48 protein-coding genes, 1 tRNA gene and 2 pseudogenes are annotated in these 57,157 nt (G+C 67.1%); 30 read left to right on the forward strand and 21 right to left on the reverse strand.

What is annotated here, in order from left to right; genetic code table 11:
- Positions 1-216: 216 nt before the first annotated feature.
- The 4 genes from C492_RS17355 to C492_RS17370 all read right to left on the reverse strand — a co-directional run bounded on the left by C492_RS17355 (position 217) and on the right by C492_RS17370 (position 4,911).
- The gene (locus C492_RS17355; protein ID WP_008426028.1) at positions 217-1,191 is read right to left on the reverse strand and encodes an aldo/keto reductase; all 975 of its coding nucleotides are present in this window, start codon (positions 1,189-1,191) and stop codon (positions 217-219) included.
- A gap of 230 nt (positions 1,192-1,421) precedes the next feature.
- Positions 1,422-1,862: a DUF7522 family protein gene (locus tag C492_RS17360; RefSeq protein ID WP_008426029.1), complete on the reverse strand. Its 441-nt coding sequence runs from the start codon at positions 1,860-1,862 to the stop codon at positions 1,422-1,424.
- 263 nt (positions 1,863-2,125) lie between these two features.
- Complete coding sequence (locus C492_RS17365) at positions 2,126-2,500, reverse strand: hypothetical protein (RefSeq protein ID WP_008426031.1); 375 nt, start codon at positions 2,498-2,500, stop codon at positions 2,126-2,128.
- On the reverse strand, positions 2,497-4,911 hold the full coding sequence (locus C492_RS17370; protein ID WP_049893171.1) for a penicillin acylase family protein: 2,415 nt from the start codon (positions 4,909-4,911) through the stop codon (positions 2,497-2,499). Before C492_RS17370 ends, C492_RS17365 begins: the two co-directional genes overlap by 4 nt.
- 132 nt (positions 4,912-5,043) lie before the next feature.
- On the opposite strand from C492_RS17370, the gene C492_RS17375 reads away from it, so the two are divergent.
- The gene (locus C492_RS17375; protein WP_008426034.1) at positions 5,044-5,457 is read left to right on the forward strand and encodes an SRPBCC family protein; all 414 of its coding nucleotides are present in this window, start codon (positions 5,044-5,046) and stop codon (positions 5,455-5,457) included.
- 76 nt (positions 5,458-5,533) lie between these two features.
- The gene (locus C492_RS17380; protein ID WP_008426035.1) at positions 5,534-5,887 is read left to right on the forward strand and encodes a winged helix-turn-helix transcriptional regulator; all 354 of its coding nucleotides are present in this window, start codon (positions 5,534-5,536) and stop codon (positions 5,885-5,887) included.
- A gap of 1 nt (position 5,888) precedes the next feature.
- Here the strand turns inward: C492_RS17380 and C492_RS17385 are convergent, their stop codons facing one another.
- Positions 5,889-6,335, reverse strand: a complete 447-nt coding sequence (locus C492_RS17385) for a UPF0179 family protein (protein WP_008426036.1) — start codon at positions 6,333-6,335, stop codon at positions 5,889-5,891.
- Between the two features lie 25 nt (positions 6,336-6,360).
- Positions 6,361-6,792 (reverse strand): DUF5820 family protein, encoded by a 432-nt coding sequence (locus C492_RS17390; RefSeq protein WP_008426037.1) that lies wholly within the window; start codon positions 6,790-6,792, stop codon positions 6,361-6,363.
- 219 nt (positions 6,793-7,011) lie between these two features.
- On the opposite strand from C492_RS17390, the gene C492_RS25625 reads away from it, so the two are divergent.
- The 8 genes and pseudogenes from C492_RS25625 (at position 7,012) to C492_RS17425 (ending at position 17,622) form a co-directional block, all read left to right on the forward strand.
- Complete coding sequence (locus C492_RS25625) at positions 7,012-7,134, forward strand: hypothetical protein (RefSeq protein WP_275040354.1); 123 nt, start codon at positions 7,012-7,014, stop codon at positions 7,132-7,134.
- Positions 7,135-7,340: 206 nt separating this feature from the next.
- A complete protein-coding gene (locus C492_RS17395; protein ID WP_008426038.1) occupies positions 7,341-9,413 on the forward strand; it encodes a PrkA family serine protein kinase in 2,073 nt (690 codons plus the stop codon).
- A 1-nt stretch (position 9,414) separates the two neighbouring features.
- Positions 9,415-11,700 (forward strand): PrkA family serine protein kinase, encoded by a 2,286-nt coding sequence (locus C492_RS17400; RefSeq protein ID WP_008426039.1) that lies wholly within the window; start codon positions 9,415-9,417, stop codon positions 11,698-11,700.
- A pseudogene (locus tag C492_RS17405) lies at positions 11,691-13,024 on the forward strand (DUF444 family protein). The gene C492_RS17400 and the pseudogene C492_RS17405 overlap by 10 nt, the downstream one beginning before the upstream one ends.
- 23 nt (positions 13,025-13,047) lie before the next feature.
- On the forward strand, positions 13,048-15,075 hold the full coding sequence (locus C492_RS17410) for a SpoVR family protein (RefSeq protein WP_008426040.1): 2,028 nt from the start codon (positions 13,048-13,050) through the stop codon (positions 15,073-15,075).
- A 66-nt stretch (positions 15,076-15,141) separates the two neighbouring features.
- A complete protein-coding gene (locus C492_RS17415) occupies positions 15,142-16,155 on the forward strand; it encodes a HEAT repeat domain-containing protein (RefSeq protein ID WP_008426042.1) in 1,014 nt (337 codons plus the stop codon).
- Positions 16,156-16,340: 185 nt separating this feature from the next.
- Positions 16,341-16,841 (forward strand): response regulator, encoded by a 501-nt coding sequence (locus C492_RS17420; protein WP_008426044.1) that lies wholly within the window; start codon positions 16,341-16,343, stop codon positions 16,839-16,841.
- 58 nt (positions 16,842-16,899) lie between these two features.
- Positions 16,900-17,622, forward strand: a complete 723-nt coding sequence (locus C492_RS17425) for an SDR family oxidoreductase (protein WP_008426046.1) — start codon at positions 16,900-16,902, stop codon at positions 17,620-17,622.
- Positions 17,623-17,700: 78 nt separating this feature from the next.
- Here the strand turns inward: C492_RS17425 and C492_RS17430 are convergent, their stop codons facing one another.
- Positions 17,701-19,098, reverse strand: a complete 1,398-nt coding sequence (locus C492_RS17430; protein WP_049893159.1) for a sodium-dependent transporter — start codon at positions 19,096-19,098, stop codon at positions 17,701-17,703.
- Positions 19,099-19,252: 154 nt separating this feature from the next.
- Here C492_RS17430 and C492_RS17435 point away from each other — a divergent pair, with 154 nt between their 5' ends.
- From C492_RS17435 to C492_RS17445, 3 genes are all read left to right on the forward strand, one after another.
- The gene (locus C492_RS17435; protein ID WP_008426050.1) at positions 19,253-20,797 is read left to right on the forward strand and encodes an acyl-CoA carboxylase subunit beta; all 1,545 of its coding nucleotides are present in this window, start codon (positions 19,253-19,255) and stop codon (positions 20,795-20,797) included.
- A 1-nt stretch (position 20,798) separates the two neighbouring features.
- Positions 20,799-21,110: a hypothetical protein gene (locus C492_RS17440; RefSeq protein WP_008426053.1), complete on the forward strand. Its 312-nt coding sequence runs from the start codon at positions 20,799-20,801 to the stop codon at positions 21,108-21,110.
- Between the two features lie 245 nt (positions 21,111-21,355).
- Positions 21,356-23,191, forward strand: coding sequence for an acetyl-CoA carboxylase biotin carboxylase subunit (locus C492_RS17445; RefSeq protein WP_008426054.1), 1,836 nt, complete (start codon positions 21,356-21,358; stop codon positions 23,189-23,191).
- 33 nt (positions 23,192-23,224) lie between these two features.
- On the opposite strand, the gene C492_RS17450 is transcribed toward C492_RS17445, so the two are convergent.
- Positions 23,225-24,445: an FAD-dependent oxidoreductase gene (locus C492_RS17450; RefSeq protein WP_008426055.1), complete on the reverse strand. Its 1,221-nt coding sequence runs from the start codon at positions 24,443-24,445 to the stop codon at positions 23,225-23,227.
- Between the two features lie 38 nt (positions 24,446-24,483).
- Positions 24,484-25,566 (reverse strand): radical SAM protein, encoded by a 1,083-nt coding sequence (locus tag C492_RS17455; RefSeq protein WP_008426057.1) that lies wholly within the window; start codon positions 25,564-25,566, stop codon positions 24,484-24,486.
- Positions 25,567-25,717: 151 nt separating this feature from the next.
- Here C492_RS17455 and C492_RS17460 point away from each other — a divergent pair, with 151 nt between their 5' ends.
- Entirely contained in the window at positions 25,718-26,059 is a 342-nt protein-coding gene (locus C492_RS17460) for an Htur_1727 family rSAM-partnered candidate RiPP (protein WP_049893161.1), read from the forward strand.
- A gap of 52 nt (positions 26,060-26,111) precedes the next feature.
- Here C492_RS17460 and C492_RS17465 read toward each other — a convergent pair whose 3' ends face one another.
- Positions 26,112-26,513, reverse strand: coding sequence for a MoaD/ThiS family protein (locus tag C492_RS17465; protein ID WP_008426059.1), 402 nt, complete (start codon positions 26,511-26,513; stop codon positions 26,112-26,114).
- A gap of 245 nt (positions 26,514-26,758) precedes the next feature.
- Here C492_RS17465 and C492_RS17470 point away from each other — a divergent pair, with 245 nt between their 5' ends.
- Positions 26,759-27,379, forward strand: coding sequence for a DUF7344 domain-containing protein (locus C492_RS17470; RefSeq protein ID WP_008426060.1), 621 nt, complete (start codon positions 26,759-26,761; stop codon positions 27,377-27,379).
- Between the two features lie 113 nt (positions 27,380-27,492).
- Here C492_RS17470 and C492_RS17475 read toward each other — a convergent pair whose 3' ends face one another.
- Entirely contained in the window at positions 27,493-28,101 is a 609-nt protein-coding gene (locus C492_RS17475) for a universal stress protein (RefSeq protein WP_008426061.1), read from the reverse strand.
- A gap of 156 nt (positions 28,102-28,257) precedes the next feature.
- Between C492_RS17475 and C492_RS17480 the strand changes: the two genes are divergently transcribed.
- Both C492_RS17480 and C492_RS17485 read left to right on the forward strand, forming a co-directional pair.
- Entirely contained in the window at positions 28,258-29,835 is a 1,578-nt protein-coding gene (locus C492_RS17480) for a long-chain-fatty-acid--CoA ligase (RefSeq protein WP_008426062.1), read from the forward strand.
- Between the two features lie 154 nt (positions 29,836-29,989).
- A complete protein-coding gene (locus C492_RS17485) occupies positions 29,990-31,051 on the forward strand; it encodes a DMT family transporter (protein WP_049893162.1) in 1,062 nt (353 codons plus the stop codon).
- A 48-nt stretch (positions 31,052-31,099) separates the two neighbouring features.
- Here C492_RS17485 and C492_RS17490 read toward each other — a convergent pair whose 3' ends face one another.
- On the reverse strand, positions 31,100-31,567 hold the full coding sequence (locus C492_RS17490) for a dCTP deaminase (protein WP_083898873.1): 468 nt from the start codon (positions 31,565-31,567) through the stop codon (positions 31,100-31,102).
- Between the two features lie 91 nt (positions 31,568-31,658).
- Between C492_RS17490 and C492_RS17495 the strand changes: the two genes are divergently transcribed.
- Positions 31,659-32,351, forward strand: a complete 693-nt coding sequence (locus C492_RS17495) for an O-methyltransferase (RefSeq protein ID WP_008426065.1) — start codon at positions 31,659-31,661, stop codon at positions 32,349-32,351.
- Here the strand turns inward: C492_RS17495 and C492_RS17500 are convergent.
- Both C492_RS17500 and C492_RS17505 read right to left on the reverse strand, forming a co-directional pair.
- Positions 32,336-32,788 (reverse strand): hypothetical protein, encoded by a 453-nt coding sequence (locus C492_RS17500; RefSeq protein WP_008426067.1) that lies wholly within the window; start codon positions 32,786-32,788, stop codon positions 32,336-32,338. The two genes, C492_RS17495 and C492_RS17500, sit on opposite strands and share 16 nt — an antisense overlap.
- A gap of 258 nt (positions 32,789-33,046) precedes the next feature.
- Positions 33,047-33,913 carry a bifunctional 5,10-methylenetetrahydrofolate dehydrogenase/5,10-methenyltetrahydrofolate cyclohydrolase gene (locus C492_RS17505; protein WP_008426068.1) on the reverse strand — a complete coding sequence of 289 codons (867 nt, stop codon included), beginning with the start codon at positions 33,911-33,913 and terminating at the stop codon, positions 33,047-33,049.
- A gap of 100 nt (positions 33,914-34,013) precedes the next feature.
- Here C492_RS17505 and epsC point away from each other — a divergent pair, with 100 nt between their 5' ends.
- On the forward strand, positions 34,014-34,868 hold the full coding sequence (gene epsC / locus C492_RS17510) for a serine O-acetyltransferase EpsC (RefSeq protein ID WP_008426070.1): 855 nt from the start codon (positions 34,014-34,016) through the stop codon (positions 34,866-34,868).
- A 4-nt stretch (positions 34,869-34,872) separates the two neighbouring features.
- On the opposite strand, the gene C492_RS17515 is transcribed toward epsC, so the two are convergent.
- Positions 34,873-35,739: a methylenetetrahydrofolate reductase gene (locus tag C492_RS17515; RefSeq protein WP_008426072.1), complete on the reverse strand. Its 867-nt coding sequence runs from the start codon at positions 35,737-35,739 to the stop codon at positions 34,873-34,875.
- A 268-nt stretch (positions 35,740-36,007) separates the two neighbouring features.
- Between C492_RS17515 and C492_RS17520 the strand changes: the two genes are divergently transcribed.
- Together C492_RS17520 and C492_RS17525 are read left to right on the forward strand one after the other, a co-directional pair.
- Positions 36,008-36,307 (forward strand): hypothetical protein, encoded by a 300-nt coding sequence (locus tag C492_RS17520; protein ID WP_008426075.1) that lies wholly within the window; start codon positions 36,008-36,010, stop codon positions 36,305-36,307.
- 311 nt (positions 36,308-36,618) lie between these two features.
- Complete coding sequence (locus C492_RS17525; RefSeq protein ID WP_008426077.1) at positions 36,619-38,415, forward strand: BCCT family transporter; 1,797 nt, start codon at positions 36,619-36,621, stop codon at positions 38,413-38,415.
- A 4-nt stretch (positions 38,416-38,419) separates the two neighbouring features.
- Here C492_RS17525 and C492_RS17530 read toward each other — a convergent pair whose 3' ends face one another.
- The 3 genes from C492_RS17530 to C492_RS17535 all read right to left on the reverse strand — a co-directional run bounded on the left by C492_RS17530 (position 38,420) and on the right by C492_RS17535 (position 39,589).
- The gene (locus C492_RS17530) at positions 38,420-38,842 is read right to left on the reverse strand and encodes a universal stress protein (RefSeq protein WP_008426078.1); all 423 of its coding nucleotides are present in this window, start codon (positions 38,840-38,842) and stop codon (positions 38,420-38,422) included.
- A gap of 85 nt (positions 38,843-38,927) precedes the next feature.
- On the reverse strand, positions 38,928-39,083 hold the full coding sequence (locus C492_RS24750; RefSeq protein ID WP_169333457.1) for a hypothetical protein: 156 nt from the start codon (positions 39,081-39,083) through the stop codon (positions 38,928-38,930).
- Between the two features lie 68 nt (positions 39,084-39,151).
- Positions 39,152-39,589, reverse strand: coding sequence for a universal stress protein (locus tag C492_RS17535; RefSeq protein ID WP_008426079.1), 438 nt, complete (start codon positions 39,587-39,589; stop codon positions 39,152-39,154).
- A gap of 94 nt (positions 39,590-39,683) precedes the next feature.
- Between C492_RS17535 and C492_RS24755 the strand changes: the two genes are divergently transcribed.
- Positions 39,684-39,872 (forward strand): hypothetical protein, encoded by a 189-nt coding sequence (locus C492_RS24755; protein ID WP_169333456.1) that lies wholly within the window; start codon positions 39,684-39,686, stop codon positions 39,870-39,872.
- A gap of 30 nt (positions 39,873-39,902) precedes the next feature.
- On the opposite strand, the gene fdhF is transcribed toward C492_RS24755, so the two are convergent.
- Complete coding sequence (gene fdhF, locus C492_RS17545; protein WP_008426084.1) at positions 39,903-42,038, reverse strand: formate dehydrogenase subunit alpha; 2,136 nt, start codon at positions 42,036-42,038, stop codon at positions 39,903-39,905.
- Positions 42,039-42,169: 131 nt separating this feature from the next.
- Between fdhF and C492_RS17550 the strand changes: the two genes are divergently transcribed.
- Positions 42,170-42,742 carry a hypothetical protein gene (locus tag C492_RS17550; RefSeq protein ID WP_008426086.1) on the forward strand — a complete coding sequence of 191 codons (573 nt, stop codon included), beginning with the start codon at positions 42,170-42,172 and terminating at the stop codon, positions 42,740-42,742.
- Between the two features lie 6 nt (positions 42,743-42,748).
- Here the strand turns inward: C492_RS17550 and C492_RS17555 are convergent.
- A pseudogene (locus C492_RS17555) lies at positions 42,749-44,393 on the reverse strand (formate--tetrahydrofolate ligase).
- 284 nt (positions 44,394-44,677) lie between these two features.
- Here C492_RS17555 and C492_RS17560 point away from each other — a divergent pair.
- From C492_RS17560 to ppc, 4 genes are all read left to right on the forward strand, one after another.
- Positions 44,678-47,209: a GcvT family protein gene (locus C492_RS17560; RefSeq protein WP_008426088.1), complete on the forward strand. Its 2,532-nt coding sequence runs from the start codon at positions 44,678-44,680 to the stop codon at positions 47,207-47,209.
- 2 nt (positions 47,210-47,211) lie between these two features.
- A complete protein-coding gene (locus C492_RS17565; RefSeq protein ID WP_008426090.1) occupies positions 47,212-47,979 on the forward strand; it encodes an electron transfer flavoprotein subunit beta/FixA family protein in 768 nt (255 codons plus the stop codon).
- Positions 47,976-48,956: an electron transfer flavoprotein subunit alpha/FixB family protein gene (locus C492_RS17570; protein ID WP_008426091.1), complete on the forward strand. Its 981-nt coding sequence runs from the start codon at positions 47,976-47,978 to the stop codon at positions 48,954-48,956. Before C492_RS17565 ends, C492_RS17570 begins: the two co-directional genes overlap by 4 nt.
- 252 nt (positions 48,957-49,208) lie before the next feature.
- Complete coding sequence (gene ppc / locus C492_RS17575; protein WP_008426093.1) at positions 49,209-51,899, forward strand: phosphoenolpyruvate carboxylase; 2,691 nt, start codon at positions 49,209-49,211, stop codon at positions 51,897-51,899.
- A gap of 297 nt (positions 51,900-52,196) precedes the next feature.
- On the opposite strand, the gene C492_RS17580 is transcribed toward ppc, so the two are convergent.
- The gene (locus tag C492_RS17580) at positions 52,197-53,246 is read right to left on the reverse strand and encodes an RNA-guided endonuclease TnpB family protein (protein ID WP_049893163.1); all 1,050 of its coding nucleotides are present in this window, start codon (positions 53,244-53,246) and stop codon (positions 52,197-52,199) included.
- A 426-nt stretch (positions 53,247-53,672) separates the two neighbouring features.
- On the opposite strand from C492_RS17580, the gene C492_RS17585 reads away from it, so the two are divergent.
- From C492_RS17585 to C492_RS17595, 3 genes are all read left to right on the forward strand, one after another.
- A tRNA-Ser gene (locus C492_RS17585) sits at positions 53,673-53,757 on the forward strand.
- A gap of 457 nt (positions 53,758-54,214) precedes the next feature.
- Positions 54,215-54,721, forward strand: a complete 507-nt coding sequence (locus C492_RS17590) for a LutC/YkgG family protein (RefSeq protein ID WP_008426096.1) — start codon at positions 54,215-54,217, stop codon at positions 54,719-54,721.
- On the forward strand, positions 54,722-56,908 hold the full coding sequence (locus C492_RS17595) for an LUD domain-containing protein (protein WP_008426098.1): 2,187 nt from the start codon (positions 54,722-54,724) through the stop codon (positions 56,906-56,908). It abuts the gene before it with no gap.
- Positions 56,909-57,157: the final 249 nt, after the last annotated feature.

A 57,157-nucleotide genomic window follows, 5' to 3' on the forward strand; every position in this document is an offset into this window, starting at 1 on the left:
TTCGCCTCTCTCACCCGTAACACTTTGTGCTATCGAGACGCAACGCTCGGTGAAGCGGGAGATTTGCGTCATGGACAACGGAAGCCTCCCGCTTCAACTCCTTTGATTTACCGGCCTATCCCGACGCCGTCTAGTGATTCAACACAGCCCTCTACACGTAACGCGACTTTTGCGTTCAAATCCAACTACAGAACTCGTGCTACTCCCGAACCCCGCTCAGCTATGCCCCGACACCGGAACCGGCTCGTAGGGCTCCTCGAGGTAGGCGATATCCGAGGCCGACAACGAGATCTCGAGGGCCTCGACGGCCTGCTCTAAGTGTTCGACGCTCGTGGTGCCGATGATCGGCGCGTCGACCCACTCCTTGTGGAGGAGCCACGCGAGCGCGATCTGGGCCATCGTGGCGCCCTCCTGGGCCGCGATTTCGGCGACGCGCTCGTTTACCTCCCGTCCGCCACCCTCGCGGTAGGGGTGGTCGTACATGTGCTCCTCCGCCTCGCCGCGTTTCGTCGCGTCGATCTCCTCGTGGGGGCGGGTAAGGTAGCCCCGCGCGAGCGGCGACCACGGCATCACGCCGACGTCCTCCCGCTCGCAGAAGGGCAGCATCTCGCGTTCCTCCTCGCGGTAGACGAGGTTGTAGTGGTTCTGCATCGTCGCGAAGCGCTCGAGGCCCAGTCGATCGCTCGTGTGTAAGGCGTCGGCGAACTGGTGGGTCCACATCGAGGAGGCGCCGACGTAGCGGGCGTGACCCCGGCGGACGGCATCGTCGAGGGCTCGCATCGTCGTCTCGATCGGCGTGTCGTAATCCCAGCGGTGGATCTGGTAGAGGTCGATCGTCTCCATCCCCAGCCGTTCGCGGCTGGCCGAAAGCTCCTGCTCGATCGCCTTTCGGGAGAGACCGCCGGAGTTCGGGTCGTCCTCGCGCATCTGGAAGTAGCCCTTCGTCGCGACGACGGACTCCTCCCGGCGTCCCTCGAGCGCGTTCCCGAGAATGCGCTCGGATTCGCCCTTCGAGTACATGTTGGCCGTGTCGAAGAAGTTGATCCCGAGATCGATCGCGCGGTCGATGATCTCGTGGCTCTCTTCCTCTTCGAGAACCCACTCGCGCCAGTCGCTCGAGCCGAAGCTCATACAGCCCAGACAGAGCCGGCTGACCTCCATCCCGGTCGAACCGAGGGTGGTGTACTCCATGGCGGGCCGTACTCAGCGGGACGGCAAAACAGTACGTGGACCGGCAAACGCGAACGCACCGCCTTGCAGTGCTTTTTTGCTTCGACAGTTGACGGGAAATCGCTGCTGAATACGGGGAACAATACAGCAAACCGACTTCGCCTGTTTCGAGTGACTGTCGACGAGTCAACCGATCGATGGATCCGTGTTGAGGGAGTACTGACCAGTGAGTAGCTTGCGAAAAACCGTTTTCACTCGCCGCCGAACGATGCGTCCGCGAGCAGTCGTCGGACGGCGGTGGCGGCGTCTTCGAACGCGTTCAGATCCATACTATCGGTCGTCATGATCGTTCCCACGTCGCCTTCGAGCACCCTGACGACGAATCCGTCCTCGTGAAACCGGACGGTAAACTCGTACGGCCCGATTCCCGTTCCGTCTTCCCGGCGAGTGATTGCCGTCCTGACCGGCACCTCCGCGAACCCGACCCGCTCGAGCTCGACGAGTTTCCCCTTGGCCGCCCGAGCGGTTTCCATCGAGCCGTAAAGCTCCTGACGAAGATAGAGTACGTCGAACGCGGACGGCGTAAAATACACGACGCTTCGGAGCGTGTCACCGAGGCTGGTACGCGCGGCGCTCACGAGGCCGGTCGCCACGTCGTCACTGATCGTCGTTCTGTGTTTTTCTGTGGTCATCGAACGCGTAGAGGTGGTATACCGTATCAAAGATTTCGCCTACAGCTACACGAACCCTCCGTTCGGACCCCGTATGTTATAGTAGCCACTGAAAGCCGGTGCGCACCCGATCGCACGGCGGCTATGCGCTCAGTGTGCAAACCGTTTCAGTTGTTACTATACTCCCGATGCTGGACGGTACGTACAAACGGTTACGAGCACCCGGATCGGGCCTCGTCGAGGTGGAATACACCGGATTTCTGTTCGTTCTACAGCCATCGAACTCAGACGACGCCTCGGAACAACGCGCCCAGCGCGGGCAGTCCGAGCGCGCTCGCGACCGTAAGGTAGATCGCCGGCGTCATCTCGAGGACGCGCCAGACCGACTCCCCGAGCCCGACCGCGAACGCCACCAAAACGAGAACGCCGAAGCCGAGGGCGCCGGCGAGCCCGCGCCGCACCGTCGGCGAGACGAATCCGACGAGCGCGCCGGCGACGACGAGCCCGAACCAGTGGAATCGGGCGAGGACCAGCCCGATCGGAACGACGACGAGGACGGCGATCCAGTGGGCCCGCGGTTCGGTGCGAACGCGCTCGAGCGCGGCGTCGATTCCGGGGTCGCCGCTCGCGTCCTCGTCGCTCCGATCGATCGCGGTCACGGCGTCCCCTCCTCGAAGACGACGTCGGGCTCGCCCTCGAGCGTCCGATCCATCGGCGTCTGGTCGTTCGCGAGCCAGCCCTCGAGCTGGTCGGCGTAGTGATCGGAGAAGTAGTCGCCCGAGTTCCCGCCGGGAAGCACCGCCGTCGCTTCGCCGCCGGGCTCGACGACCATCCGCCAGCTCGAGCCGACCGCCGACTCGACGCGGTAGTTCTTCACCGTCGCCCGCGACCCGTCGGCCGGCAGCTCGGGGTAGTTCAGGAACGGCGCCTCGGCGCCGAAGGGGTGGTCGATCGCGCGCGTCGAGTTCCAGTCGCCGTAGGTCTTCCACCCCGCCTCGTCGATCTCGGCGAGGGCGTCCTCGAGGGCCGCGACCATCGTCTCGGTCCGGGAGCGCTCCGCGAAGCGGGGGCTGTCGGCGGGAAGCGTCGCGATCACCCAGTCGTCGGGGTAGTACGACTCGTCGAGACCCGCCTCCTCGAACGCGGGTTCGACGACCAGCTCGCGGAAGCGGTCCATCCAGCGGGCGAAGAGGAGCGCACCCCGGGAGTCGGCGTCCATCCCGTACTCCCAGTCGGCGAGGGTCTCGCGGGCGTCCTCGAGGAGCGGGTCGCTCCCGCCGTCGGATTCGGCCTCGTCCTCGACTCGCCCCTCGAGGGCCTCGAGCAGCTCCGGCACCAGCCGTTCGGCCCGCCCGTCGCGGGTGTCGTTCTGTAGCTCCCGGTGGAACTCGAGGTCGGTCGGTTCGCCCGACGCGATCCGTTCGTCGAGGCGGTCGTAGATCCGGGCACCCCGGTAGGGGGTCGCGTACGCGACGCCGATATAGTGGTCGGGGTCGTCGACGACCCGCTGGTTCGCCGTCGCGAGGACGTCGGGGTCGATCGCGTGGGGTTTCGCTTCGAAGGGGACGAACCCCTCCCAAGACGACTCGCCGAACGGCTCGAACCCCTCCCACTCGCCCTCGCCCGCGGAGCCGTCGAAGATCCGGTTACCCGAGACGACCTCGCCGTCTACCTCGCGGATCGGGAGCTTCCCCGTCGCGTAGTACAGCGTCCGCCCGTCGGCGTCGGCGTAGACGAGGTTCTGGGTCGGCAGGTCGAACTTCCGGGTGGCCTCGAGCAAGTCCTCGAGCCCGTCGCTGCGCTCGTACTCGTAGATCGCCTCCGTCGTTCGGGTCGCGGTGTGGCCCGTCCAGGCGACGCCGACCGTTCGGCCCTCCCGTTCCAGCACCGGTCCGTGGACGGTCTTTCTGACCTCGAGGGGCCGATCGTCGCCGCCAGCGACGGCGATCTCTCGCTCCTCGCGATCGAACTCGCGCCACTCCCCGTCGTAGCGGTAGCGCTCGCCGCCGTCGTCGATCTCGTAGGTGTAACAGTCCAGCACGTCCGCGCCGACGTTCGTAAACGACCACGCTCCCCGGTCGTTCGCGCCGGCGATGACGAACGGCACCCCCGGAAAGGTCGCGCCCCGAACGGAAGTCTCGGGGGTCTCGACGTGCTGTTCGTACCACAGCGGCGGCGCCATCAGCGTCAGGTGGGGGTCGTAGGCGACGATCGGCAGTCCGCTCTCGGTGTGCTCGCCCGAGACGACCCAGCTGTTCGAGCCGACGCCGGGCGGGGACTCGAACCGCGAGAGCCAGTCGGTCAGGGCGGTCCCGACGGCGTCCGCGCCGGCGACGGAGCCGACGTCCGCGTCATCCTCGAGGGTCCCCGCCTCGAGGGACTCCCGGAGGATCGGGACGTCGTGGTCCAGTCGCTCGGGGAACAGCTCCGCGAGGACGTCCTCGCCGAGTCGGTCGGCGACCAGCGCGCGGCGGAGCTCGCCGAAGTTCCCCGTCAGGTTCCAGGAGATCTGTTTTTCCATCAGCATCGAGTCGACGGGCGTCCAGGGCTCGGGCTCGTACCCCAGCAGCTCGAACTCGAGGGGCAGCCCCTCGCGCTCGATCGCCGCGTTGACGCCGTCGGCGTAGGCCTCGACGAGCGGTCCCGCGGGCGTCTCCGCGACGTGCTCCCAGGTCGCCTCGGCCGCGCCCGCAAAGTCCATCGCGACGTGGAACTCGTCGTCCTCGAGGGTTCCCTCGCCGGCCAGTTCCGACACCCGCCCGCGCATGACCCGTCGCTGCAGGTCGAGCTGGGCGAGCCGATCGAACGCCTGGACGTAGCCGACGGCGAAGTACGCCGCGGGCTCGGCGTCGGCGTCGATACTGGGGACGCCGTCCTCGTCGTAGCGCACCGTCGCCTCCCCGTGGGAACTCGCGACGCGGTCCGAGATCGACCTGTCGGCCGCGTCCCAGGCGGTTCCCGACAGCGGCGCAAACTGGCCGAGCAGCTCTCGAGCCCCGCTCAGCGTGAGCCCGCCGACGCCGGCGGCGAGCGCGCCCGCGAGGACGGCGCGTCGGGTGTGATCGCCCATCACGGATCGACGGTTCGTGTCGACACACATAACTGTCCGGTTCGAAACCCGAACGAACCGCGGTCGTCGGCGGATCGACGCCGAGGACTCGGACGGCAGAACGTCCTTACCGCTGGCTCGCGACGTTGGTGTATGACACGGCTGCAGTTCGCATCGGACGGACGGCGACTCGAGGCCTCCCACGTCCTCGCCGTCCCGCCCGAGGACGCCTGGGACCTGCTCGTCGACGTCCGGCGATGGCCGGAGTGGTCGCCGATCGTCGACGGCGTCGACGCGACCGACGCCCGCGTTCGGACGGGGACGACCGGACGGATCCGCGCGCTTGGTGCCCGGCTCCCCTTCGAGGTGATCGACCGCACCGATCGCCGCTGGACGTGGCGCGTCGCGGGGCTGTCGGGAACGGGCCACAGGGTGGACGCCCTCGCCGAGAACCGCTGTCGAGTGGTCTTCGAACTTCCGCCGACCGCCGTCGGTTACGCGCCCGTCTGTCTGCGGGCCCTCGAGCGCATCGAGTCGGTGCTCGAGGACGGGGACGAGCGGCCGTGACGTCGCGTCGCGGTATCCTCGAGTTAGCTGGTACGGATCCGAACCCCTATACTGCGGGGCCGCGTACGAAACGACGATGGCAACCCCGCAATCGCAGAACTCGATCGAACGACAGGAGGAGGCCTGTCCGGTCGTCGCGTCGATCGAACAGATCGGCTCCCAGTGGCGACTCGCGGTCCTCCACACGCTGCTGGAGGGCGAACACCGCTTCAACGAACTCAAACGCGAGACCGGGGCCAACGCCCGCACCCTCTCGCGGGTCCTCGACGACCTGGGCGAGACGGGCTTCGTCGAACGTCGCCTCGAGGAGGACGCGCCGATCGCGACCTACTACAGCCTGACCGAGAAAGGCGAGTCGCTCGAACCGGTCTTCGAGGAGATCTCCTGCTGGGCCGACAGCTGGCTCGAGGGCGAGGCCGTCGACGCGTAGCTCACTCGTCGGTCTCGAGTTCGACCAGCTGGAGCGATCGGTCGAGGTGACAGACGTCGTGGGGCGGATCGCCGACGATCGTCCGGACCCGGTACTCCTCGTCGAACTCGACGCCGTCGGGCTCGCAGTACTCGTGGCTCGGACACTCGACGTACGGGCACGGGCCCTGGAGGCTCGCCTTGCTGCCGGCGAACGCGCCCTTCGAGGGAACGTTCGCGCGCACGGGAACGGGTTCGACCTCGACGGCGCGGACCCCCTCGTCGTGCATCGCGCACTCGAGGGTCTGTGCGTTCTCGCGGACCGACGTGACGCGGTATCTGGTGTCGAGCGAGAGGTTGAGACACTGGCTGCGGTACGGACAGCCCGCACAGCCGTCGGCCTCGCCCTCGTAGACGAACTCGGTTCCCGGCTCGGCCAGACGGGAGCCGATGAGGGTGACGGTGGACATACCGATCGGTAGTCGCGGACGGCGGTTAAGCCTCACGTCCGCGTCCGGACGACCGATCGTCGGCGTCGCCGACGAGCTCGTCGAGCCGTTCGAAGTACGCCTCGCGGGGAACCTGGTACGGGTCCCGGTAGTCGATCTCGCCGTCGTCGAACCGGCGGGCGAGCTCGACGGCGCGCTCCAGGCCCTCGGCGCGCGTCTCGAACCGATCGGGGTCGTCCAGGGAGACGTCGGGCTCGAAGTAGAAGGTCACGAACCAGTCGGTCGCGCCCGCCCGGTCCGTCGGGTTGGCGCCCGGTCTGCGCGTTCGTCTCCCGTGTGTCAGATACAGCGTCGGCATGCAGGCCGGGGAAAACTCCTCGCCGTCGAAGACGTCGGATCGATACGCGAGCACGACCCGCCCGTCGTCCCCGGCCGACCAGACCTCCCAGGCCTCGGGCAGCGACTCGAGTTCGCTCATACCGGCGGTACGAGCGATCGCCGTAAATGATCGTCGTCCGGGAGACCTCGTCGTCGCCGTGAACGTTCGCGCGCCGTCGTCCCCGTCAGTCGCAAGGACAGCTGTTATGCCGACACCGCCTTACCTTGGTAAGTGGTATCGTCGACCACCCATACTTTCCAACGACTCTATACGGAAACCATCTACTGGTAAATACCTTTTGGGGCTAAGCTTAAGTAGATGGATTACTCACTCATTAAATACTATCGGTATCCGATCGGCGGACCGATCCACTTCGCGCCCGTCCCCGGCGCGCCGCCGTCCGAGACCGAAACGGCGGTCCTCGGCGGCGAGGGGTGGTGATAGCTCACACATGCCACGACGAACCGCCGCCGTTCACACCGGTTCGCGCCCTCCGCACGCCGCGTCGCGGAGCGGTTCGACCGCGAGGCGTCGAACGGACTCGAGACGGCGGATAGCGGTGGTCCGGCTGCACGACGGTACGGGTTGGTCGAACGACGTCCATTCCGAGACGACCGACGGGGGAGACCGAAACTGGCAATGATACCATGAACGGTGACATCGAGACGCTCGAAAAGCTCAGTACGGATTACAAGGAATCGATGCCCGCGGACCTGCGGGAGACCAAGTCCTTCGGCTGGTACCTCGAGGAGTGTTACAGGGATCCGAAGATCGCGCGCAACGCCCACCAGCGGGTCGCGGACATGTTCGACTACTACGGCACCACCTACGACGAGACCGAGGGCGTCGTGGAGTACAAACTCGCCTCCGAGGACCCGCTCGGCGACGGCGAGAACACCTTCTACGGGAAGGTGATCCACCAGTCGATCCACGAGTTCGTCAACAAGGTGAAATCGGGCGCTCGCCGACTCGGTCCGGAGCGACGGATCAAGCTCCTGCTCGGCCCGGTGGGGTCGGGGAAGTCCCACTTCGACAAACAGGTGCGCAAGTACTTCGAGGACTACACGCTGCGCGAGGAGGGGCGGATGTACACGTTCCGCTGGACGAACCTCTGTGACGTCGTTCAGGATCAGGACCCGGCCGACGACGTCGTCCGCTCGCCGATGAACCAGGATCCGCTGGTCCTCCTGCCCCTGGAGCAGCGCCAGCGGGTGATCGACGACCTGAACGAGGGGCTCGAGGCGCCCTACACCATCCAGAACGAGCAGGCGCTGGATCCCGAAAGCGAGTTCTACATGGACAAGCTGCTGGCGTACTACGAGGACGACCTCCAGCAGGTCCTCGAGAACCACGTCGAGGTGATCCGGCTGGTCGCCGACGAGAACAAGCGCCAGGCGCTGGAGACGTTCGAGCCCAAGGACAAGAAAAACCAGGACGAGACCGAACTCACGGGCGACGTCAACTACTCGAAGATCGCCATCTACGGCGAGTCGGACCCGCGTGCGTTCGACTACTCCGGGGCGTTCTGTAACGCCAACCGCGGGGTGTTCTCCGGCGAGGAACTGCTCAAACTCCAGCGGGAGTTCCTCTACGACTTCCTGCATGCCACCCAGGAGCAGACGATCAAACCCAAGAGCAACCCGCGGATCGACATCGACCAGGTGATCGTCGGGCGGACGAACATGCCCGAGTACAAGGACAAGAAGGGCGACGAGAAGATGGAGGCGTTCAACGACCGCACCAAGCGCATCGACTTCCCGTACGTCCTCAGCTACGAGGACGAGGCCCAGATCTACGAGAAGATGCTGCACAACGCCGACGTTCCCGATATCAACGTCGAGCCCCACACCCTCGAGATGGCGGGGCTGTTCGGCGTGCTCACCCGGATCGAGGAGCCCGACACCGAGACCGTCGACCTGCTCTCGAAGGCCAAGGCGTACAACGGCGAGATCGACGAGGGCGACGACATCGACGTCAAGAAGCTCCGCGAGGAGGCAGAGGGGAAAGCCGAGATCGGCGAGGGGATGGTCGGCGTCTCGCCCCGTTTCATCGGCGACGAGATCGCCGAGGCGATCATGGACAGCAAGCACCGCTCGCGCGGGTTCCTCTCGCCGCTGACGGTGTTCAACTTCTTCGAGGAGAACTTAGAGCACCACGGCTCGATCCCCGAGGACAACTTCGAGACGTACTACCGCTACCTCGAGACGGTCCGCGAGGAGTACCGCGAGCGGGCCATCGAGGACGTCCGCCACGCCTTAGCCTACGACATCGACGAGATCCAGCGCCAGGGCGAGAAGTACATGGACCACGTGATGGCCTACATCGACGACGACACGATCGAGGACGAGCTCACGGGCCGCGAGCAAGAACCCGACGAAACCTTCCTGCGGGGCGTCGAGGAGAAACTCGACATTCCCGAGGACCGCAAGGAGTCGTTCCGCCAGGAGGTCTCGAACTGGGTCTCCCGGCGGGCCCGCGAGGGCGAGGCCTTCAACCCCCAGGACAACGAGCGGCTGCGCCGCGCCCTGGAACGCAAGCTCTGGGAGGACAAGAAGCACAACATCAACTTCTCCGCGCTGGTCAGCGCCAACGAGTTCGACGACGACGAGCGCTCGGCCTGGATCGACGCGCTGATGGAACAGGGCTACTCCGAGGAGGGGGCCAAGGAAGTGCTCGAGTTCGCCGGCGCGGAGGTCGCCAAAGCCGAGATGGAAGACTAACATGACCGAACGCGACTACGTCAGCGCGGCCGACCGCACCCTCGAGGAGACCTACGAGGAGCCGATGGGTCTCGAGACCTACGTCGACCGGGTCTTCGAGAACCCGACGATCGCCTCCCACGCCTCGAAGTACCTGCTCGAGGCGATCGAGGCGGCCGGCACTCGCACCGTGGTCGAGGAGGGCGAGGAGAAAGAGCGCTACCGCTTCTTCGACGACCCGCACAACGACGGCGAGCACGCGATTCTGGGCAACACCGAGGTCCTGAATCGGTTCGTCGACGACCTCCGAGCGATCGCCGCGGGGCGGGCGAAAGACGAGAAGATCATCTGGTTCGAGGGGCCCACGGCGACGGGCAAGTCCGAACTCAAACGCTGTCTGGTCAACGGGCTGCGCGAGTACTCCAAGACGCCCGAGGGTCGGCGCTACACCGTCGAGTGGAACGTCACCACCGCCGACGTCGAGGAGCGCGGGCTAAGCTACGGCGCCGATCCGACGACGACCGACGACAGCCACTGGTACGAGAGTCCGGTCCAGGCCCACCCGTTGTCGGTGTTTCCCGACGCGGTTCGGGAGGCGCTGCTCGAGGAGTTGAACGACGGCCTCGAGGACCACGTCCCCGTCCGGGTCGACGCCGAGCTCGATCCGTTCTCCCGGGAGGCCTACGACTACCTCGAGGAGCACTACCGCCGCGAGGGGAAAGACGAGCTGTTCTCGGCGATCGCCGACGAGCAGCACCTCCGCGTGAAAAACTACGTCGTCGACGTCGGCCAGGGCGTCGGCGTCCTCCACAGCGAGGACGACGGTCGGCCCAAGGAGCGACTCGTCGGCTCGTGGATGCACGGGATGCTCCAGGAGCTGGACTCCAGAGGGCGGAAGAACCCGCAGGCGTTCAGCTACGACGGCGTCCTCTCGCAGGGCAACGGCGTCCTCTCGATCGTCGAGGACGCGGCCCAGCACGCCGACCTGCTCCAGAAGCTGTTGAACGTCCCCGACGAACAGTCGGTGAAACTCGACCAGGGGATCGGGATGGACCTCGATACCCAGATGCTGATCATCTCGAACCCCGATCTGGAGGCCCAGCTCAACCAGCACGCCGATCGCAACGGGATGGACCCGCTGAAGGCGCTCAAACGCCGGCTCGACCGCCACCAGTTCGGCTACCTGACGAACCTGAGCCTCGAGACGGAGCTGATCCGCCGGGAGCTGACCGCGGAGACGTCGGTTTGGGAGGCGGAGAACTACCTCGATCTGGCCGATCGCATCCGCGAGCCGGTGACGGCGACGGTCAAGGACCGCGACGGCGACCCCCGACGGCGGGAGTTCGCCCCGCACGCGATCGAGGCCGCGGCGCTGTACGCGGTCGTCACTCGGCTCGACGAGGAGGATCTCCCCAACGGGTTAGACCTCGTCGACAAGGCCCTGATCTTCGATCAGGGCTACCTCCAGGAGGGCGACACCCGCCGCGAGAAAGAGGAGTTCGACTTCGCCGACGACGGCGACGACGGCGACGGCGGGATCCCCGTCACCTACACGCGGGACACCCTCGCCGAGTTGCTCCAGACCGACCGCGATCGCCACCACGCCGACCTGGCCGTCGAGGACGTCGTCATGCCCCGGGACGTGCTCAACGCGATGGCCGAGGGGCTCTCCGAGGCGCCGGTGTTCTCGGCGGGCGAGCGCTCGGAGTTCGAAAACCGGGTCGTCCCGGTGAAGAACTACGTCTTCGACCGACAGGAGAGCGACGTCATCGAGGCGATCATGCACGAGAAACGCGTCGACGAGGAGACCGTCGCCGAGTACGTCGAGCACGTCTACGCCTGGGAAACGGACGAGCCCCTGCAAAACGAACGGGGCGAGCGCGTCGAGCCGGACCCGCTGAAGATGAAGCTGTTCGAGGTCGAGCACCTCGGACGCTTCTCGGAGGCCGAGTACGAGGGCAACGAGCCCCGGGAGAGCGTCCGCGACTTCCGGCGCGAGAAGGTGATCACGTCGCTGAACCGTCACGCGTGGGAACACCGCGACGAGGACTTCTCGGTCCAGGACGTCGACCTCACCGCGATCCCGGTGATCAAGTCAGTCCTCGAGAGCCACGACTGGGACGACGTCGAGCGGACCTTCGAGGACTTCGACCCGCGCCAGTGGGACGATCCGCCCGGCGGCACGGAGACCGACTCGATCAAGCGGCGAACGATCGCGACGATGGTCGACCGCTTCGACTACTCCGAGGCGTCGGCCGAACTGACCAGCAGGCACGTCATGGGACAGGTGAGCTACCGATGGGACTGAGAGACGACCTCGAGCGGTTCCGGGAGGTGGGCGAACAGCGCCGCGAGGACCTGGCGGATTTCATCAAGTACGGCGACCTCGCGGGCGGGCGCGGACGGATCCAGATCCCCGTCAAAATCGTCTCGCTGCCGGAGTTCGAGTACGATCAGCGCGACCAGGGCGGGGTCGGCCAGGGCGACGGCGACACGCCCGACGTCGGGCAACCGGTCGGCCAGCCCCAGCCCCAGCCGGGCGACGGCGACGACGACGGCGACGGCGACGAGCCCGGCGAGGACGGCGGCGACCACGAGTACTACGAGATGGACCCCGCGGAGTTCGCCCAGGAGTTAGACGAGGAGCTGGGGCTCGATCTCGAGCCGAAGGGCAAGAAGGTCGTCGAGGAGAAGGAGGGTCCGTTCACCGACCTCACGCGCACCGGTCCCGACAGTACGCTCGACTTCGAGCGGATGTTCAAGGAGGGGTTAAAGCGCAAGCTCGCGATGGACTTCGACGAGGAGTTTCTGCGGGAGGTCTGCAAGGTCGAAGGCTTCGGCCCCCGGGACGTCTTCGAGTGGGCCCGCGGCGAGAGCATCCCGGTGTCGATGGCCTGGATCGAAGACGCCTACAACGACGTTCCGCCGGCCGAACGCGGCGCGTGGGCCTCGACCGAGGAACTCGAGGACGAGGTCGAACGGGAAAGCGTCCAGCAGAAGATCCGCCGGGAGGGGATCAAACACGTCCCGTTCCGCCGGGAGGACGAGCGCTACCGCCACCCCGAGATCATCGAGGAGAAAGAGAAGAACGTCGTCGTCGTGAACATCAGGGACGTCTCGGGCTCGATGCGCGAGAAGAAACGCGAGCTCGTCGAGCGGACGTTCACGCCGCTGGACTGGTATCTCACGGGCAAGTACGACAACGCCGAGTTCGTCTACATCGCCCACGACGCCGAGGCCTGGGAGGTCGAGCGCGAGGAGTTCTTCGGCATTCGCTCCGGCGGCGGGACGAAGATCTCGAGCGANCCCTCGCGCCATCAGAGATGTGTATAAGAGACAGCCCCTGGAGCGACTGGAACCGCTACGTCTTCGCGGCGGGCGACTCCGAGAACTCCTCGAACGACACCGAGGAGCGGGTGATCCCGCTGATGGATTCGATTCCGGCGAACCTCCACGCCTACGTGGAGACCCAGCCGTCGGGCAACGCGATCAACGCGACCCACGCCGAGGAGCTCGAACGGCACTTCGGGACCGACGACGAGGACGTCGCGGTGGCGTACGTCAACGGCGCCGACGACGTGACCGACGCGATCTACGAGATCCTCAGCACGGAGGGAGAGACGGATGAGTGACGTGACGAAAACCGGTGATTTGCATGAGTAACTCGAACTCCAACGCCGACAGATTCCGCAAGCAGGCGATCGCGACCGACCTCGAGGAGCCCGTGACCGAGGCCCGGAACCTCGCCCGGAAGCTCGGCCTCGGGCCGTACCCGGTCAACTACTGGATCGTCGACTACGACGAGATGAACGAGCTGATCGCCTACGGCGGGTTCCAGTCGCGGTACTCCCACTGGCGGTGGGGGATGCAGTACGACAAGCAACGAAAGCAGGGCCAGTACGGCGGCGGGAAGGCCTTCGAGATCGTCAACAACGACAACCCGGCCCACGCGTTCCTCCAGGAGTCGAACACGCTGGCCGACCAGAAGGCCGTCATCACCCACGTCGAGGCCCACTCCGACTTCTTCGCGAACAACGAGTGGTTCGGCCTCTTTACGAGCGGCCGCTCCGACGAGGGGGCGGTCGACGCCGCGGCGATGCTCGAACGCCACGCCCGGGCGATCGACGAGTACATGTCCGACCCCGAGATCGACCGGGCCGAGGTCGAGAAGTGGATCGACCACTGCCTCTCCCTGGAGGACAACATCGACCAACACCAGGTGTTCAGCCGACGGCTCGAGATCGACGGCCCCGCCGAGGAGATCGACGAGGACGTGGCCGCGAAGCTCGACGAGCTGGGACTCTCCGAGGAGATCAAAGGCGAGGTGTTCGACGAGGAGTGGCTCGAGAAACTCGAGGGCGAGGACGTCCCCTCGAACTTCCCCGAGGAACCCCAGAAGGACCTGCTCTCGTTCGTCCGCGAGCACGGCAAGCAGTACGACGAGGACGCCGAGCGGGCCGTCGAGATGGAGCCCTGGCAGCGGGACGTACTGGATATGATGCGGGCGGAGGCGTACTACTTCGCCGCCCAGAAGATGACGAAGGTGATGAACGAGGGGTGGGCCGCTTACTGGGAGTCGACGATGATGACCGACGAGGGGTTCGCCGGCGACGACGAGTTCGTCAACTACGCCGATCACATGGCGAAGGTGCTCGCCTCGGGCGGGCTCAACCCCTACAGCCTCGGACTGGAGCTGTGGGAGTACGTCGAGAACACGACGAACCGCCGGGAGGTCCTCGAGCGGTTGCTCCGGGTCGAGGGGATCACCTGGCGGAATCTGACCGACGTCGTCGACTTCGAGGCGGTGCTCGAGGTCCTCGAGCCGCCCGCGGCGCTGGCGAGCGTCGACGACGACGGGCTCGACGACCTCGCCGAGCTGCCCGAGGAGTGGGTCGACCGCGAGACGCTCGAGCGCGCCCGCGCGGGCGAGGTCGACGCGGAGAAATACCCCTGGAAGGTGCTCACCTACGAGGGGCTGGCTCGCCGGCACTACTCGCTGGTCAAGCGCCAGCACCGCGGCTTCCTCGCTCGCGTCAACCAGAACGAACTCGAGCGGATCGGTCGCTACCTCTTCGACGACGCCCGCTACGCCTCGGTCGAGGAGGCGCTGGCCGACGTCGACTTCACCGCGGGCTGGGACCGGATGTACGACGTCCGGGAGAGCCACAACGACGTCACGTTCTTAGACGAGTTCCTTACCCAGGAGTTCATCACGGAGAACAACTACTTCACCTACGAGCACTCCCAGGCGACGGGCCAGTTCCACGTCGCCAGCGACGCCGCCGAGGACGTCAAGAAGAAGCTCCTGTTGCAGTTTACCAACTTCGGGAAGCCGACGATCGCGGTCTACGACGGCAACTACGACAACGCCAACGAACTCCTGTTGGGCCACCAGTACAACGGCGTCGTGCTCGATCTGGGGCAGGCCCGCGAGACGCTCAGGCGGGTCTTCGAACTCTGGGGACGGCCCGTGAACCTGCTGACGATCGTCAAGGAGGTCGACGAACACGACGTCGAGGTCGCCAAGCGGCGCAACCGCGAGCCGGAACCCGAAGAGCGCGGAAAGCTCATCCGCTACGACGGCGACGAGGTGACGATCGAGGACGTCCCCTGGGAGGAGGTCGAACACCTCGCGGCAGACGACGTCGACTACGACACCAAACCCGAGGAGTGGCTCGCCTGAGAGCGCTCTCTCGAGCGGCGGACAGTCGTAACGCTTTTATTGATTTTCAGATATAGGGTAGACGAGATGGATCGGGATGGGGGACACGCAGTCGAGCAGCGACGGCGATCCGACTCGGTGGACCTGCCGCTGGTGCTCAGCCAGCTCGACGCGACGGATCCGGAGACCAGACTGGACGCGGTTCGACGGGTTCGCGACGGGATCGACGACGAGCCGAGCGCGTACACGCCGACGGTACCGAAGCTCCGGGAGCTGCTCGCCGAGCCCGGGTTCGAACTGCGCGAGGCGGTCGCGTACTCCCTGGCGGAGCTGGCCGTCGAGGCCCCGTCCGACGTCGCTCCGTCGGCCGACGCGATCGTCGCGGCCGCGGTCGACGACGAGCGAACGCCGGCGACGAGAGAGCTGTTGCGGAGTCTCGCCGCCGTGGCCGAGGAGCGGCCGACCGCAGTCGCCGAGCACGTCCCCGCGATCGTCGACGTGACCCGAGCCCGGGACGGCGACGTCCGGGGGATCAGAACGCTGGCACACGTCGCACGGGCGCGCCCGGAAGCCCTCGAGCCCGCCCTCCCGCTGCTGACCGAAACGGTGGCGCCCGAACCCGACGACGGGGCCGTCTCGGCGCTGTCCGCGCTGGGTCGTCTCGGGCGCTCGGAGGCCGACCTGTCCTCGCTGGCGTTCGTCGACCACGCCGTCGACCTCGCCGACTGCGACGACCCGAAGCTCCGGCGCAACGCGGTCGGCTGTCTGGCCGACGTCGCTCACCGACGGCCGGAGGCCGTCGAACCGGTCTGTCGGCGGATCCGCCCGGCCCTCGAGAGCGACGACCCCGAGACCCGCGCGAACGCGGCGGTGACGTTCGGCCGCGTCGCCGCGGCCGAACCGTCGGTCGTCGAGCCCGTGCGCTCGCGGCTGTTCGCGCTGCTCGAGGACGACCACCCGTACGTTCGCGCGAGCGCCTGCACCGCGCTCGGGCACGGGAACGTCACCGAGGCCCGCGAGCGGCTCTCGACGCTCGCGACCGGAGACCCCGAGTCGACCGTCCGTGACCGAGCGGCGTGGGCCTGTGGCAAGCTCTCATAGCGGTCTCGAACCGGATCGGCCCGCGGTCGGGTTCGCGGACGTCCGCCGCTCGAACGATCGGCTTCCGTTCGGCTGGCACCGGTGCCTCAGCGATTGTTTTCATAGATATATACTATATATTATAACTGAATGGTGTACAAGCTTATATGGTTGGGCTGTGCATACTGTCAGCATAGATTGAAGTTATGGAGAGCAAACAGTTCTCGGCCCGGAAGTCCACGGCGCTGGAACGGTCGACTCACGGGGTCGGCTCCGAGGAGAGCGTCCGGGTGTTGCTGATCGAGAACGATCCGGACGATGCTCGGCGAGCGCAGGAGGCGTTCGAGTCGGTTTCGACGGCCACGACGATCGAGGTTCGGACGGACGGCGAGGCGGCGCTTGCGTACCTCGAGGAGCGAGCCGACGGATCGAAGCCGGCCCCGGATCTCGTCTTGCTGGCGCTGGATCTGCCGGCGGTCGACGGGTTCGAGTTCCTCGAGGCGGTCCGCGGCGACGAGGCGCTGGTCCGGGTCCCGGTACTCGTGTTGACCGACTCGAGCGCCGCCGACGACGTCGCCGAGAGCTACCGGCGGGCCGCGAACGCCTACCTGGCGAAGCCGTCGGATCCCGGCGAGTTCGAGCGGGTCGCGAGCGCGATCGAGCAGTTCTGGTTTCGGCGGGTTTCGCTCCCTCCCCGCGAGTTCTGAACCGCGCTCGGGCGCTTCCGGCGGGGGATTGATCTACGTGGGCGTGGAGGGAGATGACATGCGTCCGCAAACGTCGTTCGAGGTCGATTTCACCGACACGGTCGCGATCGTCACCGGCGCGAGCGGGGCCCTGGGCAGCGCGGTCGTCGATCGCTTCCGGAGCGCCGGCGCGACCGTCTGCGCCGTCGACGTCGTCGAACCCGACGACGAGGACAGCCTGCTCGAGCCCGACGGCCGAACCCACTTCTACGGGACGGACCTGACGGACGAGGCGGCGGTCTCGGGGCTCGTCGACGAGGTGATCGACGACCACGGCCGACTCGACCACCTCTGTAACGTCGCGGGGACCTGGCGGGGCGGGCAGCCGATCGAGGACACCGACCTCGAGGAGTTCGAACTCCTGGTGGACGTCAACCTGAAGACGGCGTTTCTGGCCTCGAAACACGCCCTGCCCCACCTGCAGGAATCGGAGGGGTCGATCGTCAGTATCAGCGCTCGCTCGTCGCTCGAGGGCGGCGAGGGCGACGGCCCCTACCGGATCACCAAGGCGGGGATCAGGCTGCTCACGGAGACGCTGGCGGCCGAAAACGAGGGGGTCGTCCGGTCGAACTGCGTGATGCCCAGCGTGATCGACACCCCGATGAACCGGGAGATGATGCCCGACGCCGACCACGAGAAGTGGGTCGATCCGGGCGAGATCGCCGACGTGCTGGCGTTTCTCTGTAGCGACGGCGCCGCGGTAACGAGCGGCGCGGCGATCCCCGTCTACGGCGAGGCCTAGCGCGGTCGATCCCGAATCGCCGCTCCAGAGCCGGGACGACCGATGTCCGTTCGCAGAAAACGAGTCGGCGCCGGCCGGCTAGAGGTTCTCGCCGATCCAGCCGGCGAAGTCCTGGGTCAGGAAGTCGATGTAGTCCGTCACCCCGAGATACAGCGTCACGACGAGGACGACGATGATCGGGACGCGAACCGCCCAGATCCACGCCTGGCCCCACGCGCCGAGGTCGCCGATCCCCTTCGAGAGCTCCTCGACGGCGAACGACGGGGTGATCCAGCCGACCAGCACCATCAGGACGAGCGCGCCGAACACCAGCAGGATCCCATTTGCGAACAGATCAAGCAGGTCCAGGAAGATCAGGTCGAAGGTCACCGGAACCCCGAGCAGGTAGACGACCGTCCCCATCCCGAGGGCGGCCTTCCACCGTTCGACGCCCTTCTCGTCGATGACGTAGGCGGTCACGACCTCGAGCAGCGAGATCGCACTCGAGAGCGCCGCGATGGCGACGGTCCCGAAAAACAGGATCCCGAGGAGGCGACCGCCCGGGAGACCCGCGAACGCGTCCGTCATCGAGACGAAGATCGCGCCGGCGCCGCCCTCGCCGGGTTCGGTGATCCCGCCCGCGAAGAAGACGGGGAAGACGACCAGTCCGGCCAGGAACGCGATCCCGGTGTCGAACCCGACGATTGTGGCGGCGTCTCTGGTCAGACTCCGATCCTCGCCGAGATAGGACGCGTAGGTAATCATCACGCCCATCCCGAGCGAGAGCGTGAAGAACGCCTGGCCGGCCGCCGCGGGCAGCAGGCTCTGCCAGTTCTCGAGGATGACGCCGAAATCCGGCGACAGGTAGTACTCGTATCCCGCCCCGGAGCCCGGAAGCGTGAACGCCCAGACGGCCATCCCGCCGAGGAGCAGCAGGATCGCCGGCACCATCGCCTTCACCGCGAGTTCGATCCCGCGGCGGATGCCGAGCGCGATGATCACGATCGACAGCGCCATGATCAGCGTGTGAAACAGGAACGCGCCGGTTCCCGTCGAGAGGTCGGCGAACATGATCGCGGCCGCGGGTTGGCCGGCCTCCGCTGCCGCGCTCTCGTAGCCCGCGAGGTGCCCGGCGTAGCTGTTCCGAAAGCCCTCGAGGAAGTATCGAACGAACCAGCCGGCGACGACGCTGTAGTACGACAGGATGACGAACCCGGTGACGATGAACACGCCGCCGACGTACTTCCAGACGTTCCCTCCGAGTTGCATCAGGGCGCCGACCGGGTTTCGCTCGGTGCGCCGTCCGACGACGAACTCGACGAGGATCGCCGGGAATCCGACGAGTGCAACGAACAGCAAGTAAACGACCAGGAAGGCTGCACCCCCGCCTTCGCCCGTGACGAACGGGAACCGCCAGATGTTCCCCAACCCCACCGCGCTCCCGACGGCGGCGAGGATGAACCCCGTTCTCGTGGCCCATGTTTCGCGTTGTACCATGGGTCACTATTTAAAAGACGGCTATATATAACTTTTGTAGAATGCCGATCTCGAGCATTCGTTCCCGATCAATTGTGGCAGGTTACGGAATTCTTTTCATATTGGTCGTCACACAACCGCGTATGCAACCGACGGAGGTGCTCTCGGCATGACGATGGAGGATCGCATCGAGGAACTCGAGGAGTTCCGCGAGGAAGCCCGGAAGGGCGGCGGCGAGGAGCGCATCGAGAAGCAACACGAGAAGGGGAAGATGACCGCCCGCGAGCGGATCGACTACTTCCTCGACGAGGGCACCTTCACGGAGTTCGACCAGCTCCGGACCCACCAGACCAGCCAGTTCGGGATGGAGGAGAAGAAGGTTCCGGGCGACGGCGTCGTCACGGGGTACGGCGAGGTCAACGGCCGAACCGTCTTCGTCTTCGCCCACGACTTCACCGTCTTCGGCGGCTCGCTGGGCGAGGTCTTCGCCGAGAAGATCTGCAAGGTGATGGACATGGCGATGGAGGTCGGCGCCCCCATCGTCGGGCTCAACGACTCCGCGGGCGCCCGCATCCAGGAAGGCGTCAAGAGCCTGGCGGGCTTTACCGAGATCTTCCGGCGCAACCAGGAGGCCAGCGGCGTCGTCCCCCAGATATCGGGGATCATGGGCCCCTGCGCCGGCGGCGCGGTCTACTCTCCGTCGATCACCGACTTCATCTTCATGGTAAAGGACACGAGCCACATGTACATCACCGGCCCCGGCGTCACCAAGACCGTCACCGGGGAGGACGTCACCCACGAGGAACTCGGCGGGGCGATGACCCACGCCGACAAGACCGGGGTCGCCGAGTTCGCCTGCGAGAGCGAGGAGCAGGCCTTAGACGACATCAGACGCCTGCTCTCCTACCTCCCGCAGAACAACGTCGAGGATCCGCCGCGGGTCGACCCCTGGGACGACCCGGATCGGCGCGACGAGGCCCTCGAGTCGATCGTCCCCGACAGCCCACAGAAGCCCTACGACATGACCGACGTCATCGACAGCGTGGTCGACGAGGGCTCCTTTTTCGAGGTCGCGGAGAACTTCGCGAAGAACATCGTCGTCGGCTTCGGCCGACTCGACGGCCGCTCCGTGGGTCTCGTGGCGAACCAGCCCCGCGTCAACGCCGGCACGCTCACCGTCGACGCCTCGATGAAGGGTTCGCGGTTCGTCCGCTTTTGTGATTCCTTTAACATCCCGATCGTCACCTTCGTCGATGTCCCCGGCTACATGCCCGGGACCGACCAGGAACACCGCGGGATCATCCGTCACGGCGCGAAGCTGCTGTACGCCTACTCCGAGGCGAGCGTGCCGCTGCTGACGGTCATCACGCGCAAGGCCTACGGCGGCGCCTACTGCGTGATGGCCTCCAAAAACCTCGGCGCCGACGTCAACTACGCCTGGCCGACCGCCGAGATCGCGGTCATGGGTCCCCAGGGCGCGGTCAACATCCTCTACCGCGAGGAGCTCGCCGAGGCCGAGAATCCCGACGAGCTCCGGGACGAGCTCATCGAGGAGTACCGCGAGGAGTTCGCCAACCCCTACACGGCGACGGACAAGGGCTTTCTCGACGACGTCATCCTCCCGACGGAGACGCGCCCGCGGCTGATCGACGACCTCGAGATGCTCGAGACGAAACGCGAGGACAACCCCGACAAGAAACACGGGAACATCCCGCTCTGAGATGACCGCACAGCATCAGTCGACGGCGGTCGACGGCGACCCGCTGAGCGCGCTTCCGGAGGGCGTCGACCTCGAGTTGCCCGACGACGCCGACAGCGAGGAGGCCGCGGCCATCGTCGCCGCCATCGGCGCCCACCTCCACGACCGCGCGCTGGCTGCCGCGGCAGCCGCGGCCGACGAGGAGGCGACCTGGCAGGACCGCCGCTGGGCGTTCGCCGGCCGCGTGCGCGCCCAGCAACACCGCGACGTCCGCGTGCCGCTCGACGCGCCGACCGATCCCTGGTCGGCCGCCGGACGGACGGATCGCTTCTGAGCGCGCTCGAGTTCGCTCCGTTCGCGGTCTGGATCGTCGGCGAGGACGGCCCGCCGCGGGACGATCGGCGGCTCGACCCCGCGACGCCGATCGCACGCACCGCAATCGGGGTCGGTCGCCCCTGGCGTCGGACCGACGGCGCGTGGGGCCGCTCTCAGCGACGGCTGTGAACCGATCTCGATCCGTCGGTTAACCGATTCGTTGCGAAAAAGTAAGGTAGGCGCCCCGTGACGATTCTGGCAGAAATGTTCAGGAAGGTTCTCGTCGCGAACCGCGGGGAGATCGCCGTTCGGGTGATGCGGGCCTGCGAGGAGTTGAACGTCGGAACCGTCGCGATCTACTCCGAGGCCGACAAGGACTCGGGGCACGTCCGGTACGCCGACGAGGCCTACAACGTCGGCCCGGCCCGCGCGGCGGACTCCTACCTCGATCACGAGGCGGTCATCGAGGCCGCCCGCAAGGCCGACGCCGACGCGATCCATCCGGGCTATGGCTTCCTCGCGGAGAACGCCGAGTTCGCGAGCAAGGTCGAGGACGCCGAGGGGATCACCTGGATCGGACCGTCGAGTTCGGCCATGGAGTCGCTGGGCGAGAAGACCAAGGCCCGGAAGATCATGAGCGAGGCCGACGTCCCGATCGTTCCCGGGACGACCGACCCCGTCACCGACCCCGAGGAAGTCAAGGCCTTCGGCGAGGAGCACGGCTACCCCATCGCCATCAAGGCCGAGGGCGGCGGCGGCGGCCGCGGGATGAAGGTCGTCTGGGACGAAAGCGAGGTCGAGGACCAACTCGAGAGCGCCAAACGCGAGGGCGAGGCCTACTTCGACAACGACTCCGTGTATCTGGAGCGCTACCTCGAGAACCCCCGCCACATCGAGGTCCAGATCCTCGCCGACGGCGAGGGCAACGTCCGCCACCTCGGCGAGCGGGACTGCTCGCTCCAGCGCCGTCACCAGAAGGTCATCGAGGAGGGCCCGTCCGCGGCGCTGACCGACGCGCTCCGCGAGAAGATCGGCGAGGCCGCCCGTCGCGGCGTCTCCGCGGCCGACTACACCAACGCGGGTACCGTCGAGTTCCTCGTCGAGGAGGACCTCGGTCGGGACGGACTCCTGGGGCCGGACACGAACTTCTACTTCCTCGAGGTCAACACCCGGATCCAGGTCGAACACACCGTCTCCGAGGAGATCACGGGGATCGACATCGTCAAGCGCCAGATCCGGATCGCCGCGGGCCAGACGATCGACTTCGACCAGGACGATGTCGACATCGACGGTCACGCCATCGAGTTCCGGATCAACGCCGAGAACGCCGCGAACGACTTCGCGCCGGCGACCGGCGGTACGCTGACGACGTACGACCCGCCGGGCGGGATCGGCGTCCGCATGGACGACTCGCTCCGGCAGGGCGACGAGCTCGTCACCGACTACGACTCGATGATCGCGAAGCTGGTCGTCTGGGGCGAGGACCGGGACGAGTGCATCGAGCGCTCGCTGCGGGCCCTGCGCGAGTACGAGATCGAGGGGATCCCGACGATCGTCCCGTTCCACCGACTGATGCTCACCGACGAGCGGTTCGTCGAGAGCACCCACACGACGAAGTACTTGGACGAGGAACTCGACGAGAGTCGGATCGCCGAGGCCCAGGAGCAGTGGGGCTCCGAGAGCGCCGACGCCGACGGTGAGGAGGACGCCGTCGAACGGGAGTTCACCGTCGAGGTCAACGGCAAGCGCTTCGAGGTCAACCTCGAGGAACACGGCGCGCCCGCGATCGCGGCCGGCGACGGCGGCGCCCAGGCCCAGCCCCAGGCCGGCGGCCCGCCCGAACCGGCGGGCGGAAGCGACGACGGCGAGACCGAGATCGAGGGCGACGGCGAGACCGTCGACGCCGAGATGCAGGGGACGATCCTCGGCGTCGAGGTCGAGGTCGGCGACGAGGTCGCCGCCGGCGACGTGCTGGTCGTCCTCGAGGCGATGAAGATGGAAAACGACGTCGTCGCCTCCCGCGGCGGCACCGTCTCCCAGATCGCCGTCGAGGAGGGCGAGAGCGTCGACATGGGCGATACGCTGGTCGTCCTCGAGTAGCGGTTCGAGGCGTCTTTTTCGACGGGCGAGCGCTCAGCTCCCGACGACGTCCTCGTCGGTCGGCCCCTGGCCGTCGAACTCGGCGACTAGAGCGTCGAGACGGGCGGGATCGTCCGCGGCGGTGAGCCGCCGGGTCGCGGTCTCGCAGTCCGCGTCGACGCCGAGGTGCTCACAGACCAGGTCGGCCGTCGCCTCGGCCATCTTCCGGTAGGTCGTCAGCTTCCCGCCGACGATCGTCGCGAGGTTGGCGACGCCCTCGTCGGCGTGCTCGAGCAGGTGAAAGCCCCTCGAGATCCCCCGCGCGTCGATCGCGGCCTCCTCGGGCTCGTAGAGTGGGCGGACTCCCCACCAGGTCCGCAGGCGGGCGGCGTCGGCGACCGCGGGCAGCATCTTCGCACAGTCCTCGACCGAACGTTCGATCTCCCAGTCGGCCCGCTCGTACGCCTCGGGGTCGTCGACGGGGACGCTGGTCGTCCCGAGGACGACCTCGTCGTCGTGGGGGACGACGATGTCGCCGTCGTCGGGATCCCGACAGCGATTGAGAACCGGCTCGAGGCGGTCGTAGTCGACCGAGACCATCACGCCCCGCGTGGGCCGAAGCTCGACGGTCGCGCCGACCAGCTCCGCGATCGACGACGCGTAGGGCCCCGCGGCGTTGACGACGTGCGTCGGCTCGATCGTTCCGTCGACCTCGCCGCCGAGCTCGACCTCGGTGATCCGCCCGCCCTCGCGTCGCATGTCCGTCACGGGCGCGTGGGGCAACACGTCGGCGCCGTACTCGCGGGCGTCGGCCGCGTTCGCCGCGACCAGCCGCGAGGGGTAGACGACGCCGTCGGGGACGCGCAGCGCCCGTTCGACGTCCTCGCTCATGTCCGGAACCTCCTCCCGCGCGGTATCGCCGTCGACGACCTCGGTCGGGATGCCGACCTCCTCGCAGGCCTCGCGCTTGGCCTCGAAGTAGGCGGGGTCGTCCTCGCTCAACTGGACGAACAGGCCGCCCGTCTCCCTGACGCAGGCGCCGGCGATCTCGGCGAGCGTGCGGTTCTCCTCGAGGCAGGCCCGGGCCTCGGGCCCGTCGGCCTCGGCGTACCGGGCGCCGCTGTGGAGCAGGCCGTGGGAGCGTCCCGAGGTGCCCGCCGAGAGCCCGCCGCGCTCGGCGAGGGTGACGTCGACGCCCCGAAGGGCGAGGTCCCTGGCGATTCCGGTCCCGGTGGCGCCGCCGCCGACGACGAGAACGTCGGTTCGTCGGTCCATACCGTCGTCAGGCTCCGGAGACGGACATGCCTTTCACCTTACGCGGTCGGGTTCGGCGACTCGCGTTCCCAGGGGAGCTGACCGTCGTACCCCGCCGGGACGTACGGACAGAGCGGGTCGCTCGCCAGCGGGTTTCCGGTGTGAGCGTACGCTCGCGAGCGGCTGCCGCCACAGACCGTCCGGTAGGGACAGGCGCCGCACTTTCCCTCGAGGGCGTCCCGATCCCGGAGCGTCCGGAACAGGGACGCCTCGCGGTACAGCTCGTGGACGGGCCGCTCCCGGACGGAGCCGACCGACCGCGGGAGAAAGCCCGAGGGGTAGACCTCGCCCGCGTGGCTGACGAACGCGAAGCCGTCGCCCGCGACGACGCCCGCTCGTCCGCCCGCGTCCGAGTCGTCGTCCGCGCTGCGCTGGGCGAGTACGCGGCGGTAGTGGGGCGCCTCGGTCGTCTTGAGCCCGAACGGCTCCTCCTCGGCGACGGCGGCGAGCCACCGCATCACGGCGTCGGCCTCGGCGGGGTCGATCGGCTCGAGGACCCGTCCCCGACCGATCGGGACGAGGAAGAAGACGCTCCACATCACGGCACCGAGTTCGGTCAACAGGTGGCGGATCGCAGGGAGCTCGCCGACGGTCTCCCGGCAGACGGTCGTGTTGGCCTGGACCGGAATTCCGGCGTCTCGCGCGTCCTCGACGGCTCGAATCGTCTCCGCGAAGCTGCCCGTCTCCCCGCGGAAGGCGTCGTGGCCCTCGGCGGCGGCCCCGTCGAGACTGACGGCGATTCGCCTGAGCCCCGCGTCGGCGAGCGCTTCGATCCGCTCGGTCGACAGGGAGCGGGTCCCGCTCGGCGTCATCGTCATCCGCAGCCCCAGCTCGTCGCCGTAGGCCACCAGCTCCGTGATATCGTCCCTGACGAGCGGGTCCCCGCCCGAGAGGACCACGAGCTGTCCCTCCCCGAACGCGGCCGCGTCCTCGAGCAGGCGCTTCCCCTCGGCGGTCGTGAGCTCGTCGGGGTGACGGTCGGGCTGTGCGTCGGCCCGGCAGTGGTCACAGGAGAGGTCACAGGCCTGCGTCACTTCCCAGATGAGCACGACCGGTCGCTCCGAGGTGTCGACGTGGTACATCGGCTGGATCTGCCGTCGGCCGGGTCAAATTCCTTCCAGCCCGTTCTCGGAACCCGAGAACTCGGCGGAACACGTTCGCCTCCGCGAGCGGTGTTCCAGCATCCCGAGAACGGACGAAACGACCTTCGGGGTTCCCCCGGAGCGCTTGCGTATGGTCGAGAAGACGATCCGTTCGAAGATCGACGGAGCAAAGCGAACGACTGCGACGCCCCGGTGGGAGGTGTTCGTTCGCGACGCGGAGACCGAGCCGCTGAACTACGTCGGCACCGTGGTCGCGCCCGACGAGGAGACCGCCCACGAGCGCGCCTCGCGGCTGTTCGGCTGGTACGCGGTCGACGTCTGGCTCTGTCCGGCCGCCGACGTCGTGCGGTACTCGGCGCGAGGGCGCGAGGCCGAGGCGAGCGGAGACGACGCCGTCCCCGGAGAACGTGACGGGACGGAGCCGCGGGTCTACGAGGAGACCGAGGGAACGCCCGGCGTGCGCGAGCGCTGACGGACGGCGCGGACGGATCGCCGTCGGTCGCGACCCGGAACCGCGTCCCGTCTCAACAACAGAACATGAACGGGTAGATCAGCGCCACCCGGTCGCCGTCCTCGAGTTCGGTCTCGAACCCCTCGAAGTGCTCGTTGAACCGGCCGTTGATACAGACGCGGGCGTAGGGCCGGGTCTGGTCGCCCTCGGGGTTCTTCCGCCAGGTGCCCGGCAGCTCGTCGGGGACGGGGGCCCACCCGCGGGCGGTCGCGTCGGCCTCGGTCTCGGCGATGAGCATCTCCTCGACGTCGTACTCCTCGAAGCAGGCCTCGAGGAACTCCCGCAGCGTCGTTCCTTCGAAGCGGAACTCGAGGGCGTGGGCACCGACGGCGTCGCGAACGTGGCCGGTGCAGCGAACGTCGACGGTCGTCACTCCTACCTGCTGGTCGGCCGCGGCGGTAGTCTGCGCTGTCATAGTCGACTCGACGGGCCGAGCGGACAAACGGTCGGTCCCGAACAAGTTCGGCCCCAGTTTCCCGGCGCGGTCCCCCGCTCCGACCGGCGTCGCCGCCCCGGGTGGACCGACCCGGCTCTCGGGTGACTGTTTTTACAAAAATTCTGACGGTCATCTCCCAGTCAATAAGTAATGAACAGTATTTTAGCCTAGGAGAAGGAAGAAAAAGACTATGTACCGATAATCGCTGTGTCTGAGTGCAGACTATGTCCCTCCAGACAGACCACCCGCCACGCCCCGCGAACGACGCCGAGACGGAGGCGGCGTCACTCTCCGACGACGACGTGTTCCACATCCTGCAGACGAACCGTCGCCGGGACGCGATCCGATACCTCCTCGAGCAGGACGAACCGGTCAGGATGCGCGACGTCGCCGAGTACGTCGCCGCGACCGAGAACGATACCTCCGTCGCGAAACTGACCTCCACGGAGCGCCAGCGCGTCTACATCCCGCTGTACCAGTCCCACCTCCCGAAGCTCGACTCGGAGGGGATCATCGAGTACAACAAGTCTCGCGGGATCGTTCGACCGACCGAGAAACTCGAGCTCTTTCGGCCGTACCTCGAACTCTCCGGCGTCGGCGAGGCCGACGGCGGCGCCGCGGAACGGCCCGACGCGATCCGCGCGGCGGCGAGCGCGAGCCTGCTGTTGGCCTCGGCGATCGGCGCCTACGCCGCGGTCGCCGCCGCCGCGACCAGCCTCCCGCTGGCGATCGCCCTCGGCGCGGTCGCGTTCCCCGGGTTCGTTCTCGGGACGGTCGCCACCGCCCGGCTCGCGCTGGGGCTCGACTCGGCGGGCGTCCCATCGCTCCTTCGGTCCGGGGAGTAGGCTCGAGAACGACGGGTGGGTGTGTCTCTTCGGTATCTACAGCGAGGTGCGACGATCCCTTTTCTCGGCGAGGTCCCGTGGCGCGAGCAGGGCGGATACGGCACCGCTCGTTTTCATTCGACGATTCGAACGGCACCCGTGACCGCGTCGACGTCGACTGCGACGGGTCCGCGATCGCTCTCGAGGGTCACCGTCCAGGTGCCGCTGGTTCGGTAGGGAGGCTCCCGGAGCGAGAGTTCGGCGTACCCCTCCGCCGCCGCCCGCTCGCGGGCCAGCCGTTCCGCCTCGGCCGAGTCCTCGATCTCGATCTCGTCGGTCAGCCGGACCGTGACGACGGGGACGTCCGCCAGGCGAACGACCCGCTCGGCCACGCTCCCGACCAGCACCCGATCCAGCCCCGTTCGGCCCTGGGTCCCCATGACGAGCATGTCGATCCCCTCCTCGTCGACGTACTCGAGGATCGCCTCGTGGGGAACGCCGCTCTCGACGGCGGTCCGTACCGGGACGCCGTCGCGGGCGGCCTCGCGCTCGACGCGCTCGACGGCCCGACGGGCCCCCGCGGTCGCGTCCGCCCGGTTCTCGAGGGCTCCCAGCGGTCCCTTGGGGACGACCGACAGCGCGTGTACCGTCGCGTCGAATCGGTTCGCGATCGTCAACGCGTGGGCGATCGCTCGTCGCGTTCCGTCGCTCCCGTCGGTCGGCACGAGGACGTGCTGGTACATCGTCTCGAGGTTGGGGCGGTGAGAGTAAATACCTCGGGCCGGCGATCGGACCGAACGGTTCCCCCGCCCGACGCGGTTTAGCGTCTGTAAGCGTGACTGGTCTTCGACGAACAGTGTAAACGCTTTTTACTACGGGCGAAAACGTTGTCGTGAGACATGGCAAACCTTGTCAACGCCGTCGCGGAGACTGCCCGCGAGCACGGCGACGCCGCGGCCGTCGGGTTCCGGGGGAACGAGACCAGTTACGAGGAGTTCTGGGGACAGACGGGAGCGTTCGCCGCCGCGCTCGCCGAGCGCGGGGTCGGCGAGGACGACCGGGTCGCGATCTACCTGCCGAACGTCCCGCCGTTTCTGGTCGCGTTCCACGGGACGCTGCGGGCGGGCGGGGTCGTCGTGCCGATGAACCCACAGTACAAGGCCCGCGAGATCGGTCACCTGCTCGCCGACAGCGGGGCCGAAGTCGTCGTTGCGCTGGCCGACCTCGTCCCGTTCGTCGAGGAGGTGCGGGACGAGACCGACGTCGAGTGCGTCGTCGGCGTCGGCGAAGGAGAGGCCGACGGGGCGGTTCCCTTCGAGGAGTTCCTCGAGCCGGGCGCCCCCGAGGTCGTCGAGCGCGACGACGACGACGTCGCCGTCCAGCCCTACACCAGCGGGACGACGGGGCAACCGAAGGGCGTCGAGCTCACCCACCGTAACCTCGAGTCCAACGCCCGGATGGCGAACGAGCTCGTTCCGGAGGGGATCCGCCCGGAGGACAAACAGCTCGGCGTCCTCCCGCTGTTTCACATCTACGGGATGACCGTCGTGATGAACGCGACGCTGTTCAGCGGGGGGACCTACTACGCGGTGCCCCAGTGGGACGCCCGGGAAGCGGTCTCGCTCGTCGAAGAGGAGGAGCTGACGCTGATGCACGGCGTGCCGGCGATGTACAACGACGTCATCAACCAGCCAGACGCCGAATCGTTCGACCTCTCCTCGCTGCGTCTCTGTGGCGTCGGCGGCTCCGGGATCCCCGTCGAGGTCCTCCGGCGGTTCGAGGAGCTGTACGACGTGCGGGTCTACGAGGGGTACGGGCTGACCGAGACGAGCCCGGTCACCCACTTCAACAGTCCGACCGAGGGCCGACGCGTCGGCAGCATCGGCAAGTCCCTGCCCGGCGTCGACTCCCGGGTCGTCGACGGGGACTTCGAGGAGATTCCGCCCGTCGAGGAGGGGCCGCTCGACGAGGACGAGGCCGATCTCGACGAGGTCACCGGCGAGATCGTCGTCGCCGGGCCGAACGTGATGAAGGGGTACTACGGGCTGCCCGAGGCGACCGCGGAGGCGTTCACCGAGGCCGACGGCAAGACGTGGTTCCACACCGGCGACCTGGGATACCACGACGAGGACGGCTTCTTCTACGTCGTCGACCGGGAGAAACACACGATCGTCACGGGCGGGTACAACGTCTACCCGCGCGAGGTCGAGGAGTTGCTTTTCGAGCACGAGGCCGTCGCCGACGCCGCCGTCGTCGGCATCCCCGACGAGCGCCGCGGGGAGACCGTCAAGGCCTACCTCGTGCCGACTCCCGATGCCGACGTCACGCCCGACGAGATCAGAGAGTACTGCCTGACGAACCTCGCCGAGTACAAACACCCCCGCGAGGTCGAGTTCGTCGAGGAACTCCCCCGGACGACCACCGGGAAGGTCCAGAAGTTCAAGCTCCGCGAGCGCGAGGAGACGGCCGCCGAGTAGTCGCCTCGAGGGTTCGCGCTCGAACCCTGCCGTCGAAGCGCGACACCGGTTCGCGCGAATAGATGGGAGGTGATATCACACATCCAGAAAGTCATTTATTTTATCACCGGGTAGGTAGTACGTCGCCTTTCCTGCGGGTGGGCGCGAGGTGCAAATGACGTACACAAGAGATGTACTCGTATTCGGACTGCTGGCTATCGTGTGGGGATCGGGCTTTACTGCGATCGAGATCGGGTTGGAGTCGCTGCCGCCGGTGCTGTTCGCGGCGTTTCGCTTCGACGCCGCCGCGCTCGTCTTCTTCGCGCTGGTCGTCGCGAGCGGCGCCCGGCTGCGTCCGCGGACTCGCGACGACGTTCGACTGATCCTGACGACGGGCGTCCTCCTGATCGGCGTCCACTTCGCCCTGCTGTTTCTCGGGCAAAACTACGTCTCGAGTGCCGTCGCAGCGATCGTCCTGAGCTTCGCGCCGATCGTCACGCCCGCGATCGCACTCGCGGCGCTGCCGTCCCACCGGGTCCGGGCGACGGACGCGCTCGGCCTGCTGGTCGGGTTCGTCGGCGTCGCCGCCATCGCCGCCGCCGGCGGCTCGTTCGGCGGTCGGCTCGCCGGCGTCGCACTCCTGTTCGGGGCGGCCGTCGCGTTCGCGCTCGGCTCCGTGCTCACCCGTCGGTTCTCGCGGACCCTGCCGCTGGTCTCGCTGCAGGCCTGGTCGATGCTCGTCGGCGCCGGGATCCTCCACGCCTTCAGCCTCGTTCACCCGACGGAAGCGCTCTCGAGGGTCGACTGGAACGGCGGGGCGCTCGCGGCGATCGCCTACCTCGGGATCGTCTGCAGCGTCGGCGGGTTCCTGCTGTACTTCCGCCTGCTCGAGCGCGTCGGGCCGGCCGACGCGAGCCTCGTCAGCTACGCGACGCCGATCGTCGCGGCGGGGTTCGGCGCCGCGGTGCTCGGCGAGCCGATCACGAGCGCGATGGTGCTCGGCTTCGGGCTCATCGCCGTCGGGTTCGCCCTCTGTCAGATCCGTCCCCTCTGGCGGCTCGTCCGGGGTCTCCGCGGCCCGCGGCGCCGTCCGTCCGCGACCGAAACCGTTCGGGTCCGGGGCAACGAGTACGCCCTCGAGGAGCCGACCGTCGAGCGCGCTCGAGTCGGCACGGGCGAGGGGTACGGGCCGTCCCGCGGCGGGGGCGCAGCCCCCGATCCGGTCGCCGACGACTGAGCGAGGCGAGACGGTTCGACGGCTGTTGGGGCGCGGAACGGCCTCGTCCTACGGTTCCTCGAACCCGGCCCCCTCGAGCGAACCGCCGACGGGCGCGAGCGTCGAGATCCGGGCGTTCTCCTTGATCTCGAGTCCCCCGTCGGGGACCGACAGCGGGAGCAGCGGGAGGTGGGAGTCGACCTGGACCGTCGGGTGAGCGCCCCCGCGGGCCAGCAGCTCGTTGTTCGGCTGGAGGAGCAGCGGCTCCTCGAGGTCGGTGAGGAACTCGTTGTGCTGGACGACGTACCGGCCGCCCTCGAGGTTCCACCAACCGTACTCGTCGTCGGGGTCGCGACGGGTCGTCTCGACGGGCTCGAGGTCGGCGTCGGCCAGCTCGTCCCCGCCGAAGTCGAGGCTGCCGGGAGCGGCGACCGTATAGATCGCGCTCACCGTCAGGTCGATTCCGCGATCGTGGACCTGTACCGGCTGGTACACCAGGTTGTCGACGGCGTTTGCGAGCGGGTGGTCGTCGCTCATATCGGTCGAACCGACGGTCCCGAGCGGCAAAAAATATGCCGCTCGAGGGGGCTCCCCGAAGGCTTTGGTGGCGCCTCCCCGAGGGTCCGGTATGGTCGACGTCCTCAGCGAGGAGATGGCGAGGTTCGTTCGCGCGGTCGGGCCGGCGCCCGACGAGACGCTCCGTGAGATGGACGAGTACGCGGACTCGGCGGGCTTTCCCCACGTCGGTCCCGAGGTGGGCGGCTTCCTGCGGTTTCTCGCCCACGTCGTCGGCGCCGAACGGATCTTCGAGTTCGGCTCGGGCTACGGCTACTCGGCGTACTGGTTCGCCGACGCGCTCCCCGCTGACGGCGAAATCGTCCTCACCGAGGTCGACGCGGACGAACTCGAGCTGGCCCGCGAGTACATGGCCGCGGGCGAGTACGACGCCGTCGCCCGGTACGAGCTCGGCGACGCCCTCGAGACGATCGAGGGGTACGCGGGGCCGTTCGACGTGGTGTTGATCGACCACCAGAAGGGGCGCTACGTCGACGCCCTCGAGGCCGTCCGACCGAAGGTGCCCGTCGGCGGCGTCGTCGTCGCCGACAACGCGATCACCGCCGGGCCGATCGAGTTCGAGACGCTGCTCGAGGTCGCAGAGCGCGAGGCCGGCGGGGACGGCGAGTGGTCGATCCCGGAGTCGGCCAACGAGCACACCCGCGGGATCGCGGCCTACCTCGAGCGCGTGACCCGGGATCCGGCCTTCGAGACGGTCGTGCTCCCGCTCGGCGAGGGGATCGCGGTGAGCTACCGCGTGGAGTAGTCGGACTCGCCCTCGAGGACCTGCTCCTCGGCGACGTCGGCGCTCGCGCTGGCGTACTCCCGGAATCCGAGAAAGACGGTGGCCGAACAGGAGAGCAACAGCGCCGTCCACGTCAGCGCCGACAGCGAGCGAACCCCGGCGGCCGTCGTTCCGGGGGCGGCCCCGGCGACCGTCTCGAGGCCGACGAGGTGGAGTCCGGCGACGCCGAGAAAGCCGATCCAGAGCCCGAGCGAGAGCCGAGCGAGCTCCGGGCGGGACACCCGATCGGCGTACTGCGCGACGCAGTAGACGCCGCCGACGGCGAGCGCGGTCGCGCCGACGGTCGTCGCGGGCCCCACGTCACCTGCGGTCGCCGCGCCGGCACCGGCAAAGAGAACGAGCGAGACGGCGAGTAACCGCCGTTTTGAGCGATGAACTGTCGGAATCACGTCGAGCACCGTTTTCCTGGGTGCAACACTCGGCCGTACAAATACCTGTTGGCTACTCCATTGGTATTCCGATCGCGGACCGAGCGTCGAGTACGGGTCGAAATCGTATCGAACCGAACGAACGGCGCGGTACCGGCTACTACCCGGGACCCCGACGACGGTCCTCGAGCGCGTCATCGCCCGCCTCGAGCGACTGCTCGCCCCTCGAGGGCGATCCGGGCGGACCGAACGCTCGAGGAGCCGAACCGGTAGCTCTCGGTCGACGCGTCAGTCGCTCTCGCTCCGGTCGGCGGCTCGAACGACGTTCTCGACGAGCGCCGCGAGCGTCACCGGACCGACCCCGCCGGGAACGGGCGTGATCGCGCGGACTCGCTCGCTCGCGCTCTCGAAGTCGACGTCGCCGACGACCGTCCCGTCGGGTCGGCGGTTCGCGCTGACGTCGACGACGACGGCCTCGGGGGCGAGCATCGAGCCGTCGACCAGCTCCGGGACGCCCGCGGCGGTGACGACGACGTCCGCGCGGCGGGTGTGGGCCCCGAGGTCGGCCGTCTTCGAGTGACAGACCGTGACCGTCGCGTTGCCCCCGGAACGATCCCGCAGAAGCCGATTGGCCAGCGGCCGCCCGATCGCACTCGAACGGCCGACGACGACGACGTCGGCGCCTGCGACCGAGATCCCGGACGCCGACAGCAGCCGATCCACCGCCGCGGTCGTCGCCGGGACGAACCGCGGCTCCCCGGCGACGAGTCGTCCGAGATTCGTCGGGTGGAGGCAGTCGACGTCCGCGGCGGGATCGAGCCGGCGCCGCGCCGCCGACAGCGGGACGTGGTCGGGGAGCGGAACCTGGACGAAGACGGCGTCGATCCCGGGATCGCCGGACAGGCGTTCGATCTCCCGGTACAGTCGCTTGGCCGGCGCGTCGGGATCGAGGCGGACGTCGCGGGTGGCGATCCCGACCTCGGCACACGTCTCGTGTTTCAGCTCGACGAACCGCTCGTCGGCCGGGTCGTCGCTCATCAGCACCGTTCCGAGCGTCGGCACCGTCCCCTCATCTCGGAGACGTTCGACCCGCTCGCCGGCGCGCTCGAGGATCGGCGTCGCGACCGGATCCCCGCGGAGCAGTTCTGGCGACACGTCTCCCTTTCGTCGACCGCGGACTTGTAGGGTTCGCCGCCTCGGGTCGAGGGCCCGAACGGCTGGAAAGCATTTGGTCGTCCCGTTCGATAGCCCGACTATGGCATACGAGTACGCGGGGGACGCCGCCGAACGGCTGCTCGAGACGTACGACACCGACGCCGCGACGGGCGCGGCGGCGTCGCAGTTCCCCCGGGACGACAGGCGCCCGGAGCTGGCCCTGCTGCGACGGCTCCTCTTTCCGGGCTGCTGGAACGCCGCGGAGCTGCTGACCGACGAGTCGGCGCTCCGGGAGACGCTCACCGAACTGGGCTCGCACTACGAGCGGGGAATCAGGGCCTACGGGGGGTCCGACCCCGCAGCGACGGCGACCGACGTGCTCGATCGGCTGCCGGAGTTGCGCCGCACGCTCGAGAAGGACGTCGAGGCCGCCTACAAGGGCGATCCGGCCGCGCGGTCGGTCGTCGAGGTCGTCCGGTCCTATCCCGGGCTGCAGGCGATCACGATGCAGCGGGTCGCACACTGCCTCTACGAGGCCGGCGCCCCCGAGTACGCCAGGGAGTTGACCGAGTACGCGAAGTCGGTCACGGGGATCGACATCCACCCGGGGGCCCGGATCGGCGACTACTTCTTCGTCGACCACGGCACCGGGGTCGTCATCGGGGAGACGGCGACGATCGGCGACTGGGTCCGGCTCTACCAGGACGTGACGCTTGGAGCGTTGCACTTCGAGGAGGCCGAGGACGACGAGAAGGCCCTGAAGAAGGGGTACAAGCGCCACCCCGACATCGGCGACAACGTCGTGATCGGCGCGGGCACGAAGGTGCTGGGCGCGATCACCGTCGGCGACCACGTCAGCATCGGCGCCAACTCCTGGGTGACAGAAGACATCCCCGACCAGACGAGCGTGTTCGTCTCCGAACACCCCGAGCAGGAGCGAAAGCGAAACGGGTGAGCCGTCAGCGGTGCTTCTCGAGCGTCTCGACCCGCCAGGTCTCGAGATCGGGCACCTGGTTGAACGCGTAGATGTGAACCCCGCGGATGTCGTAGTAGGGGTCGGTCGCGTACGGCGCGAGCCCCTCGAGTAGCGTGTCCGGCGAGTACGTTCCGCGGGAGCCCACGAGCTGGCGGAGGAAGCCGACGATCCCGCTGGTCTTCTGGAGAAAGCGGACGGAGTCGCCGACGCCGACTTTCTTCGAGATGCCAAGCAGCCGCTGGTACTTCATCACGCCCGGGATCCCGATCTCGACGGGGAGTTCGACGCCGCGGGTGCGGATCTCGTCGATCCACTCGAGGACGGCGTCGGGATCGTAACACAGCTGGGTGACGACGTAGGTGGCGTAGGGCTCCTTGCGGGCCATCGCCTCGGCGAGCGTCTCGTCGTCGAGGAAGGCGTGGCCCTCCGGGTACCCCGTGATGCCGACCTCCGCGAACTCGTAGGGAAGATCCTCGAGAGCCACGAGCAAATCCAGCGCGGACTCGAACTCGCCGGCGGGCTCCTCGCGGTCCCCGCCCGGCACGAAGATGTCCGTAACGCCCGCGTCGGTGAGCCGACGGGCGATCTCCTCGAGGTGGCCCCGGTCCTCGACGTAGCGGGCGGCGACGTGGGGGACGATCTCGTAACCGCGCTCGCTGGCCCGTTCGCTCCACTCGATCGTCGCCTCGAGTCCCAGCGTCGGGGAGGTGGTGATGGCGATCTCGGATCCCTCGGGGAGGTGGCCGAGCTGCTCGTCGATGCTCTCGAACGGCATCAGCTCGAAGCGGGGCTTCTCGAGCAGTTCGACCATCCCCTCGGCGGTCGGCATCGATTGGATGTCACTGGACATGGGTCGGTTCGTTCACCCGGCGCGGCTCCCGCCGGCGATCGGTCGCGAGTGCGGGCGTCGCCCGGAGCGCACGTGGTTGGCAGACATTATCAGACAGGTCCTCTCGAGAACACATAAATCGAACGATGAGAGGGGTTCGAACCGCGACGTGACGGCTCTCGAGAACGTCGTGGAAGCGGTCGGGCCGACGCGGCGGTGGTCCGATCCGGAACCGTCGGGAGATCGACGCGACTGCGGTTTTTAGTGGCTCGAGCGGAGAGGGAAGTCCATGCGACCGGGTACGGGGGGAAGTCCCCGCTGTGAGCGCTGCGGGTACGAACTCGAGGGCGACGAGGCGGGCTGTCCGGGCTGCGGGTTCAATCCCCGCCAGATCGGGCTGCGCGTCTCGATGGGGTTTCTCCTGATCGTCGTCTGTTCGATGACCGCGCTCTCGATCCCCCCGCTGACGGGACTGGCGCCGGTTCTCCTCGCGCTCGCGGCCGTCTCGTTCGGGCTCGCCGTCGCGACGTTCGCGGTTTCGTTTCTCGCGACGCCGTCCCGGCTCGGGTTCCTGTTTGTGGGGCTCTGAATCGGCGACGCCGTCGGAACGGCCCCGCTGCAGGTCGAAAGGTCTATCCGGCGGTGTGTGTCTCGGATAACTACACGGATCGTTACCAAAACTATATGTCGAACTGCAGGCAATCCACATACCGTGATTGACAGGGAGTATCATTTGTGATTCGTTCCCACCCCGGGTCGTCGTAACGGCGGCTCGAACGGTCGGTGCCGAGGGGGCGGCCCGATCGACCGGACGGTGTGGCACGAACGGTCACCTCGAAGCAGGGTCGATCGACGACTTCGGACGGAGCGACAACGGCAACACGAACACGGAGGGAAACTATGGCAGACGAAGATAAGCGCGGTATCCAGGGACAACTTTTCCACGCGGAGACCGACCGAGAACCGGGCGACAGAAACTGGAAGGGGTACGGGTTCGACGTCAATCCACCCGTATTCCTCACCGCGGGCGGGCTGATCGTGCTGTTTATCGTGCTCTCACTGGCGTTTCCCGATCAGGCGGGAACGGCGTACCAGGAAACCCGAGTCGCGGTGTCGAACTACTTCGACTGGCTGTTCATCCTGGCGGCGAACGCCTTCATTATCTTCATGGTCTACCTCGCCATCAGCAAGTACGGCTCGATCCGGCTGGGCGGGGTCGACGGCGAGAAGGAGTTCAGCGACATCTCCTGGATCGCGATGCTGTTCAGCGCCGGGATGGGAATCGGCCTCATGTTCTTCGGCGTCGCCGAGCCGGTGTTTCACCTCTTCGATCCGCACCTGGGCGCGGAGGCGGGAACCGAGGGCGCCGGCGAGGTGGCGATGGCGGTGTCGCTGTTCCACTGGGGGATCCACCCGTGGGCGATCTACGCGCTGGTCGCGCTCGGACTCGCCTTCTTCTCGTTCAACCGCGGACTTCCGCTCACCTTCCGATCGGTGTTCTACCCGGTGCTCGGCGACCGGATCTACGGCTGGCCGGGCCACGTCATCGACATCTTCACCATCTTCGCGACGCTGTTCGGTCTCGTCACCTCGCTGGGACTGGGCGCGCTACAGATCAACGCCGGGCTGACGTTCGTCGGCGACGAGGTGGGCGCGTTCCCCGCCGTCCCCGACGCGACCTGGGTGGCCGTCGCGATCATCGCGATCGTCACGGGGCTGGCGACCATCTCCGTCTACCTCGGCCTCGATAAGGGGATCCGACGGCTCAGCAACCTCAACCTCACGCTGATGCTGATCCTGCTCGGCTCGGTGTTCGTCCTCGGACCGACGCTGTTCATCCTCGGCGTCCTGCCCCAGGGGATCGGCGGCTACCTCGGCAACTTCTTCGAACTCTCCTTTTTCGGCGGCGCCTTCGACAGCCACTACTTCCAGGGCTCGGAGTTCTACGGACCCGGCGGCGAGGGGGAGGGGAACTTCCTCGTCGACTGGACGGTGTTCTACTGGGCCTGGTGGATCTCCTGGTCGCCGTTCGTCGGCATGTTCATCGCACGGATCTCGAAGGGACGGTCCGTCCGGGAGTTCGTCGGCGGCGTCCTCCTGATCCCCGTCATCTTCTCGTTCGCCTGGTTCGCCGCGATGGGCGGGAGCGCGCTGAACTTCGAGCTGAACGAGGCGACCGCGGGCACCATCAGCGGTCCCGTCTTCGAAACCGGCGAGGAGGTCGCGATGTTCGCGATGTTCGAACTGATGCCGGGGACGGTGGTCCTCTCGGTGCTCGCGATCGTCCTCGTGACGACGTTCTTCGTGACCTCCTCGGACTCCGGATCGCTCGTCCTCGAGCACCTGAGCACCGGCGGCAAACACGAGACGCCCCCGGCCGGCCGGGTCTTCTGGGCGGTCTCCGAGGGGCTCGTCGCCGCCACGCTCCTGATCGCCGGCGGCGACGCGGCCGTCGAGTCGCTGCAGGCGGCGGCTATCGCCAGCGGGCTTCCGTTTACTCTCATCCTGCTGTTTATGATGTACTCCGTGCTGACTGGACTCAGACGGGAGTACAGAACCCTCCAGTCCGACGAGTTCACCGAGCTGATCGAGGACCTCCAGGAGGAAGACGAGATCGTCGTCAGGAGCCGGACCGGCGACCTCGTCACGCACGTTAGGACCAGGGACGGCACCGTCGTCGACGTCGGCGACGACTGATCGGCTACGAGCGGACGACGGTGACAGGCTGCGGACACCGTCGAAGGACCTTCTCGACGTTGGACCCGAGGTACGTCTCGAGGGTTCCCCGGCCGCGTTCGGCCACGACGACCGCGTCGATCGACGCGGCGTCGGCGTAGTCGACGATCGCTCCGGCGACCGCTCCCGACTCGACCGCGCCGACGGCCTCGAGCCCCCGCTCCTCGGCCCGATCGACGACCTCGTCGACGACCCCGTGGCCGTACTGGCGGTACTCCTCGAGTCCCGCCTCGCTCGCGCCGACGCTGCGGACGTACGACCCCTTCGTCTCGACGACGTAGAGGGCGTGGACCTCGGCGTCGAACGTCGCCGCCAGATCCAGCCCGTGCTCGACCGCGGCCTCGGCTTTCCGGCTCCCGTCCGTCGCGATCAGTATCCGGTCTAGCATACCCGTTCACGCCGGGATTCGGCGGACTCGCGCAAATAGTTTGGGCCGCGCTCCCGGCGGCGGGGTCGAGCCGCCGTCGGACGGTTCACGGGGTGTTGATCTCCCGGACGTAGATAGAGAACGCGACGAACGTCAGCAGCGTGCCGGCGACGAAGTGTCGCCCCGCCAGCAAGAGACCGACGCTGGCGAGAGCCAGCACCACCGCGAGGATCGTGGCGGCGAGCGCGACGCGTCTGGACATACCGAGTTACCGCGGGGACGCGACTTATTCCCGTCGGCTCGAGGACGAGCGAACGCCGATGAGACCGATCAGCTCGTCCACTGGGGGCCGGCGACGACGGTCACCGGCGCGTCGATCATCCGGATGACCTTCTCGGAGGTACTCCCGAGGTGGCGCTCGACCGCCCCGTGGCCCTGCTTTCCCATCACGACGAGGTCGGCGTCGTTCTCCGCGGCGTAGTCGACGATCTCCTCGGCCGGACGACCGGTTCTGATCGCGCCCTCGCCGCTGAGGCCGCGCTCGGAGACGCGGTCGACGACCTCGCTGACGACCTCTTTGCCGTACTCCCTGTAGGAGCGGAGCTCGTCGTCGGTGAGGCCGACCGTCAGGATGTAGTTCGCCTTGGTCTCGACCACGTACAGCACGTGTACCCTCGCACCCACCGCTTCGGCGACGTCGAGGCCGTGTTCGATACACCCCTCGGCCTCGTCGCTCCCGTCCGTCGCGATCAGAACGTTGTCGTACATATGTACTCGTCCTCTCCCGTCCGGAACATGGCGGGTCACTCATATAGTCTTTGCTTTTGTTACCACACGACACGGTCCCGGAGCCGTCGCGGTGTTGCTCACCGACAGCGCCGAGGCGTTGCAGGCGACGGCCGTGCTGACCGGCGCTCCCTTCGCCGTCTCGTTCTGGACGCGCTGGTCGGCCTTCGTCGCGACGCTGGGCCGCCACGAGCGCGGGCACCGATGGCTCGTCGGCGCCGCGCGCTCGCGGCTGGGCGGCGGTACCGAGGACGAGGAGGACTGAGAGCGACGAGCCGAAAATCGAACCGGGCCGTCAGTCGTCGGCCGGCGTCTCGGCGTCGGCGGGCTCGAGGCCGACCTCGATCTCGGTCGCGGCGGCCTTGTACTCGGGGATCTTCGCGCGCTCGTCGAGGACGTCGTTGGTCAGCCGGTTGGCGGAGGCGGCCGCGAAGTGTGGCGTCGTCCACACCGACCCCTCCTTGATCGCGTCGGTAACCTGGGCCTCGACGGTGATCTCGCCTCGTCGGGATTTGAGCACGACGTCCTGACCGTCCTCGATCCCGTACCGCTCGGCGTCGTCGGGGTGGACGTCGACGAAGTTCTCGGGAGTCTGGCGGTTCAGCGTCGGCGACCGACGGCTCATCGTCCCCGTATTGTAGTGTTCCTCGAGCCGGGCGGTCGTCAGGATCAGCGGGTACTCCTCGTCGGGGGTCTCCTTGGGCGGCTGGTGGGTGACGCCCTCGATCCGTCCGAGGCCGTTGTCGGTGTCGAAGCTGTCCTCGTAGAGGAACCGGTCGCCCTCGTCGCCGAGTTCGTAACAGGGCCACTGGATCCCCTCCTCGCCGAGGATATCGTAGGTCATCCCGTAGTAGCTCGGACAGACCTGCCGGAGCTCCTCGAAGACGGCCTCCTCGTCCTCGAAGCGGAACTCCTCCTCGCTGAACAGCCGGCTGCCGACCTCCATGAGGATCTCGAGGTCGTGTTTCGTGTTCTCGTGGACCTTCTCGACGCCGCGCATCCGCTGGACCCGCCGGTCGGTGTTGGTGACGGTGCCGCCGCGCTCGGCCCAGGTCGTCGCCGGGAGGACGACGTCGGCGTACTGGGCCGTCTCGGTCATGAAGATGTCCTGTGCGACCATGAACTCGAGGTCCTGAATGCGCTCGATGACTCGGTTGGCGTCGGGTTCGCTCACGACCGGGTTCTCGCCCATCACGTACAGCCCTTTCACCGAGTTGCCGAACTCGTGGGAGAGCTCGACGTTCGTCAGTCCTGGCTCGTCGGGCACCTCGAAGCCCCACTCCTCCTCGACGGACCGACGGGCCTCGTCGTCGTCGACAAGCTGGTAGCCCGGCAGGACGTTCGGCATCGCGCCGACGTCGCAGGTCCCCTGAACGTTGTTCTGTCCCCGCAGGGGGTTGACGCCCGTTCCCGGCTTGCCGAGGTTGCCCGTGATCAGCGCGAGGTTGATCTCGTTTTGAACGTTGTCGACGCCGCAGGTGTGCTGGCTCATCCCCATCCCGGTGAAAATGGCCGCGTTGTTCGCCATCGCGTACTTCTCCGCGGCCATCTCGATATCCTCGAGCGGGACGCCACACTGCTCGGCGGCTTCTTCCTTGTCGAAGTCCGCGAGGGTCTCTTTGAGGTGGTCGAACCCCTCAGTGCGCTCCTCGATGAACGCCTCGTCGATCCAGCCCGCGTCGGGCTCTTCCTCGTGGTTCTCGAGGATCGTCTTGATGACGACGTTCAACAGCGGGATGTCGGTTCCCGGCTCGAGCTGGAGGTGCTGGTGGCGATCGGTCTCGTCGATCTGGAACGACGAGGTCGTCTTGTTGGCGTGGGGATCGACCTGGATCACCGTCGCCCCCTCGAGGACGGCCTGGCGGAAGTACTGGCTGTTGGCGATCGGGTGTTGCTCGCCGGGGTTTGCCCCCTGGATCCAGAAGACGTCGGCCGACTCCTCTAAGTCGGCCATGCTGTTGGTCATCGCGCCCGCGCCGAGGCTGGTCCGCAGCGCCCACACCGTCGAGGCGTGACACATCCGGGTGCAGTTGTCGACGTTGTTGGTGCCGTACCGGCGCGCGAGCTTCTGGAGGAGGTAGTTCTCCTCGTTCATCGTCTTCGAGGAGCCGAAAAAGCCCGTCGCGTCGGGCTCGTACTCCTCGCGGATCCGCTCGAGTTCGTCGACGATGCGGTCGTAGGCCTCCTCCCACGTCGCCTCGCGGAACTCGCCGTTTTCCTTGATCAGCGGCTCGGTGAGTCGGTCCTCGTGGTCGACGACCTCCGTCGCCGCGCCCCCCTTGATGCAGATTCGGCCCTCGTTGACCGGGGCGTCGCCCCAGGGCATGAACTGGACGTCGCCGGGTTCCTCGCCCTGGTTGACCTGAATTCCGCAGCCGACGCCGCAGTACGGACAGATCGTCTTGACGGGCTCGGATTCCTCAGTCGCCATCGGAACCACCTGTGTGGAGTGTGACCATGATATACCATAGCGTTCCATCCGACGAGGTATGAACGTTTCTCCCGTCCCGTTCGAAACGGCGAGAGAAACGTTCACAGTACCGGGCGTCTAACCGACCGACGATGGCGCTCGCCCCGGACGCGGTCGAGATCCTCGCCGACGAGTACCCCGACGAACAGCCCCTCGCGGCCGTCGAGGACGAACACCGCGAGCTGTTGCCCGCGACCCTCCGGAAGGGAGCGTACGGCCGGCGCGACGTCGAGTGGATCGTCCAGTGGTACTTCCGGCGCCTCCTCGGTCGGTACCCCGACGCCGAGCGACGGGCCGCCGAGGAGCGCTTCGGCGACAACGAGTACGAGGCCCTCGAGACGGCGATCGAGGGCGCTCTCGCGGCCGAGACGACGCGCGCGAAACTCGAGGCGCTGACGGAACTCACGGGCGTCGACGTCCCGATCGGAACGGCGTTCCTGCAGTTCCTCGAGCCCGAGCGGTACCTGGCGATGAGCGCCCGCGAGTGGGGAGTGTTTCGCGAACAGGGGGAACTCGAGGAACCGTATCCGGACGAACCGAACGTCGAGGACTACGAGCGCTACCTCGAGCGCTGTCGCGAACTCGAGCGGCGGTGTGACCGCGACCTCTGGGACTGCTACCGGGCGCTGTGGCTGCTGGGCCACCGATCCGAAGGCGGGCGGTGAGCGGGCTCAGAACAGCCCGTCGATGCTCCCGTCCGGCCGCAGCTCCATGTTCGCGGCCGCCGGCTCCTCGGGAAGTCCGGGCAGGGTGAGGACGTCGGCGGTCAACACGACGAGAAAGCCCGCGCCCGCGGAGGGGTAGACCTCGTTGACCTCGAGGGTCCAGTCCTCGGGGACGCCCTTGCGGCTCGCGTCGTCGCTCAGCGAGTGGAACGTCTTGGACATGCAGATCGGCACGTCGTCGAACCCGTGTTCGGTGAGCCGTTCGATGTCGCTCTGGGCGTCGCTGTGGTACTCCTGTCTCTTATACACATCTNNCCCTGCGCCATCAGAGATGTGTATAAGAGACAGGGTCGACCCCGCCCTCGCCACCGTCGCTGAACACCGTCGATTCGGCGGCCCGCACGTCGAGCTCCTCCCGGCAGTGCTCGAGGACCGCCTCGACCTCGGCGTCGGTGTCGTCGGGGAACCGATTGAGCGCGACGACGACGGGGACGCCGAACTTCCGGAGGTTCTCGGCGTGTTTGTCGAGGTTCTCGAGGCCGCGCTCGACGGCCGCGACGTCCTCGCCTTCCAACTCGTCGAGGTTCGGCGGCCACATGTCCTGGCCGTGGTACTTCAGCGCCCGCACCGACGCGACGAGCGTGACCGCGTCGGGCTCCATCTCGCCGAACCGACAGACGATGTTCATGAACTTCTCGGCGCCCAGATCGGAGCCGAAGCCGGCCTCGGTGACGAGGTACTCCGAGAGGTGGGCCGCGACCTCGTCGGCGATCAGCGAGTTGGTGCCGTGGGCGATGTTGGCGAACGGGCCGCCGTGAACGAACGCGGGCGTCCCCTCGAGCGTCTGGACGACGTTTGGCTTGAGCGCGTCCTTCAGCAGGATCGCGGCCGCGTCGGTCGCGCCGATGTCGTCGACCGTGACCGGCTCGCCGTCCTCGGCGTAGGCGACGACGATCCGACCGATGCGGGCCTTGAGATCCTCGAGGCTGTCGGCGAGACAGAGTACCGCCATCATCTCGGAGGCCGCCGTCAGGATGAACCCGTCCTCGCGCGGAACCCCGGTGACCTCGCCGCCCAGGCCGACCACCGTCTCCCGGAGGACCCGGTCGTTCATGTCGATCGCGCGGGGCCAGTTCACCCAGTTGACCGCGATATCGAGCTCGTTGCCCTGCTTGATGTGGTTGTCGAGCATCGTCGAGATCAAGTTGTGCGCCGAGGTGAGCGCGTGCAGATCACCCGTGAAGTGGAGGTTGATGTCCTCCATCGGGAGCACCTGGGAGTAGCCCCCGCCCGCGGCGCCGCCTTTCACGCCGAAGACCGGTCCCAGCGACGGCTCCCGGATCGCGACCAGCGCGTCCCGATCGATCCGGTTGAACGCCTGGCCGAGCCCGACCGTCGTCACCGTCTTCCCCTCGCCCAGCGGCGTCGGCGTCATCCCGGTGACGAGGATCAGCTTCCCGTCCTCGGAGTGCTCGCTCCGCAGGCGCTCGATCGCGTCGAAGGAGACCTTCGCCTTGTAGTCGCCGATCGGCTCGAGGTCGTCGGCCGCGAGCCCGAACGGCTCGACGACGTCGGCGATCGGACGCTTCTCGGCGTCCTGTGCGATCTCGTAGTCGGTCGGAATCGCCCCGTCCTGATTCGAACCCGTCATCTAGCGTCTGTTTTCCCGAAACGGTGATAAGTGTTAGCTCACCTCTAGTGTTCCGGATACGACGAGGTCCGTCCCCGAATCCCGTTCGACCGTATTACCACGGGGGTACGAGCCGAACTCGTTCGCCCGTAACTCGCCATGATCGCGTCTACTACGGGAATTTAATACCCTGGGTATCGTTGACACGAAACTGGAAGAAGTATGGGAGATAACAACATGCAAGAACCGGGTAGCCGGTGTTCGAACGGAAAGCGGAGGGACGGTCTCGAGGGAGGCGAACGCGGATGAGCGACGCGTTCCCCTCGAGCGCGGGCACCGTGATCATCGGGGCGGGGATCGTCGGCAACAGCCTCGCGTACCACCTCGCTGAGCAGGGCCGGGAGGATATCCTGTTGCTCGACAAGGGACCGTTGCCGGATCCCGGCGGTTCGACGGGTCACGCGTCGAACTTCCTGATGCCGGTCGAGCACTCCAAGGAGATGACCCACCTCACCCGCCGGAGCATCGAACAGTACGAGGACATGGACACCTTCACCAACAGCGGCGGGATCGAGGTGGCCCGGACCGAGGAGCGCATGGAAGAACTCCGGCGGCGCGTCCAGTCCGCGAAGGCCTGGGGCGAGCCCGGACGCATGCTCTCGGTCGAGGAGGTCGAGGAGATGGTTCCCTACGTCAACACCGACCTGATCAGGGGCGGGTTCTACAGCCCGGGTGCGGGAACCTGCGACCCGCTGCGTGCCGGCGAGGTGATGCGGGCCCGCGCCGACGAGTACACCGACGGCGGGCTGACGGTGTCGCCGAACACGACGGTGCTTGACCTCCACCTCGAGGACGGCGCGATCAGCGCGGTCGAGACCGATCGGGGAACCGTCGAGGCCGACGAGGTCGCGATCGCCTGCGGCCTGTGGAGCCCGAAGATCGCCGCGATGGCCGGCGTCGAGATCCCGCTGACGCCGGCGGTCCACCAGATGGTCAGCGTCGGCCCGATCTCCTTTTTCGAGGACTACGAGGGCGAGATCTCCTTCCCCGTCGTCCGGGATATGGACACCCAGATGTACGAGCGCCAGCACGGCAACGACCTCGAGGTCGGCTCCTACCAGCACCGCCCGATCCTCTGGGACGTCGAGGAGATCCCCTCGATCGACGAGGCGCCGCTGTCGCCGACCCAGCCGCCCCTGACCGACGACGCGTTCGAACAGTCGATGCACGACGCCCTCGAGATGGTGCCCGACCTGCTGGACGATCCCGAGGCCGGCGTCCGCCACGAGATCGACGGGCTGCTGTCGGTGACCCCCGACGGCGCGCCCCTACTGGGTCCGCTACAGGACGTCGAGGGGCTGTGGTCCTGCGCCGCGGTCTGGATCAAGGAGGCCCCCGCCGTCGGCGAGGCCGTCGCCCAGTGGATGACTCGGGGCTGGTCGGACATCGACCTCCACGGCTCGAACGTCAACCGCTTCTACGAGTACGGCACCTCCAGACAGTTCGTCAAGAACCGCGCAGACGAGGGGTTCCAGAAGATCTACGGCATCGTCCACCCCCACGAGCAGTGGCAGAGCTCCCGCCCGCTGCGCACGAGTCCGTTCTACGACCGCCAGGACGACCTCGACGCCCGCTTCTTCGAGGCCGCGGGCTGGGAGCGACCCCAGTGGTACGAGTCCAACGAGGACCTCCTCGAGCGCTACGACGAGGACCTCGAGGGGCTGAGACGGCCCAACGAGTGGGACTCGCGGTGGTGGTCCCCGATAATCCTGGCCGAACACCTCCACATGCGCGACAACGTGGCGATGGTCGGCGACATGGGCTTCGGCATCTTCGATTTCGTGGGTGCAGACGCCCGCGAGTTCCTCGAGGGGATGGCCGTCGGCCGGATCGACGTCGACGTCGGGAAGACGGTGTACACGCCGATTCTGGCGGAAAACGGCGGCTTCGTCTCGGACCTGACGATCGCCCGGCTCGGCCCCGACCACTTCCGGCTGATCACGGGCGGAGCCGCCGCCGGCTCCGATCGGGCCTGGTTCGGGAGCCACGTCCCCGAGGACGCCGACGTCACGATGATCGACAACTCCGAGTCGCTGTGTACGCTCGGCGTCTGGGGGCCGAACGCTCGCGAGGTCCTCGAGTCGGTCGCCGAGGAGGACGTCTCCCACGAGGCGTTCCCGCCCTACACCGCCCGGGAGCTCACCGTCGGCGAGGTCGACGCCTGGGCGATGCGACTCTCCTACGTCGGCGAGCGCGGCTGGGAGCTCTACGCGCCGATGGGCCAGGGCCGACGGCTCTGGGAGGTGATCGAGGACGCCGGCGCGGACCACGATATTCGCCCGGTCGGGATGGGCGTCTACGGCACCACGGGCCGCATGGAGAAGGGGTACCGCCTGCACGGCCACGAGCTCGAACTCGAGTACGACCCCTCGGAGGCCGGCCTCTCGTTCCACGGGGTCAAGGACGCGGACTTCGTCGGGAAGGAAGCGTACGAGGAGGCGCTCGAGACCGAGGACACGGCGACGCTGTGTACGCTGTCGGTGAGCGACCACGCCCCCGAGGGCGGCGAGCCCCGGTTCATGCTCGGCGGCGAGCCCGTGCTGGACGACGACGGCGAGGTGATCGTCGACGAGGAGGGCCGGGAGTCCTCCGTCACCAGTGCCGGGACGGGCCCGACAATCGGTAAACACCTCCTGATGGCCTATCTCCCGCCGGAGTACGCCGAGGAGGGCCGCGAGCTCGCGGTCGAGTACATGGGCCAACGGTACCCCGTCGAGGTCGAGGTCGCCGGCAGCGAGCCGCTGTTCGACCCCGAGAACGACCGCATCCGGAGCTAACCATGAGGGTACTCGCCTGTCTCAAACGCGTTCCGAACACGGGCGCCAGGATCGTCCTCACCGAGGACGAGCAACGGATCGACGCGAGCGGACTGGGCTTTACGATGAGCCCCCACGAGGAGTGTGCGATCGAGGAGGCCGTCGCGCAGGTCGAGACCCACGGCGGCTCCGCTCACCTGCTCACCCTCGGCCCATCCGAGGCGGACGAACAACTCCGGACGGGACTGGCCATGCAGGCCGACGAGGCGACGCTGCTCGAGACCGACGGCGAGGAGTGGTCCCCGCGGGCGACCGCCGACGCGCTCGCGGACGGAATCGATCGGCTCGCCGACGACGAGGGGTTCGACCTGCTGTTGTTCGGCAACGAGTCGGCCGACGCGGCCAACTACCAGGTCGGCGTCCGCGTCGCGAGCGAACTCGGCTACCCCTGCGTCACCGGGATCAAGGACCTCGAGATCGAGGACGGAACCGCGATCGCGAGACGCGAGGTCCCCGGCGGCGAGGAGGTCTACGAACTCGACCTGCCAGCCGTCGTGACCGTCAAGGAAGGGCTCAACGAGCCCCGGTACGCCTCGATGCGGGCCAAGATGCAGGCCCGCCAGCAGGACACCGAGAGCATGGAGCCCCGGGCCGAGACGAGGGCTGGCGGACTCGAGAAGGTCCGACTCGAGGCGCCCGAGACCGACGACTCGCCCGCGGAGATCCTGGGCGAGGGGCCGGAAGCGGTGCCCGAAATCGTCGAGACCCTCGCCGAGGAGGAGGTCGTATGATCCTCGCGCTCGTCGAACACGACGAGGGAACGCCCGAGGAACTCTCGCTCGAGGGAGTCGCGATGGCCCGCGAGCTGGCGACCGCCGAGGGTGACTCGCTCGAGGTCGTCGCCGTCGGCGACGAGGCCGACGCGCTGGGCGAGGCCCTCGGCGAGCACGGCGTCGAGGCGGTCCACTGCGTCGCTCACGACCGCCTCGAGGGAGAGACCTACGCGCCCGACGCCTGGGCGGAGAGCGTCGCCCAGCTCGCCGACGACTGCGGGGCGACGGCGATCACGGGTCCCGGGACCGACCGCGGGCGCGACGTCCTCGCACGGGTCGGCACGAAACTCGACGCGCCGCTGGCGACGGACTGTCTCGGGGTCGAGGTCGCCGACGACGGCGCCTACGAGCTCCGGCGGAACCGCTGGGGCGGGAGCCTGATCGAGCACGCCCGCCTCGAGGGTAACCGAAAGCTGCTGACGGCGGCCGAACACGAGTTCTCGAGCGAACCCGCGGCATCCGCGGTCGAGGCGACCGTCTCCGCGTTCGAACCCGACCTCGAGGACGACGACCTCGCGGTCCGGGTCGACCGCGTCGAAGCGGGCGACGAGGAAGGGATCTCACTGGGCGAGGCCCGGGTCGTCGTCGGCGGGGGTCGGGGCGTCGGCAGCGCCGCGGACTACGACCAGCTCGAGGAGCTGGCGGAACTGCTGGGCGGAACCGTCGGCGCCTCCCGGGCTGCGGTCAACGAGGGGTGGCGTCCCCACGACGATCAGGTCGGTCAGACGGGCGCGAAAATCAGTCCGGACATCTACATCGCCTGCGGAATCAGCGGTGCGGTCCAGCATATGGTCGGCTGCAAGGGCGCGGATTCGCTGCTCGCGATCAACACGGATCCCGAGGCGGCGATCATCCAGAAGGCCGACTGGGCCGTGATCGGCGACCTCCACGAGGTCGTACCGGCGCTGAACGACGCGCTCCGGGAGGCCGACTGACCGTCCGCGTCGAGCGGACGGACGGTCGCCGGGGACCGACGCTCGGTTCGCGTCGCGAGTCCTCCGTCCGATCCGCAACCCGTACGAAACCCAACGGTTCTCGGTCGTGGGCGGAGCAAAGGGGGCGACCGACGAGCCCCGGAGGTCGATCGTCGGGTCGGAATCGTGTCCGGACTATCAGGGAAAAAGATGTGTGAGGCAAGGCTTCGGGGCTGTACGGACCTTTTTAATCCGTAGTGCGTACGGGGTCGTATGACACTGCATAACAGAACGGTCCGCCAGGACGTCCGCGAGCTGGGCGCGCTCCTCGGCGACGTCCTCGAGGACCAGACCTCGCGGCGGGCGTTCGAGACCGTCGAGTCCTGCCGGACGACGGCGATCGATTACCGATCGGGCGAGCTCGAGTCCCGCGATCCGCTCGCGACGGAGCTCAACAACCTCTCGCCCCACCAGCAGCGGGTCGTCGCCAGGGCCTTCACGACGTACTTCGAGCTCATCAACCTCGCCGAGGAGCGCGAGCGCGTGCGCTCGATCCGAACCGGCTCCCAGGAGGGGACCCTCGAGGACAGCCTCGAAACGGCCGCGGCCGAACTCGCCGAGACCGACGTCGAGACGGTCCAGCAGGTCCTCGAGGACGTCCTGATCGAGCCGACGTTCACCGCCCACCCGACGGAGGCCCGGCGCAAGACGGTCAAATCGAAGCTGCGAACGATCGCGACCCACCTCGAGACCCTCGACGAGCGACTGCTGACCGACAAGGAACGGGACCAGGTCTGGCGGGACGTCGACGCCGAGGTGACGAGCCTCTGGCAGACCCCCCAGGTCCGCAAGCGCCAGCCGGAGGTCGCCGACGAGGCCCGCAACGTCCAGTGGTACCTCGAGAACACGCTGTTCGACGTCGTCGGCGAGGTCTACGACGAGCTCGCGGACGCCATCGACGAGGAGGTCGGCCACAGCCTCGAGATTCCGAAGCTGTTCGAGTTCCGCTCGTGGGCCGGCAGCGACCGGGACGGCAACCCCTACGTCACCCCGGAGGTGACCGCGAACACCCTCGAGCGCCAGCGGGAGGTCGTCTTAGAGCAGTACCGTACCCAGCTCAAGCGCCTCTCGGGCGTGCTGAGCCAGGACGGCAGCCGGATCGACGTCGGCCCGGAGTTCGAGGCCGGACTCGAGGACGACCGGGAGCTGCTGCCCGGCAGCGCCCGCACCGCCGAGAACCGCTACCCGGGCGAGCCCTACCGCCAGAAGCTCAAGCTGATGCGCGAGCGCCTGGCGCGGGTCGGCGACGTCCGCCCCGGCGGCTACGACGAGGTCGACGAGCTCCTCGAGGACCTCGAGGTCGTCGCCAAGAGCCTGCGGAACAACGGCGCCGAGAGCGTCGTCGACGCCCACGTCGATCCGATCCGTCGCCAGGTCGCCACCTTCGGCTTCTCGCTGGCGAGCATGGACCTGCGGGACCACCAGCAGAAACACACCGACGCCATCGCCGCGGCGCTAGAGCGGGAGGGGATCGACTACCACGGCCTGAGCGAGGACGAACGCGTCGAACTCCTGACCGACGCGGTCCTCCAGGACGAGCCCGTGATCGACCTCACCGACACCGAGGGACTCTCGGAGGATTCGGCCCGCGTGCTGACGCTGTTCGACGAGCTCGGCGACTGGCAGACCGAGTACGGCGTCGAGGCGATCGACACCTACGCGATCTCGATGACCGAGGAGCCAAGCCACGTCCTCGAGGTGCTGTTCCTCGCCGACCAGGCCGACGTCGTCTCCCTGCCCGAGCACTGCGGGATCGACATCGTCCCGCTGCTCGAGACCGAGTACGCCCTCTCGGGGGCCCGCCGGATCATGGGGACGCTGTTCGAGAACGAGGCCTACGCGCAGGCGCTCGCTGCCCGCGACGACACCCAGGAGATCATGCTGGGGTACTCCGATTCGAACAAGGAGAACGGCTTCCTCGCGGCGAACTGGTCGCTGTACAAGAACCAGCGCCGGCTGGGCGAGATCTGCGACGACCACGACGTGACGATGCGGCTGTTCCACGGCCGCGGCGGCTCGATCTCGCGGGGCGGCGGCCCGATGAACCAGGCGCTGCTCGCCTTGCCGAACTCCACCGTCACGGGCCAGGTGAAGTTCACCGAGCAGGGCGAGGCGATCGCCGAGAAGTACGGCAACCCCCGCATCGCCGAGCGCAACATCGAGCAGATGCTGAACGCCCAGCTCCGGGCTCGACTCTACGCCGAGGACCAGCCGGAGGAAGACGTCGACGAGGAGTGGGTCGAGGCGATGGAGACGATGGCCGACGCCGCCCGTCGGGAGTACCGCGATCTGCTCGAGAGCGAGGGGTTCGTCCGGTACTTCGAACAGGCGACGCCGATCACCGTCATCGAGGACCTCGATCTGGGCTCCCGGCCCGCCTCGCGGTCGGGCGAGCGCACCGTCGAGGACCTGCGGGCGATCCCGTGGGTGTTCTCCTGGACCCAGTCGCGGTGTATCCTGCCGGGCTGGTACGCCCTGGCCAGCGGGATCGACGCCTACCTCGAGGACGGCGGCTCGACGGAAACCCTCCAGGAGATGTACGAACAGTGGTCGTTCTTCCGGACGACGCTGGACAACGCCGCGCTCTCGCTGTCCCGGACCGAACTCGAGATCGCCGAGACCTACGCGGGGATGGCCGACGCCGACCTCCGCGAGCGGTTCTTCCCGCGGGTCAGCGAGGAGTACGAGCGGGCCGCGAAGCTCGTCAAGACCATCGGCCAGCGCGAAGAGCTTCACACCCGCGACTGGCTCGGCGAGAACCTCGAGCGACGGAACCCCTACGTCGATCCGCTGAACCTGCTGCAGGTCTACCTGCTCGGTCGCACCCACCGCACCGACATCGAGGAGCGAACCCTGCGACTGACGGTGAAGGGGATCGCCGCGGGGATGAAGAATACGGGTTGACATCCTCCCGCGCCTAAAGACGTCCCCAGAACGCGGAGCGTTCTGGTGTGCGAACGAGACGCGTCGCGTCTCGGTAACGCGGGAATCCACGAAGTGGATATTCAGGTTGCGCGTTTCCTCGGGGTTCAAGTACGCTTTCGCGTGACCCTTCGACGGTCGTCGTCCAGTTGTGACCATGGACGTACTTTTCAGCGCGTGTAGCCCTGTCAATGGGGCCTTCCTCCCCGCATACAGCGAGCGCCAAAGACGGCGGGTTCTTCAGCCCGCGAGGTAGCACGGTTCGCGTCAGCCGAACTGCTACGCCGTGCATGGTTCACCCTCCCGTTGTGCGATATTTTCCGAAGCGTTCAGGTCAGCATGGCGTCCCCGACTGCACTCCAAACATGAAAAGTGGTCACCATCACGGGTTCCCATCGAACCACACGCCGAACATCGCTGACTGGTATAGTGTGGGTCACCCTTCTCGACGCGGATACCAGCGCGTTCGGCTTTGTACGTGATGAACTGTTGGAGTTGGTGGAAATGCCACGAGTGGATGCCCGACCACGAACTGTTCTCGCGGATACCTTCGAGGTCTTCCATCCGGATGACTGGATTCTCGAACTGTTCCGCGAACGTGATGAGGCGACGGGAGAGTTTGTGGTTCAAGTCCGTAATTCGACGCTGTTCTTTGTCACCCACACGGTTTCGTGCGCGAAGCGCACCCGCTTGTGAAAGCGAATCGCGTAGGGAACGATATTTGCGTCGAACATACTTCGCCTTACCACCTGATACCAGCATCGACTCGTCTTCGTCGTAGGCGGTCACGGCAAGAATATGCCGTTTACCAATATCGACACCGATGGGCGTCTCACCAGATGTATCGGCGTCGTATTCGATGTTGAACGTACAGAACCAGTCGTCGCCACGGCGGTACACCTGTAGCCGTGTTTTCTTTGCGTCACCTTCGACCAGTCGGTCTACGGGGTCGGCAATATCGTCATACACCTCTATCGGGGTGTACCACCATTGCGAGACGCACGGGAAGCCGACGACGACCGTCCCGTTCTCGGTCGTGTCGATTTCCCAGTTCTGATTGTTGACGGCGAACGGTTGACTCTCTCGGTAGCGAACCTCTCCATCATTGTTGTGGTCGGATTTCGCCTCTCGGATGGCTTGGTTCTGGATGGCCGAATAGAGGTCGTTGTCGATACTGGCCGTGGTCACGGACTTGCCGAAGTCGCCGTTCTCCCATCCGTCGATGCAGAATTGCTTGGTATCACGGTAGAGTCGAGTCGCGCGTTGCCACTCTTTGCGCCGTGAGAGGGATGGGTTGTGGAACTTCGCGGTGACAGTCACCGTGACTATTACAATTGTAATTATATATTCTTTCTTAAGAATCTGTTGGAATATCAGGCCGTGCTATCGTCTGTTGGTTGCGTCACTTAGTGACGGCGCGTATCCACGGCCTTTAGGCCGTGGCATTGCGCCTGTTCCTCCTGTAACCAAGACATTGATCTGTTGATACTTAATGATCGCGGTGGCGAAACCAGCCGTGCTATCGGCGATGGGGGTCAGAGGGACTGTCGGATTCCTCCCACGACTACAGTCGTGGGTTTCCTCCTCGCATTCATGTGAGATCCTCCCGCGCGGTTCGTGGGTACCGTCCGTCGTCGGCCTCGAAGGCTCGAGTGTAACGCCTCGTGTCGGGTCGTCGCGGCAGTGCGGGACCGGTTCCCAGACGGAACGGCGATTCGAAACCGATAAAAACGTCACCGCGGTAGGTTGAGGTGAGCCGAGATAGCCTAGCCCGGCCAAGGCGGCAGATTCGAAATCTGCTGTCCTCACGGACTCGGGAGTTCAAATCTCCCTCTCGGCGCTTTTCCGCGAACTACGTCGTCGAGCACCGCGTAGCGTGTGCTCGACACCCGTGAGCGGAAACCGACGACGGGATTTGAATCAGGGAGCGAAGCGAGCGCAGCGAGCGGAACGACCGTGGTTCAGATCTCCCTCTCGGCGCTTTTGCAGTACCAAACCGGTGAGCGCCGCGTAGCGGTGCGAACCACTCGTCGCGAGGCCGTCGAAAACGCGTTCTCCCCGTTCGATCGCTCTCCTGGGAACCACGTGCCGGTTGCGTCGCGTCGACGGAGCCGAGCAACAGGAGCCGACCAATAGCGGGTGTCGTCGTCAATCAGTATCGAATAGACGGATCTCCAAAACGCCGCCGGTCGGAGCTCTCGAATGTTCATCGATATCGACTAGTATTAGTGATCTGTGAATTCGGAAAAGTACATGGAGGGAAACACCCATTAGACTGTTTCAGAAACTGTTGTGCTATGTCAGCCGAGCCAATCGCGACCTTCGAATCGTCTCTCGACGAAGTCGGGGTCGAACTCGTCCGGACGAGTGCGGATCAGTTCGAGTCCGCGCTGACGCCGCTTCTCGACGCACCCGCAGTCGGCGCTTCGCTCCCGTTCGAGAACGTCTCTCTACCGGACGCCGTAGAAACAGATCCGGGAGTAGAGAAACTCGAGGCCGCTAAAACCGGCGTCACCGCCGCCGGATACGGTATCGCAGACTACGGGTCCGTGATTATCCAAGGCGGCCCCGACGGCGAGGAGCCGGCGAGCCTCTACGCCGACGAACACGTCGCCGTCGTCGCCGGCAGCGACGTTCTCCCGGACATGGACGCGACGTTCGATCGGCTCGCCGAGGATATTCGTAGCGGCACCGGGCAAGCCATCATCGCAACCGGACCGAGCGCTACGGCGGACATGGGCGCGCTCGTAAAAGGTGCGCACGGTCCGGTGGAAGTCACCGTCGTTCTCCTGGAGGACAGATAGATGAGCGTCGATACCCGCCAGCGGAAAGCCGAACGCATCCGCCACCTTCTCGAAACCGAAGGCGACAGCGTCCACAAGAACACGCAGGTCTTCAACAACGGCCGTTACGAGTCCACCGCGGATCTCGAGGACTACGAGGCGCTCAAAGACGAAGCCCGCGCCATCAAAGAGGATGCCATCGAACGCCTCCCCGAACTCGTCGATCGGGTTACCGAAACGATCGAAGCTAACGGCGGCACCGTCTACGTCGCTGACGACGCCGCCGACGCGAACCGATATGTAACGGAGGTCGCCGACGGCCGCGACGTCGTGAAGTCGAAGTCGATGACAAGCGAGGAGATCGAGGTAAACGAATCCCTGGAGGCCAGCGGGTCGGACGTCTGGGAGACCGACCTCGCCGAATTCGTGTTGCAGGTCGCCGACGAGGCGCCCTCGCACATCGTCGCACCGGCCATTCACAAGTCCCGCGAGGAGATCGCGGAGCTGTTCAACGCGTATTTCGATCCGGAGAAACCCCTCGAGACCGCCCAGGAACTGACGCAGTTCGCCCGCGAGCATCTCGGTGAGAAGATCGCGGACGCCGACGTTGGCATGACCGGGGCGAACTTCGTCACAGCGGACACCGGCACGCTCGCGTTGGTTACGAGCGAGGGCAACGCTCGTAAGTGCGTGCAGGCGACGGACACCCACATCGCGGTCGCGGGCGTGGAAAAGCTCGTGCCCCGCGTCGAGGACCTGCAACCGTTCGTCGAACTCATCGGTCGGTCGGGGACCGGACAGGACATCACCTCTTACGTTTCGCTTTTCACGCCGCCCGGCGATTCGCCGACCTTCGATGGGGACGGTGAACTCGGCTCCGGCGACGATCGCGAATTCCACCTCGTGCTCATCGACAACGGCCGCATGGAGATGCGCGAGGACGACCAACTCCGGGAGACGCTGTACTGCATCCGGTGTTCCGCGTGCGCGAACTCGTGTGCGAACTTCCAGCACGTCGGCGGCCACGCCTTCGGCGGCGAGACGTACTCGGGCGGTATCGCTACCGGCTGGGAAGCCGGCGTCCACGGCGCCGACAGCGCCGCGGAGTTCAACGACCTCTGTACGGGGTGCAGTCGGTGCGTGAATCAGTGTCCGGTGAAGATCGACATCCCGTGGATCAACACCGTCGTCCGCGACCGCATCAACCGCGGCACGGACGGGGATCTCGACTTCCTCGTAGACGGGCTCACACCCGACGAGGAACCCGGCGGAGTCGACCTGCAAAAGCGCCTGTTCGGAAACTTCGATACGCTGGCGAAACTCGGGTCGACGTTCGCACCGCTCTCGAACTGGGTCGCACAGACCGGGCCCGCCCGCTCCCTGCTGGAGCGGACTCTCGGCGTCGATAGCCGACGCGAACTCCCGGCGTTCGAGCGCGAATCCCTCGTCGAGTGGTTCGAGAACCGTGGACCGCGAGTGGATCCCGAGGAGGCGCGCCGTCAGGTCGCGCTCTATCCCGACGCGTACACGAACTACGTGCGCACCGAGCGCGGGAAGGCCGCCGTCCGCGTCCTCGAGGCGCTCGACGTCCGCGTCGACGTCCCGGCTGCCGGCGAGAGCGGGCGTGCACCGCTCTCACAGGGGATGGTGGCGACCGCCCAGTCCAACGCCGAAGACGTCTACGATTCCCTCGCACCCGCCGTCGCCGCGGGCCACGACGTCGTCGTCGTGGAGCCATCGGACCTCGCGATGTTCCACCGGGAGTACGAGCGACTCCTCCCCGAGGACGAATACGCCGCGCTGAAAGACCGCAGTTACGAGGTCATGGAGTACGTCTACGGTCTGCTGGAAAACGGCGCAGACCTCGACGCGCTCCCCGAGGGGGATGACACGCGGATCGCCTACCACAGCCACTGCCAGCAGCGCACGCTCGATCTCGAGCCCTATACGGTCGCGGTTCTCGAGGACTGCGGGTTCGACGTCACGACCTCGGACGTGGAGTGCTGTGGGATGGCCGGGAGCTTCGGGTACAAGTCCGAGTACTACGAACTCAGCGTGGACGTCGGCGAAGCGCTCGTCGATCAGTTCACGACGGAGAACACCGCGGACCGCACCGTCGTCGCCAGCGGCACGTCCTGTCTCGAGCAACTCGACGCGCTGCTCGCGCGTCGACCCGCACATCCGGTGCGGCTACTCGATACGCGGTAGTCGGAATCGGCGCCGGCGCGAGCGCGCTGGTGCCCTGGCGAGTCGGGCACGAACTGCTCGCGGGCGGCATCGGTGTGCGGTGGTCGTTCCGCCGGTCGGACCCCGCTCGAAGGCGCGACTCTCGCGGCGACCGCCCCATCCCGGCCGATCGGTTCGGGAATCGTCGTCGGTCCGTCCGGATCGGCCGTGCGTCGTCGGCCCGACTCTGGACGGACTTGTGGCGGACATCGGGCAGCGAATACTCGACAC

The sequence above is a fragment of the Natronococcus jeotgali DSM 18795 genome, assembly GCF_000337695.1.
Taxonomy (GTDB): domain Archaea; phylum Halobacteriota; class Halobacteria; order Halobacteriales; family Natrialbaceae; genus Natronococcus; species Natronococcus jeotgali.

What these genes read in the sequence shown, in the direction of transcription:
- C492_RS17355 (WP_008426028.1), bottom strand. Translation starts at nt 1,191, where the DNA reads ATGGAGTACACCACCCTCGGTTCGACCGGGATGGAGGTCAGCCGGCTC.
- C492_RS17360 (WP_008426029.1), bottom strand. Translation starts at nt 1,862, where the DNA reads ATGACCACAGAAAAACACAGAACGACGATCAGTGACGACGTGGCGACC.
- C492_RS17370 (WP_049893171.1), bottom strand. Translation starts at nt 4,911, where the DNA reads ATGGGCGATCACACCCGACGCGCCGTCCTCGCGGGCGCGCTCGCCGCC.
- C492_RS17375 (WP_008426034.1), top strand. Translation starts at nt 5,044, where the DNA reads ATGACACGGCTGCAGTTCGCATCGGACGGACGGCGACTCGAGGCCTCC.
- C492_RS17380 (WP_008426035.1), top strand. Translation starts at nt 5,534, where the DNA reads ATGGCAACCCCGCAATCGCAGAACTCGATCGAACGACAGGAGGAGGCC.
- C492_RS17385 (WP_008426036.1), bottom strand. Translation starts at nt 6,335, where the DNA reads ATGTCCACCGTCACCCTCATCGGCTCCCGTCTGGCCGAGCCGGGAACC.
- C492_RS17390 (WP_008426037.1), bottom strand. Translation starts at nt 6,792, where the DNA reads ATGAGCGAACTCGAGTCGCTGCCCGAGGCCTGGGAGGTCTGGTCGGCC.
- C492_RS25625 (WP_275040354.1), top strand. Translation starts at nt 7,012, where the DNA reads ATGGATTACTCACTCATTAAATACTATCGGTATCCGATCGGCGGACCG.
- C492_RS17395 (WP_008426038.1), top strand. Translation starts at nt 7,341, where the DNA reads ATGAACGGTGACATCGAGACGCTCGAAAAGCTCAGTACGGATTACAAG.
- C492_RS17400 (WP_008426039.1), top strand. Translation starts at nt 9,415, where the DNA reads ATGACCGAACGCGACTACGTCAGCGCGGCCGACCGCACCCTCGAGGAG.
- C492_RS17410 (WP_008426040.1), top strand. Translation starts at nt 13,048, where the DNA reads ATGAGTAACTCGAACTCCAACGCCGACAGATTCCGCAAGCAGGCGATC.
- C492_RS17415 (WP_008426042.1), top strand. Translation starts at nt 15,142, where the DNA reads ATGGATCGGGATGGGGGACACGCAGTCGAGCAGCGACGGCGATCCGAC.
- C492_RS17420 (WP_008426044.1), top strand. Translation starts at nt 16,341, where the DNA reads ATGGAGAGCAAACAGTTCTCGGCCCGGAAGTCCACGGCGCTGGAACGG.
- C492_RS17425 (WP_008426046.1), top strand. Translation starts at nt 16,900, where the DNA reads ATGCGTCCGCAAACGTCGTTCGAGGTCGATTTCACCGACACGGTCGCG.
- C492_RS17430 (WP_049893159.1), bottom strand. Translation starts at nt 19,098, where the DNA reads ATGGTACAACGCGAAACATGGGCCACGAGAACGGGGTTCATCCTCGCC.
- C492_RS17435 (WP_008426050.1), top strand. Translation starts at nt 19,253, where the DNA reads ATGGAGGATCGCATCGAGGAACTCGAGGAGTTCCGCGAGGAAGCCCGG.
- C492_RS17440 (WP_008426053.1), top strand. Translation starts at nt 20,799, where the DNA reads ATGACCGCACAGCATCAGTCGACGGCGGTCGACGGCGACCCGCTGAGC.
- C492_RS17445 (WP_008426054.1), top strand. Translation starts at nt 21,356, where the DNA reads ATGTTCAGGAAGGTTCTCGTCGCGAACCGCGGGGAGATCGCCGTTCGG.
- C492_RS17450 (WP_008426055.1), bottom strand. Translation starts at nt 24,445, where the DNA reads ATGGACCGACGAACCGACGTTCTCGTCGTCGGCGGCGGCGCCACCGGG.
- C492_RS17455 (WP_008426057.1), bottom strand. Translation starts at nt 25,566, where the DNA reads ATGTACCACGTCGACACCTCGGAGCGACCGGTCGTGCTCATCTGGGAA.
- C492_RS17460 (WP_049893161.1), top strand. Translation starts at nt 25,718, where the DNA reads ATGGTCGAGAAGACGATCCGTTCGAAGATCGACGGAGCAAAGCGAACG.
- C492_RS17465 (WP_008426059.1), bottom strand. Translation starts at nt 26,513, where the DNA reads ATGACAGCGCAGACTACCGCCGCGGCCGACCAGCAGGTAGGAGTGACG.
- C492_RS17470 (WP_008426060.1), top strand. Translation starts at nt 26,759, where the DNA reads ATGTCCCTCCAGACAGACCACCCGCCACGCCCCGCGAACGACGCCGAG.
- C492_RS17475 (WP_008426061.1), bottom strand. Translation starts at nt 28,101, where the DNA reads ATGTACCAGCACGTCCTCGTGCCGACCGACGGGAGCGACGGAACGCGA.
- C492_RS17480 (WP_008426062.1), top strand. Translation starts at nt 28,258, where the DNA reads ATGGCAAACCTTGTCAACGCCGTCGCGGAGACTGCCCGCGAGCACGGC.
- C492_RS17485 (WP_049893162.1), top strand. Translation starts at nt 29,990, where the DNA reads ATGACGTACACAAGAGATGTACTCGTATTCGGACTGCTGGCTATCGTG.
- C492_RS17490 (WP_083898873.1), bottom strand. Translation starts at nt 31,567, where the DNA reads ATGAGCGACGACCACCCGCTCGCAAACGCCGTCGACAACCTGGTGTAC.
- C492_RS17495 (WP_008426065.1), top strand. Translation starts at nt 31,659, where the DNA reads ATGGTCGACGTCCTCAGCGAGGAGATGGCGAGGTTCGTTCGCGCGGTC.
- epsC (WP_008426070.1), top strand. Translation starts at nt 34,014, where the DNA reads ATGGCATACGAGTACGCGGGGGACGCCGCCGAACGGCTGCTCGAGACG.
- C492_RS17515 (WP_008426072.1), bottom strand. Translation starts at nt 35,739, where the DNA reads ATGTCCAGTGACATCCAATCGATGCCGACCGCCGAGGGGATGGTCGAA.
- C492_RS17520 (WP_008426075.1), top strand. Translation starts at nt 36,008, where the DNA reads ATGCGACCGGGTACGGGGGGAAGTCCCCGCTGTGAGCGCTGCGGGTAC.
- C492_RS17525 (WP_008426077.1), top strand. Translation starts at nt 36,619, where the DNA reads ATGGCAGACGAAGATAAGCGCGGTATCCAGGGACAACTTTTCCACGCG.
- C492_RS17530 (WP_008426078.1), bottom strand. Translation starts at nt 38,842, where the DNA reads ATGCTAGACCGGATACTGATCGCGACGGACGGGAGCCGGAAAGCCGAG.
- C492_RS24750 (WP_169333457.1), bottom strand. Translation starts at nt 39,083, where the DNA reads ATGTCCAGACGCGTCGCGCTCGCCGCCACGATCCTCGCGGTGGTGCTG.
- C492_RS17535 (WP_008426079.1), bottom strand. Translation starts at nt 39,589, where the DNA reads ATGTACGACAACGTTCTGATCGCGACGGACGGGAGCGACGAGGCCGAG.
- fdhF (WP_008426084.1), bottom strand. Translation starts at nt 42,038, where the DNA reads ATGGCGACTGAGGAATCCGAGCCCGTCAAGACGATCTGTCCGTACTGC.
- C492_RS17550 (WP_008426086.1), top strand. Translation starts at nt 42,170, where the DNA reads ATGGCGCTCGCCCCGGACGCGGTCGAGATCCTCGCCGACGAGTACCCC.
- C492_RS17560 (WP_008426088.1), top strand. Translation starts at nt 44,678, where the DNA reads ATGAGCGACGCGTTCCCCTCGAGCGCGGGCACCGTGATCATCGGGGCG.
- C492_RS17565 (WP_008426090.1), top strand. Translation starts at nt 47,212, where the DNA reads ATGAGGGTACTCGCCTGTCTCAAACGCGTTCCGAACACGGGCGCCAGG.
- C492_RS17570 (WP_008426091.1), top strand. Translation starts at nt 47,976, where the DNA reads ATGATCCTCGCGCTCGTCGAACACGACGAGGGAACGCCCGAGGAACTC.
- ppc (WP_008426093.1), top strand. Translation starts at nt 49,209, where the DNA reads ATGACACTGCATAACAGAACGGTCCGCCAGGACGTCCGCGAGCTGGGC.
- C492_RS17590 (WP_008426096.1), top strand. Translation starts at nt 54,215, where the DNA reads ATGTCAGCCGAGCCAATCGCGACCTTCGAATCGTCTCTCGACGAAGTC.
- C492_RS17595 (WP_008426098.1), top strand. Translation starts at nt 54,722, where the DNA reads ATGAGCGTCGATACCCGCCAGCGGAAAGCCGAACGCATCCGCCACCTT.